Origin of the sequence: Mycobacterium sp. (genome assembly GCF_008709575.1) — a bacterium.
Classification (GTDB): domain Bacteria; phylum Actinomycetota; class Actinomycetes; order Mycobacteriales; family Mycobacteriaceae; genus Mycobacterium.
In genome coordinates this window covers 1-43,378 of the sequence record NZ_VYIK01000029.1, presented here as the reverse complement: position 1 = coordinate 43,378, position 43,378 = coordinate 1, and the positions used below count along the sequence as shown (strand labels likewise).

General features: G+C 67.5%; 28 protein-coding genes. 18 read left to right on the top strand and 10 right to left on the bottom strand.

From position 1 onward, the window contains the following. Positions 1–153: 153 nt before the first annotated feature. From F6Q13_RS08655 to F6Q13_RS08635, 5 genes are all read right to left on the bottom strand, one after another. Entirely contained in the window at positions 154–1,623 is a 1,470-nt protein-coding gene (locus F6Q13_RS08655; protein ID WP_293055145.1) for a PPE domain-containing protein, read from the bottom strand. 181 nt (positions 1,624–1,804) lie between these two features. Further along, a complete protein-coding gene (locus F6Q13_RS08650; RefSeq protein ID WP_293055143.1) occupies positions 1,805–2,650 on the bottom strand; it encodes a class I SAM-dependent methyltransferase in 846 nt (281 codons plus the stop codon). 45 nt (positions 2,651–2,695) lie between these two features. Continuing rightward, positions 2,696–5,065, bottom strand: coding sequence for an outer membrane porin GjpA (gene gjpA, locus F6Q13_RS08645; protein ID WP_293055141.1), 2,370 nt, complete (start codon positions 5,063–5,065; stop codon positions 2,696–2,698). Between the two features lie 93 nt (positions 5,066–5,158). Then, complete coding sequence (locus F6Q13_RS08640) at positions 5,159–5,920, bottom strand: trans-aconitate 2-methyltransferase (RefSeq protein ID WP_293055139.1); 762 nt, start codon at positions 5,918–5,920, stop codon at positions 5,159–5,161. A 3-nt stretch (positions 5,921–5,923) separates the two neighbouring features. After that, positions 5,924–6,178, bottom strand: a complete 255-nt coding sequence (locus tag F6Q13_RS08635; RefSeq protein ID WP_293055137.1) for a heavy metal-associated domain-containing protein — start codon at positions 6,176–6,178, stop codon at positions 5,924–5,926. 356 nt (positions 6,179–6,534) lie between these two features. Between F6Q13_RS08635 and F6Q13_RS08630 the strand changes: the two genes are divergently transcribed. Genes F6Q13_RS08630 through F6Q13_RS08610 form a run of 5 tightly spaced genes read left to right on the top strand, consistent with a single transcriptional unit; the run spans position 6,535 to position 23,396 of the window. Beyond that, positions 6,535–15,642: a non-ribosomal peptide synthetase gene (locus F6Q13_RS08630; RefSeq protein ID WP_293055135.1), complete on the top strand. Its 9,108-nt coding sequence runs from the start codon at positions 6,535–6,537 to the stop codon at positions 15,640–15,642. Then, entirely contained in the window at positions 15,639–21,128 is a 5,490-nt protein-coding gene (locus F6Q13_RS08625; RefSeq protein ID WP_293055133.1) for a non-ribosomal peptide synthetase, read from the top strand. Before F6Q13_RS08630 ends, F6Q13_RS08625 begins: the two co-directional genes overlap by 4 nt. Continuing rightward, positions 21,125–22,219: a saccharopine dehydrogenase NADP-binding domain-containing protein gene (locus F6Q13_RS08620; RefSeq protein WP_293055131.1), complete on the top strand. Its 1,095-nt coding sequence runs from the start codon at positions 21,125–21,127 to the stop codon at positions 22,217–22,219. Before F6Q13_RS08625 ends, F6Q13_RS08620 begins: the two co-directional genes overlap by 4 nt. Continuing rightward, positions 22,216–23,253, top strand: coding sequence for a Gfo/Idh/MocA family oxidoreductase (locus F6Q13_RS08615; RefSeq protein ID WP_293055129.1), 1,038 nt, complete (start codon positions 22,216–22,218; stop codon positions 23,251–23,253). The genes F6Q13_RS08620 and F6Q13_RS08615 overlap by 4 nt, the downstream gene beginning before the upstream one ends. After that, positions 23,250–23,396, top strand: coding sequence for a hypothetical protein (locus F6Q13_RS08610; protein WP_293055127.1), 147 nt, complete (start codon positions 23,250–23,252; stop codon positions 23,394–23,396). Before F6Q13_RS08615 ends, F6Q13_RS08610 begins: the two co-directional genes overlap by 4 nt. Positions 23,397–23,415: 19 nt before the next feature. Here F6Q13_RS08610 and F6Q13_RS08605 read toward each other — a convergent pair whose 3' ends face one another. The 3 genes from F6Q13_RS08605 to F6Q13_RS08595 form a co-directional block, all read right to left on the bottom strand. Further along, the gene (locus tag F6Q13_RS08605) at positions 23,416–25,749 is read right to left on the bottom strand and encodes an ABC transporter permease (protein ID WP_293055125.1); all 2,334 of its coding nucleotides are present in this window, start codon (positions 25,747–25,749) and stop codon (positions 23,416–23,418) included. Then, the gene (locus F6Q13_RS08600) at positions 25,746–26,513 is read right to left on the bottom strand and encodes an ABC transporter ATP-binding protein (RefSeq protein ID WP_293055123.1); all 768 of its coding nucleotides are present in this window, start codon (positions 26,511–26,513) and stop codon (positions 25,746–25,748) included. The genes F6Q13_RS08605 and F6Q13_RS08600 overlap by 4 nt, the downstream gene beginning before the upstream one ends. A 131-nt stretch (positions 26,514–26,644) precedes the next feature. After that, the gene (locus F6Q13_RS08595) at positions 26,645–27,772 is read right to left on the bottom strand and encodes an alkaline phosphatase family protein (protein ID WP_293055121.1); all 1,128 of its coding nucleotides are present in this window, start codon (positions 27,770–27,772) and stop codon (positions 26,645–26,647) included. Between the two features lie 74 nt (positions 27,773–27,846). Here F6Q13_RS08595 and F6Q13_RS08590 point away from each other — a divergent pair, with 74 nt between their 5' ends. The 9 genes from F6Q13_RS08590 (at position 27,847) to F6Q13_RS08550 (ending at position 39,793) form a co-directional block, all read left to right on the top strand. Beyond that, entirely contained in the window at positions 27,847–28,341 is a 495-nt protein-coding gene (locus tag F6Q13_RS08590) for a Fur family transcriptional regulator (protein ID WP_293055149.1), read from the top strand. A gap of 101 nt (positions 28,342–28,442) precedes the next feature. Then, a complete protein-coding gene (gene mqo / locus F6Q13_RS08585; RefSeq protein WP_293055147.1) occupies positions 28,443–29,852 on the top strand; it encodes a malate dehydrogenase (quinone) in 1,410 nt (469 codons plus the stop codon). Positions 29,853–29,946: 94 nt separating this feature from the next. Then, positions 29,947–31,239 (top strand): cytochrome P450, encoded by a 1,293-nt coding sequence (locus F6Q13_RS08580; protein WP_293055119.1) that lies wholly within the window; start codon positions 29,947–29,949, stop codon positions 31,237–31,239. Positions 31,240–31,286: 47 nt separating this feature from the next. After that, positions 31,287–33,134 (top strand): VWA domain-containing protein, encoded by a 1,848-nt coding sequence (locus tag F6Q13_RS08575; protein WP_293055117.1) that lies wholly within the window; start codon positions 31,287–31,289, stop codon positions 33,132–33,134. A 21-nt stretch (positions 33,135–33,155) separates the two neighbouring features. Beyond that, entirely contained in the window at positions 33,156–33,770 is a 615-nt protein-coding gene (gene cobO, locus F6Q13_RS08570) for a cob(I)yrinic acid a,c-diamide adenosyltransferase (RefSeq protein WP_293055115.1), read from the top strand. A 37-nt stretch (positions 33,771–33,807) separates the two neighbouring features. Then, positions 33,808–35,181 (top strand): cobyrinate a,c-diamide synthase, encoded by a 1,374-nt coding sequence (locus F6Q13_RS08565; protein ID WP_293055113.1) that lies wholly within the window; start codon positions 33,808–33,810, stop codon positions 35,179–35,181. Continuing rightward, positions 35,178–36,374: a uroporphyrinogen-III C-methyltransferase gene (gene cobA / locus F6Q13_RS08560; RefSeq protein ID WP_293055111.1), complete on the top strand. Its 1,197-nt coding sequence runs from the start codon at positions 35,178–35,180 to the stop codon at positions 36,372–36,374. The genes F6Q13_RS08565 and cobA overlap by 4 nt, the downstream gene beginning before the upstream one ends. 33 nt (positions 36,375–36,407) lie before the next feature. Continuing rightward, positions 36,408–37,988: an MFS transporter gene (locus F6Q13_RS08555; RefSeq protein ID WP_293055109.1), complete on the top strand. Its 1,581-nt coding sequence runs from the start codon at positions 36,408–36,410 to the stop codon at positions 37,986–37,988. Between the two features lie 53 nt (positions 37,989–38,041). Beyond that, positions 38,042–39,793: a proline--tRNA ligase gene (locus tag F6Q13_RS08550; RefSeq protein ID WP_293055107.1), complete on the top strand. Its 1,752-nt coding sequence runs from the start codon at positions 38,042–38,044 to the stop codon at positions 39,791–39,793. On the opposite strand, the gene F6Q13_RS08545 is transcribed toward F6Q13_RS08550, so the two are convergent. Together F6Q13_RS08545 and F6Q13_RS08540 are read right to left on the bottom strand one after the other, a co-directional pair. Further along, positions 39,790–40,251: a ferritin-like domain-containing protein gene (locus F6Q13_RS08545; RefSeq protein WP_293055105.1), complete on the bottom strand. Its 462-nt coding sequence runs from the start codon at positions 40,249–40,251 to the stop codon at positions 39,790–39,792. The genes F6Q13_RS08550 and F6Q13_RS08545 overlap by 4 nt on opposite strands. Continuing rightward, a complete protein-coding gene (locus F6Q13_RS08540; protein ID WP_293055103.1) occupies positions 40,248–40,781 on the bottom strand; it encodes a hypothetical protein in 534 nt (177 codons plus the stop codon). The genes F6Q13_RS08545 and F6Q13_RS08540 overlap by 4 nt, the downstream gene beginning before the upstream one ends. Positions 40,782–40,959: 178 nt before the next feature. Between F6Q13_RS08540 and rimP the strand changes: the two genes are divergently transcribed. The 4 genes from rimP to F6Q13_RS08520 all read left to right on the top strand — a co-directional run. Then, positions 40,960–41,502: a ribosome maturation factor RimP gene (rimP, locus tag F6Q13_RS08535; RefSeq protein ID WP_293055101.1), complete on the top strand. Its 543-nt coding sequence runs from the start codon at positions 40,960–40,962 to the stop codon at positions 41,500–41,502. After that, positions 41,499–42,542, top strand: coding sequence for a transcription termination factor NusA (nusA, locus tag F6Q13_RS08530; protein ID WP_293055099.1), 1,044 nt, complete (start codon positions 41,499–41,501; stop codon positions 42,540–42,542). Before rimP ends, nusA begins: the two co-directional genes overlap by 4 nt. 260 nt (positions 42,543–42,802) lie before the next feature. Further along, positions 42,803–43,051: a DUF448 domain-containing protein gene (locus F6Q13_RS08525; RefSeq protein WP_367141265.1), complete on the top strand. Its 249-nt coding sequence runs from the start codon at positions 42,803–42,805 to the stop codon at positions 43,049–43,051. 66 nt (positions 43,052–43,117) lie between these two features. Beyond that, on the top strand, positions 43,118–43,378 hold a 261-nt coding region (locus tag F6Q13_RS08520; RefSeq protein ID WP_293055095.1), incomplete at its 3' end, for a translation initiation factor IF-2 N-terminal domain-containing protein.

Genomic DNA, 43,378 nt, shown 5'->3' with positions numbered 1-43,378 from the left:
GGTCGCCGGTGCCGCCCATGATCAACGCCGCCTCATCAGCCAGCGCACGAACCGGACTGGTGGCCGCCATCAGCGCTATCCCGAGCAGGCCGACCCGTGCCGCGCGGGTGAGCCTCGGCGGGTGGCGCCGCGGAGTTGTCGGGTGTCGTCGGCTCATCCGCTGTGAGGGTCATCGGCCCAGGTGTGGGGCAGTTGCGGTTGGTCGGGTCCGGTCCCGAAGGTGCCGGTCACGGTGATCAAGCCGTGCGGGCGGCTCCGGTCGGTACTCGGCAGTGTCGCGGTGTGCCCCAGCGGGCCGGCCCCGCGGTCGGAGGCAGCGGCTGCCGCTACGGCCGGGGCGGCCGCGGTGCTGTCGAGGTCGGCATCGATGTCGAGGTATTCGTCGGCGTGGTCACGCAGTATGCCGCGCCGGCGCCGCCGCGAGCGGTGCCGGGCAGCCGCTGGGGCTGCGGTCGTGGCTGCGGCACCGATGTCCGCCGACGGTGCGCCGGCTTTGCTGCGGGCGGTCGGTGTCGGGCCGTGTTCCTCATCCGGACCGGCGCCGGGCACCAGGTAACCAAAACCCACCCCGGCAGCCGGCGCACTCGGCGGGGAAGCCGGGGCGGAAGCGGGCGGTGCGGGTGGCGTCACCGTACCCACCGCGGCCGGTGCGGCCGGCCCCGGCGTCACGAGCGCCGCGACCGGTGACACGGACGGTTGCACCGCGATCGGCGGGGATTGCGAAAGCTCGCCCGCGGTATCGGGCAGCGGTTCGGGGTGAGGTATGCCCGCCAGTCCGCTCAAACCCGCAAAGCCGGCCAGGCCGGCCACCGGCAGCAACGGTGTGCTCAACAGCGAGGCCGGGGAGAAGAACGCCGTGTCGAACGTGACCTCGAAGGTTGCGGCGAAAACCAGAGCAGCCAAAAGCGCCGGGGACGGATCCGCCACGAACTCCGTCAACCCCTGGGGAAAAGTACCCAGTGAGTCGAAGTACGGCGGGCTTGTAACCCCGAACAGATGATCTATCACGGTTTGGACGACGTTCTCCCAGTCGTTGAGGATCGGGTCGCCGGGGAAATAGTCGGTGGCGGCCGAAAGTGGGCCGTGTTTGCGCACCGGCGGGGCGGGGGGTGTGGTCGGTGTGGCGGCGAGGGCGGTGGTGGACACTTGGTGGTAGGTGCTCATGGTGGTGGCGGCCTGAATCCACATCCGCGCGTAGTCGGCTTCGTTGAGCGCGATCGGGATGGTGTTGATGCCGAAGAAGTTCGTGGCCAGCAACGCCGCGTGGAGTGCGTGGTTGGCGGCCAGCTCGGCCAGGGTGGGCATGGCGGCCAGCGCGGCGGTGTAGGCGCCGGCCGCGGTCTCCTGCTGGGCGGCGGTGGCGGCGGCGTCGGTGGCCGCTTGCAGCAGCCACCCGATGTAGGGCGTGCTGGCGGCTGCGTAGGCCTCGGCGCCGGCGCCGTCCCAGGCGTCGGCCCGGGTGGTGGCCACCAGGGTGGACAGCTCGTCGGCCGCTGCGGCGTAGTGGGTGCTCAACGCGTGCCAGGCGTGGGCCGCCGCCAGCATCGCGCCCGGGCCCGGGCCGCTGCTGAGCAGCGCCGAATGCACCTCCGGCGGCAGGGCCATCCAGATCGGGATGCTCACCGGCCGGGCCCGATCAGCCGGGCGGCCACGTCCCGAGCCACCACCTGCCCCGTCATGGCGACGCAACATCCTTTCGTTCCGACACTGCCCGCGAGGCAGGACTGCCCGTGAGCGGCACGAGCATCGACCCCGACGTGTCCACTAGTCGCACGCCAGCTGTCGAAAGTTCCGCGTTATCCGCTCATCCCGGCGGGCAAAGACCAGGTCGGCTCGCGAGCCTGAAGAGATTGAACTTGTAGGTGTTGACGATTGGCGGGGCCAGCCGCGCCAGCACCGACATACCGTAGCGCTGTCGTCGTTGCCAGGTTGTGGCGATTTCGGGTTGCGGGGTCGCCAGGGTTCGGCTGTCGAGTAGGTGCAGGCCCCAGCGCTCGATGTCGCGCGGGTTGTCGCAGACCCAGTGCAGCCGCGCGTTGACCTGGGCCAGTGCGCGGTTGCGATCCTGGTTGGCGACCATCCGGGTGCCTGCAGTGTCAAAAGCTATCAGTGAACCGGGAAAGCCGCAGGATAGCTGGGTCAATGCGCGACGCACATCCTCGGCGCTGAGATAGATCAAGACAGCTTCGCTGAGGAACAGGTACGGCGCAGGACCGGCTATGACGTCGGCAAACCACTCGATGTCGACGAGCGACCCGGTAAGCATCCGGTAACGCGCGCTGTCTCGGAAAAACAGGCGGCGCAACGTTATAACATCAGCAAGATCGAGATCGAACCAATGGACCCGGCCATTGTCGAGTCGGTCGAAGCGGGTGTTGAGCCCGGTGCCGAGTTCGACCACGGTTCCAGCCGGATGCTCGCGAAGGAATCGCGCCGTCCAGCCGTCGAAAATCGATGAGCGAAACACCGAGCCGGACAACGACCTACCGCGAAATCGGGTGAAATCATAGTTGATGGCGTCGACGAGTTCACGCGCCCGCCGGTCACCGAGCACTGGGCGACGTGAAGCGGCATCGCATGCCCGGGCGTAGAGAGGAATCAACAACGTCTCTTGAATTTCGCCGAGTTCGAGCGTGGTTCTGCTCGTCAAGGCCCGTCTGCTGTCCGCGTCGGCGTGCGACATGCCAGGGTCAACTCAGGGCATCAGGGCAGCTACTGCCATTGCGCTGAGCGGCTCGATCACGGCGAAGCCCAGGTAGGACAGGTCGGCGGGGACGGTGAGGTCCACGTGGGTCTCAGCGGCGACGATCAGATCCACCAGCGGGACCGCCAGGTTGGTGTACAACGATCGGTCAAGCGAGACGGGCATGATCGAGTCGAGGTAACCGGCAGCTTGGCCGAGCCCGTCGAGCGGCGCACCGGAAGCGCCGACTGCGTGACTGTCCAACGCCGCCGCGATCAACAGGAATGGATCCCCGGTGCTCGCCGGCCGGATAGTGGTGCCGGTGAGCGCGGCGGCATCGCCGCTGAGCGTGGCGGCGAGCGAGGTGTCGCCGGCGGCGGTCAAGCCGGTGTACAAAGCGTTGTCCAGTTGGGTCGCTTCGGTGATCTGCGCGGTGGTGGCGTTGGCGCCGAGCAACTCGGCGAACGGGTCATCGCCGGTGGGCGCGGTCAACAGCCCATCCGCCGGGAGGCTCAGGTTGCCGTCGACGTATCCGTTCAGGACGTTGGCGAGAGTGGGGTCGGCGTTGGCCAGGGCCGAGTCCAGGCCCGATACATCGAGGCTCGACCCGGTACTCGACATGAAGTCGCTGAACGGGTCGTCGGCGATGGGCGACATCGCAGAGACCAGGGCGGCGCTCTCGGAGGCACGCGGGGCCGAAGCGCTGTAGAGGACATCGTCCAGTTCGGTGGCCTCGAGCAGCTGCGCGGCGGTGGCATGGGGGCCGAGCAGCGCAGCGAACGCGTCATCGGCGGTGGGGGCGGTCGTCACGTCGGACGTCGGGATGCTCACCGGGTCGCGCACGTACCCGTCCAACGTGACAGCGAGGTTCGGATTGAGGTCATAGAGATTCGTGTCGAGGATGACAGCACCCGGGTCGGCGTTGCCCACGGCGGCAGCGAAGTCGGTGAACGGCTGTGCGTTGACCGGCGGGACAACCGATGTCAGAACGCTCACCTGGGTGTCCAGCGAAGCGATGGTACTGGTCTGCCCGGCGCCGGCCAGCTCGGCGAACATGACGGCATCGAGCCGGTTCGCCTCGGCGACCTGCGCTGCGGTGGCGGTGACGGGCAGCAGGTCGGCGAACGCGTTGTCGATTCCGGGGGCAGCGGGAATGTCGCCGGCCGGGATGCTCGACGGGTCGATCACATATCCGTCGATTGTGGCGGCAAGGCCTGGGTCGGCGCGGATTAGCGTCGAATCAAGTTCGGCGGCAACGCTATTGGCGGCATTGTCGTCAACCGCGGTGGCAAAAGTCAAAAACGGGTCATCACCGGTGGGCACGGTGGTGGTGACGGGGGCGGTGAGCGCGTTGTCGGGGTAGCCGAGCAGGCTGCCGTTGAACACTTCGCCGACGATATTGACCAGGCTCTCCACGGCGGCGATCGGGCCGACCCCGATCGCCGGGACATCCAGCGTGGCGCCGGCGTCGCCGTCCGGCGGGACGAAGGCGAGATCCATCCCCACCGAGTTGAAGAACGAGCCCCCGACACCGTTGGCGACCCCGCCGACTCCGTCGGCCACACTGCCCGGGCTGAACAGTCCGCCGAAGGCGAAACTCAGCGCGCTGATCGACTCGCCGCCGTCATCACCGTTACTGACGAACTGTTCGAACAATGGCGCAAGCCAGTCCAGGTTCAAGGTGGCGCCGTTGAAGAACGCGTCGACGACGTTGGCGGGGGTATTGAGCACAGTGTCCAGCGCTGCCGTCGGATCGGCGTTGGTCCCGGCGAGGTCGGCGAAGGCGGTCTGGAGGCTGTCGAATAGCTCCACCGCAGGGCTGACCAGGGGGCCCGTCATTCCGATCAGCACACCGCTTAGCGGTGACGACGCGAAACTTTCGGCAGCGGTGATCAATTCACCTTCCAGGCCGGGCGACACCCCGAAACCCTGGCCGACCAGGGCCTGGATGATCTCCCCGTGCACATCTTCGATAGGGACCGGCAAACCACCGCTCAACAGGCCGCCGGCACTGGTCTGAGCGAAACCGCCCAGGGTCTGTTGGTCCACCGCCGACGCGACGACACCGGGCGCGCCGATCAGCGAAACGGCTTCCAGCGCGGTCGGCAGATTTTGCACAAGCGGCGCCGGATCAGCGGAGAACAACGTGCTAAAAGCCTCCTGACCGGCGGTGAACACCGCCTGGGCATTGGTGCCGGTGGCGCTGATGAGCTGCTCCCACGGAGTGATCAGGTCGAGCGCGCCGGCGGTCAATGTCATCTCACGCGGACGGGCAACCGTAGGCGCCAGGATCGGGACGGCGGCGAAGAGGCTCGCGCCCAGCAGTGTCACCGCGGCAGCGACGCGACGGCGGATCGGGTGTTGTGATTCGAGCCCGGTCAACCCGCGCAACATAATAGGCCTCGTACTTTCTTCTCGTATCGTTTTTGCCGACAGGTAGTTCAGCTACCGGCCGCCGCAGTGGATCCGACGTGATCAGTGGTCGCTGGTGGTCTGGTGGGAGTTCCGCGCGTGCAGCACACCGATGAGCGGGTGCAGCTGCCGCAACGTCATGGCGTGTTTTTCGGCTTCCTCGGCGAGCTCGGCAAAGCCGACGGTGTGCCAGACGTATTCGGCGGTGACGTCCCTGACGATCTGGTCGTTTTCGCGTACCTGGTAACGCATCTTCCAGCGCTGGACGCCGTCTCCGGCTGGCTGACCGGATATGCGTACCTCGTTGTGGCGGCGACCGATCCGTTGCTCGGCGATGGTCATCTCGGGCACGGGCATCGGTCGATCGATGGCCATGACCTCGACGACCACCGGAGCCCGGGGCGTGATCCGGTGCCGCAGCTGCGTCCACAGCCGTTCGCGGGCGTCCCGGTCGAGAAAGCCGATGACACCCATCAGTACCGCGGCCCCGATACGGTCGGGGAGGTCGACGTCCTCGATGCCGGCCGGGTGCACGGTGACGCGGTCGGCGAGATCCTCGCGGCCGAGGATCCGAGACACCAGAGCGGCGCGCATCGCCGCCGACGGCTCGACAGCATGGATCGCCACGGCGGGGATGGTGTCGGCGATGGCCACCGTCGAAAGCCCGGTGCCCGCTCCGACGTCGAGCACCGGCTCCGTCACCGCTCCAGCGCCAGTCAGTGCAGCCACCAGCACGTCGCGCTTCGCTGCCCAGTGCGGGATCGCCATCACTTCGTAGAACTCCGCCGACACAGCGTACGGATCGGTGTGGATAGTGCTGGTCATGTCCTACCCGATTTCAGCTTTGTAGCCGGCTTCTTCGATCACGGTGACCAGCTGTGCAGCGGTTACGGCTCCGGTGCAGGTTACGGTGGCGCGGGATCGGGCGAAGTCGACGGACGCCGTGACGCCGTCGATGGCGTTGAGCAGCTCGTCTATGCGAGCCGCGCACGACGCACACGCCATTCCGTCGATCCGGATGTCCGACTCGTGACGAGAAGGCTCGATCCGCGGACTCACTCCTCCCGGGTTCTCGTCGGCCATGCCGGTTACCTCTGCTTCCTGGTGTGGTGACGACGCCAGGCGGCGCCCCTCGTCATTCGTCGTCGCGTGGCACCGGAAAGTTCCGCAGAGCAGCCGATCGATGGCTGTCGGCGCGGGTGAGCGGGGTTGACAACGACGTCGGCATAGATGCAAATTAATTGCACCTAGAGTTCGGCCTGGTGTCGTCGGGAGCGAATTCGACCAGAACCGTCGAGGAGGCAGCAAGATGAACCGGTACGACCGCCGCCGCTACCAATGACTATCAACGACCCCAATACTCAAGACCCTGAATCGAATCCACTATCAGCGCGAAGGCGTCGGGAACTTCTTCGGCGGTCGAGCCGACCACTGACCTAATGGCAAGCGAAGTCAACTGCAGTCAAATCGAGCGCAGCCAGCTCGCCGGAACAGCAGCTCATCGACGCGTTCCCGAGGTGATCGCCGAATCGGTGCGGCGGTGTCCCGACGCGGTTGCGCTGCGGATCGTCGACGCCGCCGGAACGGATGTCTGGACCTACCAGCGGCTGTGGGATCGAGTGTGCAGCATCCGCGACGGCGCGTTTGCCGATCTTGCGCCCGGCTCGCGTGTCGTGCTGGCCAAGGCCGGCGACGGCGACTACGTGGCGGGGTTCGTCGCCGCCCTGGCCGCCGGGCTGGTCGCGGTTCCGCTGTTCTTGCCGTCGACAGATGCCCCCGACCGGTTTCTCCGGCGTGCTGAACACGTGCTTCGCGACTGTGATCCGTCGGCCGTCTATACCAGTGCTGACCTCGTCGACACATTCGCACGCACTACGCTGCTGAGCGGGCTGGCGATTCGGACCGCGGACAGCGCAGTCGAGACCGCGCGGTCAGCCCCGGCCCGCGCAGCCGCCGGCACCGCAGACATCGCGTTTTTGCAGTATTCCTCGGGCTCGACCGGCGAGCCGAAGGGAATCGTCAACACCCATGCGTCGATGCTGCACCAGCTCGCGATCGCGCTGGCGCTGTGGAACCGCCCGGATGACATTCACACCGTCAGCTGGTTGCCGCTGTACCACGACCTGGGCATTTTCTGGGGGGTGCTGCTGGCCCTGGGTACCGGCGGCACGGCAACCTTGATCTCACCGTTCGATTTCGTCCGCAACCCCCGGATCTGGCTGGAAACCGTCGACGAGGTGCGCGGAAACTGGATCGCCGGCCCCGATTTCTCCTATCGGCTCTGCCTGGATGCGTTCGACGACGCGGCGATCGCCGCGTTGGACCTGTCCTGCCTGCACCTGGCGATCAGCGGTGCCGAGCCGGTACGGGCGTCCACGCTGCGCGACTTCGCGGCCCGATTTGGGCCGGCGGGCCTGCGCGCCGAGGCTCTGGCGCCCCAATACGGGCTCGCCGAGGCGGGCCTGGCGGTCAGCGGCACCGTCAGGCCGCGGTTGTGGATGCAGGCCAGTTTCGACGCCGAGCAACTCAACCGCGGCCGCGCGGTCAAGATCGACGCGCCGTGCCCAGCCGACCGGCGCACCCACACGCTGGTCAGCTGCGGTGACAGCACCTTGGGCTGGGATGTGCGCATCGTCGATCCGAAGCGGCGAACCGTGCTGCCCGACGGTCGGGTCGGCGAGATCTGGGTGGGTGGCGCCGGGCTGCCGGACGGGTATTGGCGTCGGCCCCAGCAAACCACGGAAACCTTCGGTGCCACAACTGCCGACGGGCTGGGACCCTACCTTCGGACCGGGGACGCCGGCTTCCGCGACGACGGAGAGCTGTACATCTGTGGGCGTTACCGCGACTTGATCATCGTCGGCGGCGGCAACTACTTCCCCAACGACATCGAAGTGACCGTCGAAGGGGCGCACTGCGGGGTCGCCGGCGGCGGAGCATGCGCCGTGCAGCCCGAGCAGGCCGCCGCGCCCGGCGAGTGGTGGGTTATCGCCGAAACCAATTCCCCAGCAGATGATCTCGAGGACTTCAGCCGGGTGCTGCAGCGCAGAATCCTCGCCGCACATCAGATCGCGCCGCAGCGTATCGTCTGGGTGCGCCCGCGCACCCTGCCCCGCACCACGTCGGGCAAGATAAGGCGCCGTAAGGCGCTGCACATGCTGACCGCCGGGGAATTCGATGTGGTGCATCAGGTATCGACGCAGCCGAACCTGTGCACGGACGAGCGCCCGTCGAGCGAGTTGGCCCGATGCGTGGCGGGCCTGCTCGGCGTGAGCATTGACGAACTCGAACGCGACACCGACCTGACGGCACTGGGCCTGACGTCGATGATGACCGCGCAGGTTGTCGAATGGGCGGCGACGCGGCGCCGACATCTGGAGTTCGCCGATCTGTATGCCGAACCGACACTGGAGCACTGGCAGCGACTCTTCGACGCCGCAAGCCCCGTGCCTACATCCCTGGCGAGCGGATCCGACACGTTTGCCCTGACCGCGCTGCAACGTGCGTACTGGGTCGGCCGCGACGCCGGACAGCCGCTCGGTGCAGTGGGTTGCCAAACCTATTTCGAACTCGAGGGCACCACCGGCATCGACTGCGATCGGCTCGGCGCCGCACTTGACGCGTTGGCGGGCCGCCATCCGATGCTGCGCAGCATGTTCCCCGACGCCGACCAGGGCCGCGTCGCCGCCGGGACCATCCACCCGCCGCTGCGGGTCCACGACCTGACCGGGGCCACCGACACGGCCTGCGATCACCATCTCGACGTGATCCGAAACAGGTTGCGCACGCATCGATTCGACATCGAGTCCGGAGACACCTGGCGCGTCGAGCTGACCCGGATCCCCGGTCGATGCATTCTGCATTTCGCGATCAACCTGATCATCGCCGACTTGACCAGTATCGGCATCTTCCTGCGTGATCTGGCCGCGCTGTACCGCGGCGAGGAACTGCCCCCCGTATCAGCCGGCGTCGGTCGTCTTCGCTGCGCGGTGACGTCGTCGACGCCGGCGGACACCGCCGAACGGCTGCCCGAGGGTCCGCAGCTGCCCCGCGCAGTCGAACACGATATCGCCTTTCGCCGCAGGCAACATCGCCTGGACCCGGTCGCGGTCGCGACTATCGACACTGCGTGCCGGGCTCACGCGGTCACCCGCGCCGCGGTGTTCTTGGCCGCCTACACCCTGGTGCTGCGCCGCTGGAGCAGCACCGACGACTTCCTGGTCAACGTGACGACGTTCGGTCGGCCGCCGGGCGTCTCGGACGTGATCGGTGATTTCACCGCGACGCACCTGTATCGGGCGCAGCTCGTCGAGCCGGCCGGGTTCGCCGAACAGGCTCGCAGCGTGCAGCGGGGTCTGCGCGCAGCGTTGAGAGCACCCGAATCCACCGAATTGCTGGCCGCCCAGCTGCGGCGCGGTACCGGGCACAGCGGACTTGCCCCGGTGGTGTTCACCTACGCGGCCGACAGTGCGGTGCTGGCGCAACGCGACATCGACACGCTGGGTGCCGTCGGTGCGGTGGTGTCGATGACGCCGCAGGTGATCATCGACAACCAAATCACCGCCCTCGGGAACGATCTGATCGTCTCGTGGGATTACCGCTCAGGCTGCTTTCCTCCCGGTGTCGTCGAGGACATGTTCGACGCCTATGTGGCTGTCCTGGAGAGCCTGGGCGACCACGACTGGTCGGCACCGGTGGCCGTCGCCTTGCCGGAGCACTCCCGGATGATCCGCCAGCGCCGCAACGCCACCGCGGTACACCGACCCGGCGGACTGCTCCACGACAGGTTCCGCGAACAGGCGGGCACCGATCCCGAGCGAATCGCGCTGCGCTGGGCTGCCGGCGAATTCGACGGCAGCCCATATGCTGACCCCATCGCGCTCGCGGGTCCGTACGTGTCCTACGGCATGCTCGACGAATACGCCCGCCGCATTGCCGCTGCGCTGGCCGATCGACATGCGCCGGGGTCGATCATCGGCATCCGGCTGCCCAAAGGACCGGCTCAGGTGGCCGCTGTGCTCGGAGTGCTGATGGCCGGCTGCAGCTACCTCCCGATCGGCGTGGATCAGCCGCCCGACCGTGTCGACCGTATCTGTGCACTGTCGGGACTGTCGGGGCTGATCGGGCCGAGACAGCTGCTCGACGATGCGACCTGCAGCGCCCCGGTGGTTCACGACATCGAGGCGATGATCGAGTGCGCCCCGATCGAACCGGTGCGGGTGCCTCCCGACTCTGCCGCCTATGTGATCTACACCTCCGGGTCCACCGGGGAACCCAAGGGCGTGCGGGTGTCCCATGCGGCGGCGTTGAACACGATCCTCGACGTGAACCGCCGCAACAACATCGGCGCCACCGACCGCGTACTGGCCTTGTCGGCACTGGATTTCGACCTCAGCGTCTACGATATTTTCGGGCCGCTGAGCTGCGGCGCGAGCGTGGTGACCATAGCTGAGCAGTCCCGCCGCGACGCTTTCCGCTGGCACGTGTTGCTCACTGAATTCGCTGTCACGGTGTGGAACTCCGTTCCGGCGCTGCTGGACATGCTGCTGATAGCAGCGGGAGAGCAGCCCGGCGCGTTGGCGAGTCTACGGTCGGTGTTTCTTTCCGGCGACTGGATTGCACTCGACATCCCGGCGCGGCTGCGACACGTGGCACCGGAGGCGCGCCTGGTCGCCATGGGTGGGGCGACCGAGGCCGCGATCTGGTCCAACGAGTTCGTCGTCGCCGAAGTCGATCCGGACTGGGTGTCGATTCCCTATGGATATCCGCTGTCTAACCAGATGTTTCGGGTTGCCGATTCCCTCGGTCGGGATTGCCCCGACTACGTCGCGGGTGAACTGTGGATCGGCGGAGCAGGTGTCGCACTGGGGTATCACAACGCGCCGGAGTTGACCGCCGAACGGTTCGTGGTCGACGAGAGCGGGCAACGCTGGTATCGAACAGGCGATCTCGGTTGTTATTGGCGCGACGGGACGTTGCAGTTTCTGGGCCGGGCCGACTCGCAGGTCAAAATCGGCGGTCACCGGGTCGAATGCGGCGAGATCGAGCATGTCTTGCGCGGGCACCCGTGGGTCGACAACGCCGCGGTGGTGCCGATCCGGGGCAACATGGCATTGGGGGCAGTCATCGTCGGCGGCGGTGCCGCAGCCGAACTCGGTGATTCGGCAGCATCGCAATTATCCGGTTATCTGTCGACTCGGTTGCCCCAGTACATGGTCCCGAGAGTATTTGTGGTCCGTGCCGAGCTGCCGCTGACCGGCAACGGGAAAATCGACCGTCGTCAGGTCTCCGCCGATGTGGAGAACGCAGCGAAACGGGGGACCCTGCAAACGCGGACCGGGCTCAGCCCGGTTGAACAGGTGGTGGCCGACGTCTGGTCCGAGGTGCTCGGCAGTCCGATCACCGGCCGCGACGACAACTTCTTCGCCCGAGGCGGGGACAGTCTGTGCGCGACACAAGTCGCGGCTGCTCTCAAGCGTCGGGGCGTGCTCGGAGCCGACGTCGGGCACTTATTCGCCCGCCAGACACTCGGTGAATTCAGCGCGGGCTGCATATTCGCTGCGCCGCAACCGGCCGGCGACGGCTTCGGAAACGTCGGGTTGGGGAAGTTTCCGCTGACCCGCCTGCAACAAGCCTACGTGCTCGGCAGTGCGGGCATGAATGGCAGTACCTGTGCACCAACATTTTTCGCCATCGTCCTGGAGTCCACGAGGGGCGAAGATGTCGACCTCGACCGGTTCGCCGCCGTCGTTGCCTGCTGCGTCGACGAATTCGACGTCTTACGCTGCGCGTTGGACACCGATACCAGCCAACGGGTGCACGCCGAGGTGGCCCCGGCGCGCATCACGATCGTCGAGGGCGCCCACCCGGATGCGTTGATGCGCGCCATGGCGGCGGCGTCCTATGATCCGCGGGCCGTCCCGGTGCTGCGGTGTTATGCGTTGGCGGGCACGTCGCGCTACGTCGGGATGCTGGTCAACTACCTGAGCCTGGATGCTCGCAGCCTGGCGGTGGTCATCGCGACGATCGTCGCCGACTACCAACGCCTGCCCCGACCCCGACCCGTCGATCGCGGCGCCGGCGTCTTCGCTCGCTACGCCGCCGAAAGCCTCAGCGCTGACTTCACTTTAGACCGCGCGGTCAGTGCGCCACCGACCTTGCCGGCCGGCCGTGCGCTGCCGACGAGCCGGGTCGATGTCGTTCGGTCGAGCTTCACCCTTGACGCGTCGGTGTTCACCGGCCTACGAGAACACGCCGCACAGCTGTGTGTCACCCCGACCGCGCTGATCTTCGAGGCGTTCGCTGACGCGCTGTATTCGATCGGGGCCGGCGAGCGGTTCGCGATTGTCGTTCCCGTGTCGCACCGGCCGGAGTATGCTCCGCCGGACCGCGAGGTGTTGGGCAACTTCACCCGGCTGGCATTGTGCGACGTCGACTACCGCTCGATCCGACCCGGGTCACCGGAGGCGGTGCGGGCCGTGCAGGAGCAGCTGTGGCGCGCGGTCGGCAGCGCCACGGATGCGACCGGGCAGCTGGCCGCCCTGCGCTCGGCCGGCTCTCCCGGTTATCCGGTCGTGTTCACCAGCACCCTCGGGCTGGCCCCGCAAGGTCCGGCGGAGTTGACGAGTGTGGGCACGCTCACCCAGACGCCGGGCGTCTGGGTGGACTGTCAGGTCGAGGACCACGCGGGCGGCGCCCGGATCAGCTGGGACACCGCCGTCGGCGTCGTCGAGGACGACGCTCTGGTGACCGCGTTTGCGCGCTTCGAGTCGGCGGTGCGCCGGCACGTCGGCCAGGGCCCTGAGGCGGCCGACGCGGCGTTGCCGGTGGCGTCACGACCCGCGGACTCCGGCTGGGCCGGCGCGGTGATCGCCGCGGCTGCCGGTCTTTGCCACGCCGGCCAGATCCGTCCGGAATATGCGGCGCTGGTGACGCGCTGGCGCCAGTCAGCCCCCATGCCGACCAGCGCAGCGCCGGGTCACGACGTCGAGCGCGCGGCCCGGCGGCTGGCCGACATCGTCACCGGGGCGGCTTCGCCGCAGACGCTGATCGGCGATCCTCAACTGGCTCCGGAAGAGATGCTGCTCGCCGAGCATCGCCTCCACCGCGCCCTCGACGAGCTGTGCGAACGCATCTTCGGGTATGCCCGCGACATCGGCCGGCGGCTTCGGGTCGTGGAAGTCGGCGCACGCACCGGTCTGGTCACCGCGCGACTGACCGATCTGATCGGCGCGGTCGTCGAGGAGTACTTGTGCTTCGAGCCCAACCCCGTACTGGCGCAGATCGCCGCCGGACGACGAGCCTCGATGCCCACCCGCCAGATCACCTCACCCGAGCAGACGGCGGCCACGCCGGTGGACGTCGCGGTGTGCTGCGGGTCACTGCATCAACTTCCCGACCCCGGGGCGGTACTTGATCGCCTCGCCATGGCAGACGGCGGATGGCTGTGGCTGGTCGAGATCTGCGAAGTCACCGCGGCGACGCTGGCCAGTGCGGCCGTCGTCAACCCCGGCCTGCTCTCGGCGGGGTCGTTGCGAACCGCTGACCAGTGGTGGCGTTTCCTTGCCGAGCACCGCTGGCAGCCGATCCAGATGGTGCAGGACGGCCCGGGAGTGACCATCGTGGCCCGCCGAGAGCCGAGTATCCCTTCACCGCAAGCCCTACCGGGCACCGATAGCGCCGCGTCGGCCCCAGCCACCACGCCGGCGCGCATCGCCGACGACTCGACGCTGGCCACGATCGCCGCGATCTGGCAACGACACCTCGACCCCGCGGGCAGCCTGCCCGCCGCCGACGACGATTTTTTCCTGCTCGGCGGGGACAGCCTGGCGGCGACCCGGGTCTACGCCGATCTGCAGGTGGCCGGCTTCACCGGGTTGAGCCTGGTCGACTTGTTCAATTACCCGGTGCTGGGCGAACTCGCCGCGCAGGCCGGAACGCCGACGTCGCTGCAGGCGCAGCCGGATACACCCTCACCCCCGCACGACGACAGCCGGTTCCCGCTCACCGCGGTCCAGCGCGCGTATCTGGCCGGCCGGGTCGGCGGGTTTTTGCTCAGCGGTGTCGCGGCGCACTGCTATTTCGAATTCGAAGCCGGCGATTTCGACCGGTCGAGGTTCGAGACAGCCGCCCGCCAACTCGTACAGCACCATCCGGGACTGCGCACTACCGTGTCGGCGTCGTCGGACAGCGCCGTTGTGCACCCCAACCCACTGGAACCTGTGGTCAGCGACTACGACGACGTGCGGGCTCAGCTGCGCGATCAAGTCATCGATCTCACGACGCGACCCGGAATCGACTTCGGGATCCAGTCGTGTGCCGACGGGCGCGTCAAGGTCGGGATCAGCATGGATAACGTCATGCTCGACGGCACCAGCATGATGATCGCCCTCGCGCAGCTGGATTATCTGTACCGTGGCGGACGTGCCGACGAGTTACCTTCATTACCAACAACGTTCGAGCACTATCTGCATACCCACCCGGAGTTGCAGCCTGACGCGGACGAATCGGCGCTGCCGCAGCTCGCTGCCAGCCGCGACTACTGGCGCGCACGCCTGCCCTCGTTGCCCCCGGCGCCGCAGCTGGCGCCGATGCAGGTGCTCCTCGACATCGACAAACCGGTGTTCGAGCGAGTGGAAGCCGTTCTCTGCCAAGCAGACTGGTCACGGATCACCCAGGCATGCCGAGGTCACCGGGTCACCGCGGCATCGTTCTTGCTGGCCAACTACGCGCGTGTGCTGGCAGACTGGGCCGGCGCGCAGCACTTCTGCGTCAACGTCACGCTGTTCGACCGGGATCCCGGCGTTGCGGGAATCGAACATGTTATCGGCGATTTCACGTCGCTGCTGCTGGTGGAGTGCCACGTCGACGCCAATCTTTCGATCTGGGAACAGGCCCGCCGTTTGCAGGCTCAGCTGATCACCGACCTGCCTCATCGTGCCGCAGACGCGATCTGGCTGCAGCGTGAACTGCTGCGTTATCACGGCCGGCCGGCGGACGCGATTTTCCCCGTGGTGTTCACCAGTGGACTCGGCTTGATCGACACCTCCGGCGCCTCGCAGTTCGGCTCGTTGGTGTTCGGTTGTTCTCAGACCCCGCAGACGCTGCTGGATTTCCAGATGTGGGAGAAAGCCGGATCGCTGTCGTTGTCGTGGGATTTCGTCACTCAGGCGATTGCTCCCGAGGTGGCGCGTCGCCGTCTCGACATGATGGTGCAGGCCATGATTTCCGTCACCACACCCGTGCCCGAGACCGGGCGCGAAAATCCGTTCACCGGCGATGCATTCGCCGAACGCGTCGCGGAGATCTGCGCGGGCGTGCTCGGTGTGCCGCGGGTCGAGCGGTGCGACAACTTCTTCCAACTCGGCGGCGATTCGGTGGCCGCGACCAGGGTAGTGGAGGCGTTAAGCCGGGAGGTGTCACCCACAGCGTCTCTACGACTGCTGTTCGAGAACCCGGTGATCGGCGAGTTCGCCGAAAAAATCCGCAGCATCCCCGCCTGCAGCGGCACGTCGGTGGATGCCGCGATCGAGGAGGGGGTGCTGTGAACGCCGCCGAGTTGATCGACCGGGTGCGCAGTCTGGGTGTGCACCTATGGGTCGACGGCGGGGATCTGCGGTTCCGGGCACCACGGGGAGTCCTGGACGCCGATCTGAAAGGCCGACTGGTCGCGGTCAAAGCCGACGTGATCGCGGAGCTGACCCGTCAGACGCAGGTACTGCGGGCGCCGCAGGACAGGTTCGAGCCGTTTCCGCTTACCGATGTGCAAGCTGCGTATGCGGTCGGTCGCACCTCGGCGTTCCGCTGGGGCGGTGTGGGCTGTCACGGCTACGCGGAATTCGCCGTCGACTACGCGGTGGCCAAACCCGACGCCGAAGCCTATCGGTCGGCGTGGAGTAAAGTGGTCGAGGCACACGACATGCTGCGTTGTGTTGTCTACCCCGAGGGTTATCAACAGGTCCGCCCCGATCTCGCTGACCGCCTGGTGGTGTGGGAAAGTCTCGACAACCGGCACGTCGAACGCGAGCGTGCCCGCATCGCCGACGAGCTGAAAAACCGCAGATATGAGCTGGGCGAAGGCCCGATGTATGACATCGTGGTGACGATCGGCCCGCAGGACACGGTGCTGCATTTCTCGGTTGACTTGCTGATCGCCGATTTCACCAGCATCGCGATTGTGATGACCGATTTCGGACGATGTCTGCTCGATCCGCAGTATTGTCCTCCCGCACCCGAATTCAGTTTTCGTGACTACTTGCTCAATCTGGTCCGCTACCGTAATTCCAGCGCCGGATCTGCTCGCCGGCGAGACGATTTGGACTATTGGCAACGCAGAATCGACCAGCTTCCCCCGCCACTGTCCCTGCCGCTGTTACCGACTGAGTCGACGGCCGACGCGGCACCCACTTTTTCGCGGCGGTCGATGCGATTGTCGGCGAGCCAGTTCACGTCGCTGCGTCGCGAGGCAGCCAAGCACGGCGCTACCGCGAGTGCGGCGATCACGGCAGCCTTGTGCAGGGTGCTCGGCCGCTACGGTGATCGCGACCATTTCCTGCTGACGCTCACCACGATGAGCCGGCATCCGTTCATCCCGCAGGTCGAACGGCTGGTCGGAGACTTCACCGGAACGAGTTTGCTGGAAGTGGACGTCGGCGGCGAGCGCTCGTTCGCCGAACTGACGGCCGGCATCGGCAGACGGCTCTTCGAGGACATGGACCATGGCAGCGTCGACGGCGTGGATGTCGCACGCTTGCTCGCGCAAAACAACGAGAACCGGGGCGAGCACTCGCCAGTGGTACTCACCTCCACACTGGGTTTCGGCGCGGACGAGGTGAGCGCCGATGGTGCGTTCCTGCGGCCGATACCGGGCCGCGGGCTGAGCCAGACCCCGCAGGTGCTGCTGGATTGCCAGGTATTCGCCATCGACGGCGGATTCGAGGTCAACTGGGACACCCGCGACAACGTGATCAGCGACGAGGTGCTTGACCGAGCCTTCGCCGACTTCGGCGATGCGCTGCAGACGTTGAGCGCTGACCCGTCGGCGTGGGATCGTCCCCTGCTGCCAGTTCGTGCACCCGAACGGGCACCGGTGCCTAACTCGCCCAACGGGCGGCCGGTGTTGCTGCATTCGGGCTTTATCGACCATGCCGCCAACACCCCGGATGCGGTGGCGATCCTGCACGGCGACCGGTCGATAACCTACGGCGCGTTGCTCGCCGCCGCCCGGGCGGTCGCCGCCGCATTGTCGGCAGCCGGCGTCACTGCCGGTGACTACGTCGGAATCCGGCTACCCGGCGGCCCGAACCAGGTCGCGGCAATCCTGGGTGTGCTGTTAGCCGGCGGCGCCTACATTCCCCTCGACGTGGAGTGGCCGCAGCATCGGATAACCCAGATCAGCGGGCAATGCTCGCTGGCTTTTCGCTGCGACCCCGGCGGACCGATCGACACGATGCTCGCCGATCCGGCAATCTGGTCGACGCGCACGGCGACAGAAACGGCGACAGCACATCCACCGCTGTGCCCGGATGACACTGCCTATGTGATCTTCACGTCGGGGTCCACCGGAACGCCCAAGGGAGTCATGGTCAGTCACCGCGCCGCGGTGAACACGATCGACGACGTCAACGATCGGCTCGGCGTCGGCGTCAGCGACGCCGTGCTCGCCGTGTCAGCGCACACGTTCGACCTGTCGGTCTACAACATCTTCGGTATCCTCGCCGCCGGCGGTGCTCTCGTGTTCCCCGAAGGGGCGGCATGCAACGATCCGCGGGCGTGGTGGCAAGCCATTCGCCGTCATCGCGTCACCATCTGGAACTCCGTTCCGGCTCAGATGCAACTTCTGCTGGACTACGCCGGTGATCGGGAGACGCTGCCCTCCCTTCGCCAGGTCATGCTGTCCGGAGACTGGATTCCGGTGTCCCAGCCCGACCAAATTCGGGCGTTGGCACCGGGAGCATCGATGCTCAGCCTGGGCGGTGCCACCGAAGCGGCGATCTGGTCGATCTGCTATCCCCTCACCGGGCAGCGGTATTCGCGTAGCATCCCCTACGGGACCGCGATGCGCAACCAAAGCGTCCAGGTGCTGACCCACCGCGGCGAGCCGGCCGCCCCATGGCAGATCGGTGAGATACACATCGGCGGCATGGGCCTCGCGCAAGGCTATCTCGGCGATCCCGAACGCACCGCGGCGGCGTTTATCGAGCATCCGGTCAGCGGGGAGCGGCTCTACCGCACCGGGGACTACGGCCGAGTCATCGACGAGGGCGTGATCGAGTTGCTCGGTCGCAAAGACAACCAAGTCAAAATCCACGGTCATCGAATCGAACTGGCCGAAGTGGATGCGGCACTGTGCAGCCTGCCCGGGGTGCAGATCGCGATGAGTGCGGCGATCGGTCAATCTCCCCAGGACCGGATTCTCGCCGCAGCGGCGGTTCCCGATGCTGCCGCTGCCGAGGAGCGGTGCGCACGCCGTGCCGCAGCAGAAGCAGTTCGTCACGCGATGGAGCAGGCGCATCAAGACCAAAGCGCCGCTCTCGACGTCGACAAGCTGTTGCGCTTTGCTGCCGCCGCTCGCAAGACCGCGCTGGACAGCATGTGCGCGGCGCTGGGCACTGCGGCACGACCGGGTGAAACGGTCACCATCGACGAACTGACCCGCCGATTGTCGCTGCCACAGCGATTGCAGCGCTTGCTGGGTCGCTGGCTTGACATCCTCGCCGAGGACGGGCGGCTGGCGATGCCTACCGCATCGGTCCTGGAATTACTGGACCAGCATGATCTTTCGGATTGCGCCACCCAGTGGCAACACGTTCGAGAATTGGGCGCAGCCATCGACTACGGCGACGAGCTGCTGGCCTATGTCGGCGAATGTATCGGCCACCTGCCCGGTCTGTTGGCCGGCACCATCGACCCGCTCGGGCTGTTTTTCCCGGAGGCGAGCGTGGACATCGCGACAGCCGCCTACCGCGACAACCTGATCAGCAGATACACCAACCGGCTGGTGCAAGCCGGCGTCATCGCGCGCGCCCAGCACGCAATCCCCAGGCGACCGCTGCGGATCCTTGAGGTCGGAGCCGGCGTCGGCGGCACCAGCGCGGGCCTGATCGCCGCGCTCGATACCTACGACACCCACTACACGTTCACCGATGTGTCGAACTTTTTCCTTGCCCACGCACGGCAGCAGTTCCGCGGTCACGCCTTCATCGACTACCGGATTTTCGATATCAACCAGCCGCCCGCGCAGCAGGGCTTCGCGCCATGCTCGTACGACATCATCGTCTGCGCGAACGTGCTGCACAACGCGGTCAATATCGACGACGCGCTCGCCGCGCTGGACCGGCTACTGGTCCCGGGCGGGTCACTGGTCGTCGTCGACGCCACCGCCGTCAACCACCCGTTGATGATCTCGATGGAATTCAAGGAGGGTCTGCACGGGTTCACCGATGCGCGGGCGGGCTCTAACTCTGCGTTTCTGACCTATGCACAATGGCATAGCGCGCTGCAGCGATCGCCGTTCGGCCAGGTGCACAGTTCTCCGCCGCCCGACCATCCATTGGGTCTTTTGGGTCAGCATGTGTTCTGGTGCGACTCCGCATCCGGCGCTCGTAGGCTGCAGCCGGCGGAGCTGATCGAACAGGTCCGAACGGTATTACCGAATTACATGGTGCCGCAACAGCTTATCTGCTTACCGGCGCTTCCGCTGACAGCCAACGGAAAGATCGACCGAACGGCGGTGACAGCCGAACTCGAGGCAATTCGATCCGCGGTCCGTATCGGTGGCGGTGGTGTCGGCGGGCCGGCGGGACGCCTGGACGAGTTGCAGTCCCGCATCGCGGCGATCTGGGCGTCGGTGCTGGGACTGCCGTCAGCTCAATCGCTATCGCCCGCGTCGGACTTTTTCGCGCTCGGTGGTGATTCACTGCTGATGGCCCAAGCGATCGGCCGGATCCGCCGGGAGATCGCCGAAGCCGCCGAGCTGGCTTGGGACGATTTGCTGCGTGCAATGGTCTCCGATCCCACCCTGGCCGGCGCTGCCGAGGCGGTGCGCCGGCCTGCGACCGCCGTGCGGTGCACTCCTGCCCGGGACGCCGCCGCGGTCGAATCGCCGCTGACATACCTCGGCACCGGCCCGGGCTTCACCCCGGCCAGCGAGATCGCCATCTGCGTGCACGACGGGAGCGGCGGCTTGGCGCCCTACCAGCAACTCGTGCCGCACTTACTGGCACGGGATGGGCACGCACCGCAACTGTACGGTCTGCGCAGAGTGCCCGGTGACGGCTATCTCCAGATCGCGCCGGCGGAATTGTTCACCACGTTGGCGGCCCGCTACAGCGCCCCGATCATCGCGTTGGCGCCCACGAAGGTTCATTTGGTCGGTTATTGCATGGGCGGGCTACTGGCAACCGAAATCGCCAAATGTCTGGAAGAATCCGGTGTGGTCGTCGGCACCGTGACCGTGGTGAGCTCCTACCGGGTCCCGATGGACGTCGAAGACGACGACATCCTCGACTACTGCTTCGCCCAGATCCTGGGTGTTTCGCCCGGCGCCCTGGGGATGCGGGTCGACCAGGCCGCGGTCCGCGGCGCATTCACGAGGGCGAGGATGCGCTATGGCCACGTGATACCGGCCGGCGCCCTGCGCAGCGCCGCCGAACCCGAACTGGCGGCCTGCCTCGAGCACAGCGTGCCGGCCGGCACGCCGCGGCTCAAACGGTTGGCGGAGTCCGGCGCTTTGGGCAGCCAGTGGGACGTCGAATCGCTGAGCGAACTTCGGTCGATCTTCGTGCACAGCCTGCGGGCGGTGGTACACGGGGCGACCGAGCCGTTCCTGGGCGACATTCACTTTCTGCGGCAACGAGGCGATATCCATTTCCTGCCGACGCTTCAGGAGGACATGACCGCGTTTTGGGCCGACCACTGCCTGGGCACGTTGACGATCAGCGAGATCGCCGGTAACCATTTCGACTGTTTGGTGGGCGACAACGCGCAATCGGTGGCCACGCTGCTGATCGACTCCTGGAGCGCCGACACATGACACGGGTGCTACTGCTCGGCAGCAGCGGAGCGGTCGGGCAGTGCTGCCTGCAGACCTTGACCCGATCCGGCGAGGTGTCGGTGTTGATCGCCGGTCGCGACGAGACGCGGCTGCGCGCTGTGGCGTCGGCCACGCGAGCCGACGTGGAGATCGCGCGGGTCGACGTCACCGACAAAGCAGCGGTCACCGCCCTGGCGGCTCGTAGCGACGTCGTGATCAACTGCGCCGGGCCCGCACATCGACTCAGCGCGCCGGTCGTCGATGTCGCCGCCGCCGCCGGTGTTCCCTACGTCGACCCGGGCGGTGATGACGGCCTGCTCGACCGGCTGGGGGCGGCCGGCGTTGATGTTCCCGTCGTGCTGCAGGCGGGCGTGCAGCCCGGCCTGTCCGGCTTGCTGCTGCGCGTGCTGGCTTCGCACCGGCCCGACAAGATCGACGGGATCACCGTCTGGTGCGGTGGACTGCAGCGGTTGACACCGGCTTCGGTGCTGGAGTATCTCGCCAGCGTGCAAGACACTCACGGTCATCCGGGTGCAGCGCTGCGCGCCGGCGTGATCCGGCGAGTCGGCCACGACGAGTGCAAACCGGCTCCGGGGCAATACTTTCCCGAATCGGTGACGGTGCGCCCGTATCTCGATGCGGAAACCATTGCGGTGGCGGCCCACCTCGGTGTCGACAACGTGTGGTGGATGAACGTGTTCGACGGCGCACGCACGACACGAGCGATGCAGCTGCTGGCCGGCGGCCAGGCTGACGTAGGTGATGTGCAGGCGGCCGTCAAGCTGGATCTTTTCGGTCGGCAGCCCTATTTCACGATCGTCGGCAACGCGCACGGCAACGGCGGCACCACCACTATCGTGTTCAGCTGCCAGGACAGCTACCGCGTCACTGGCGCGTTGGTCGCATACGTCGCTTACCAGGTGGTGGACCTGCCGGCCGGCGTACGAGCGTTCTGGACACTCGACGAGCCCCAGCGGGCACTGCAGTTTTTGGACCGGGTCGTGCCCGAGGCCGCCGTGTCGGTGGTTGATGAGCCGACGACCGGGATCGCCGGCGGATATGCGCCGTTGGTCGAGGAAGGGTCGCTGTGACCGGCCCGCGACCGCGGGCCGTTGTCGTCGGGACGACGTTCGGCGCCGTCTACGCCGAGGCGTTGGCGGCGGCGAACTCTCCGGTCGAGTTGGTCGGACTGCTTGCCACCGGATCGGCGGCATCGGCACAGTTGGCGGACCGGCTCGGCGTTGCGTTGTATACCGATCTGGACAGCCTTCCGCCGGTGGACGTGGCATTTGTGGTGGTGCGTGCGGGTGTGGTGGGTGGAGAAGGCACCCGACTAAGCGGACGGTTACTTGCCCGGGGCATCCACGTGATGCAGGAACAACCCGTGCACGCCGAAGAAATAATCTCTCTGCTGCGTATCGCCAAGGCCAACTCGAGACTCTACGCTGTCAACGACTTTTACAGCCACGTCGCTCCTATGCGCCAATTCATTTTTGCTGCACAGTGTCTCGACAAGATAGCCCGGGTTCGCTATGTTCATGCCCGGTCGGCAATCCACGTCGTGTTTCCCTTGTTCACCATTTTGAGCGCGATCGTCGGCCCGTTGACGCCGGCACGGATCGTGGTCCCGCAATGCGGGGGATCCGAGACGGCGCCCAGTTCGTTTGTCGCCGGTCGCATCCTGCTCGGTGACGTTACCGTCGATCTACTTATTCAAAATGAGTTGTGCGCGAGCGATCCCGATAACCACGCTCGATTGATGCACGCTATCACCGTCGGCTCCGATGCCGGAGAACTGGTCCTTGCCCATACCCACGGGTCGACTCGGTGGCATCCGCGCCCGCACACGCAGGCCGGCTCGCAGGATTTGCCGATCACCGAACCTGTCGGGATCGAGTTCGAACCGACCACCGCGCAGGTACGTAATCAGTTGTGGCCAGATGCGGTTCGGTTGGCGGCATCGAACTTCGTTGATTCGATTGATCGTCGCGGCGTGGTGGTGTCGCAGCGGTTTGTGCGCGCGGTCCGGCTGTGGTCGGATTTCACCTCAGCACTCGGGCCAGCGACATCGATCGATCCACAGCCGCCGTTATGGGTTTCGGCTTCGGAGTTGGTCCGTCGATGACTCCGCACGTGCGCCTGCTGTCGCAGTCGGCTAAGCCGGAGCACCGTGCCGTTGTCGGTTTCCCGCAGTATCTGAGCGACCAGGTCATCGCCTACGTCTGCGCGATAGGTTCGCGGCCCTCGACCGCCGCCGCAGGCGGCTAATCCTGGCCGGGCGAGGTTCTCATACGCTACGTTCTCGGGCGAGCCGTGCCACGTCGATACCGCGAACCTTGTGCAGAACGGGTATTTGGGCCAAGGCTGCGGCAACAAGGATGGCTACTGCCACCAGCACCGGTGTCGTCGGTTGCATCTCCAGGCGCATATGGTAGCCGTGAGTCTGATAGGTCGACAGCAGACGATCCGCGAGAAATATGCCGCCGAGCACACCGAACGGAACCGCGACAACGGCGAGTCCGAAGTTTTCGGCGGCGATCAATCGGGCAAGCATGCCGACACCCATGCCTTCGGCGTGGAGCGCGCCGAGTTCGCCGAGCCGTTCGGCGATGTTGGCCGACATCGCGTTGTACAACAGGGCGGCGGCCATCACGGCGGCGAAAACAAGCATGACGTCGACCAGGGTGCCGTAGAGGCTGAATGTCTTGCGCATGGTTGCTGCCAGCGCTGTCGTCGACCGGTAGGCCACCACGCCGGGCAATGCCGCGATCCGGTCGCCGACCGCGCGCTGCTCGATTCGGGGGTCCAACTTGACCAGTACGCCATTGGCCGGTAGCGGACCGGCCTGGGCACGTAGCCGGCTCATCGAGATATAGACGACCGGTGAAAACGGTTCGTCGACGAATCCCGCGACGCGCTCGGTGAGCCGAAGCCCTGATTGCGGCATCACGACGTCGACCCGGTCGCCCAACGAGACCGACAGCAGATCGCGCAGGCCGACCCCGAGCAGAACCCCATGGTCGGGTAGTCGATTCGGGCCGGATTGCGCACGAAACGAGTGCAATCGGGGTTGCGACGCCAGTGCGATCAGCTGCGTGTCATAGCGGTGGGCGCCGGCCGAGACAGTGACGCCGTAAGCGCTGTAGGGCTCGACCGCGACAACATCAGGGTCCGCGCGCAGCCTGTCCACAATCGAATCGGCCGAGCCAAAGACCACGACCTGCCCGTCTTGGTGCTCGATCTGACCAAATTGTCGGTGGACCATGCCGGGCACGGTGTCCCGCATACCGGCGAACACCATCACCAGGATCACCGAGACCGCCACGCCGATCGTCGTGAACACCGTGCGCCGACGGTTTCGCAGGACGGCCCGCAGTGTCATCCGCCACCGTGCCGGGATACGTTGCCCCACAGTAAGCCCGATGACCCGACGACGGTCCCGGCCCGGAGGTGGAGTCACCCGCATGGCGTCCGCGGGCCGCATTCGCGCTGCGGCAGTTGCCGGTGCCACTGCGGCCAGCAACGTGGCACTGACGGCGGCGCCGGCGGCGAGCACGTAGGTGAGTGGATGCGTGGACGCCAACTGCAGTGGCAGCGCAATGGCCTGCGCGTACTTCGCCGTGATCCATCGGCCCAGAACGTATCCACCGAATAATCCCGGCGGAATTCCCACTGCGGCGCAGGCAAGGCCGTATCCCAGGTAGTGCCTGCGTACGGTGCCCGCCGAGAGTCCGTTGGCCATCAGGGTTCCGATGACGGCGCGCTGCGCCGAGACGATTCGGGCGAGCAGGACATAGCTGCCCAGTACGACAGCCGCAAGGAACAGAAACGGCAAGAGGCGGGCGAGACTGCCGAACTGGACGACGTCGGTGTGCAAGGTGAAATACGAGGGCTGCTGATCGCGGGGAACGAACGACAGCCCGGCCTTGCGGGCAAGTTCGCCGCAGGCGGTGATCAGGGCGCCCGCCGCGGAGCGGTCCCGCGCATAGACAGCGATCTGTTCACTCCGGTCAGGCAGCAGTCGCTGCAATTCGTCATCGGCCAGATACACCACCGCGAAGTCTTCGGGGGTGGTGAGGATCTCTTGGCTGGAACGGGCCGGCCACAGATATTCGGCCGACAACGCTGCGCCCGAGACGGTGAAGGACTGCCAGCCTTGGCCTCCCAACAGTTCCACCGTGTCTTCGGGACGAACGTGATAGTGATCGGCAACGTGCTGCTCGATGACCACCTGCCCGACATGCGGCAGTGTGCCCGCCTGCAGGTCGAGCATCGACACGCTCGGTTGCCCGGAATCGGGTACGCCGACGGCGCGGCCGAAAACAGCGTGCCCGTTCACTCGGATGCCGACGTCGGCTTGGTGGCGAACATCGACCAGCGGTTTGCCCGGCATCGTGGCCACGGCGCCGCGCAGGCCCGCGACACCGGTTCCGGAGATGATCGCGTCGGGAAGCCGTTGGGCGGCGTAGGCCGAGTCGAAAGATTGGTCGAGATTGCGGTAGCTTTCGGTCGCGGCGACGAAGACGGCGACCCCGATCGCGACGACTGCGGCGATCGCCGTGAAGCGCCACCGCTCCCGCCACACGTCACGAAGCAGTTTGTGCCGAAGCGCGCGGCTCACCAGTCCAGCTCCGATGCGTCCACGGGTTTGTCGATCACCTCGGTCTTGGCGATCGCGCCCGAATGCAGCCAAAGGACCCGATCTGCCATCCGGGCTATCTCGGAATTGTGGGTTACCACGACGACGGTCTGCCGACTGTTCCGGGCCAAGTCGCTCAACACCGCCAAGACCTGCCGGCCGGTGACCACATCGAGGCTTCCGGTGGGCTCATCGCAGAGTAGCAGTGGCGGCTTCTTGACGATCGCCCGGGCGATCGCCACCCGCTGTTGTTGGCCTCCGGACAGTTGCGCGGGAAAGCGATCGGCCACCTCCCCCACACCCACGCGCTGTAGGGCGGCGCGACTGCGGGATCGGGCAGCCGACCCGGTGAGCTCCGCGATGAGCTCGACGTTCTCACGGGCCGTCAAGGTGGGCACGAGGTTGAAGAACTGGAACACAAAACCGACCTGCTCGCGGCGGTATCGGGTGCGTTGTTTGCGGCTGAGCTCGCCGATGTTTCGGCCGTCGACCTCGATCGTTCCCTCGGATGGCTGGTCGATTCCGCCGATAACGTTGAGCAGCGTCGTCTTTCCTGATCCCGAAGGACCCAAAAGGACCACAAATTCGCCGGTGTGGATTTCCAGATCCACTGAGCGCAAAGCAACCACCCGGGTGGGTCCGGATCCGTAGGTCTTGCCGACGCCGCTGAGGCGCAGCGCGAGTGGTCCGGTGCTGCGCGACGGCTTTATCCGGGATGCATCGCCGGGTTCCGACTTCGTGCCCATGTCCTCACTATCTATTTCGAGTTCAGCTCTTTCGAGGTAATCGGCATCGCCACCAGTCCCCGACCGTAATCCACATCCGGATTACATGCTATTGGTTCGCAAGAAAGCCGCTGAAGTTGAGGTGGGCGGGCTCAGCCCCCGACGACGATCAGCGGAATCGCCATCTCGGCCGGGCTCGCCGAACCGTGGATCCCGACAAGGCGAGCGACCTCGGGCGGCTCGTGGCCGCTGGCGAGCACCGTCGTGTCGCCGGTGCAGAGGACGACCACATCGCCGATGCGGGGCCGATGTTCGGCACGCACCGGCCCGAACCAGCCGTGGACCACGGCGTCGTCGCGGCTGCGGACCTCGGCCCGCCCGGCGAGTAGCTCGCTCCAGGTGGCCAGCACATCCGCGGTGGCCCCCGGCTCGGTATGCAAATAGCGCACCCGCGGGTCGCCGGCGATCACCCGCACCCCGGCGGCCAGCCGCGGATCGACGCCGATATCGACCCGCGCTTCCGCCGGGGCGTTCAGGCCGCCATGGTCGGCGGTGACCAGCAGCGCCGCATCCGGGGGCAATCCCTCGACCAGCCGGGTCAGCAGCTCGTCGACGTGGGCGGCCGCGGTGTGCCACTGCGGCGAGCCGATACCGAACAGATGAGCTGCGGTGTCGAGTTCGGCGGTATAGCCATAGACCAGACCCGGGGCAGCGGCCAGCTCGTCGGCCAGCCGCTGCCCGTAGTCGCGATCGATGGCGGTCGCGCAGAAATGCGCCCCGCGGTAGGCCGCCTGGGTGAGCCCGCTGCCGAGAAATGCGGCCGGCAGCAGGACCCGCGTGCAGATGCCGGCCCGGGCGAGCCGCTCGAACCAGGTCGAGACGGGTTGCCAGCGGGCCGGCGGCGGGTCGTCGCGCCAGGTGAGGTGATTGAGGACCCGATCAGAGCCAGGCATTTTGACGGTAAAGCCCAGGATTCCGTGCTCGCCCGCCAAGACACCGGTGCTCAGCGAGACCAGGCTGGTCGGAGTCGTCGACGGGAAGGCGCAGGTGAGTTCGTTCAGCCAGCCCAGTTCGCCGGCCAGCACCGATGCCAGCAGCGGGGCATCGGCAGCCAAGTGCGGAAGCAGGTGAGCGCCCATGCCGTCAACCAGCACGACAGCCACCCGGCGCACCTCGCCGATCCGCTCGCGCAAGCCGAGCGGGGATCGCCGGGCCGACGTGTCCGCTGCCCCGAGCAGCGCAGCCGCGGCGGGCAGGACGTCGCAAATCGAACCGCTCACGACGGCCAGTCTGGCAGTGTGGCCGCGGACACGTGGTCGCCGATTCGCCTCCTCAGGTGCGTGAGAGCGATGCGATGCGCGATACTGGAGTAGTGACCGGGCCATCGGTGTCCGATTCGGCAGTTGCCGAACGGATGGGCGAGCTGCTGCGCGCGCACGGGTTGCGGCGTATGGCGTCGCGGATTGCCGTGCTGGCGGTGCTCGAACCGGCGGAAAGTCACCTGTCGGTGGCCGAGATCGATCAGCGGCTGCGCGAGCACCTGCCCCCCGGCGAGCAGCCGCCCGACCTGGCGACGATCTACCGCACGGTCACGACACTGGTCGACCAGGGGGTGCTGCATGCGCTGACCCTGGACAGCGGTGTCACCACTTATGGGATGGCTGTCGATCCGCACCATCACGCCGTGTGCATCCGCTGCGGTGCGATCATCGAGGTGCCCGCTCAGCGGCTGAGTTCCGCGCTCGACCATGCGATGGCGGGCAGCTCCTTCACGTTGTCCGAGCGGGCCGGGCTGACCCTGCACGGGCTGTGCCCGCAATGCCAGCAGGAGGAGTCGTCGGCCGAGTAGCACCGGCTCGCACGACGAGCTGTCGACCCTGACGACGAAGGACTCCGGTGTCTGATCCAGCAGCCGCGAAGTCCGACGTCGTGCTGGTGGGGGCGGGCATCATGAGTGCCACGCTGGGCGCGCTGCTGCGGCGGCTGCAGCCGGACTGGTCGATCACGCTGATCGAGCGGCTCGACGGCGCGGCCGCCGAAAGCAGCGGATCGTGGAATAACTCCGGCACCGGCCACGCCGGGCTCTGCGAGCTGTTCTACACGCCCCGGCGGGCCGACGGGTCGGTCGATATCAGCAAAGCTGTGCAGGTGGGCGAGCAGTTTCAGGTCACCCGCCAATTCTGGGCCTACGCCGCGGAGAACGGCATTCTCACCGACGTGCGCAGCCTCATCAACCCGGTCCCGCACGTCAGCTTCGTGCAGGGCGCCGCGCAGGTCGACTACTTGCGTCGCCGCCATCAGGCGCTGGCCGCCAACCCGCTCTTTGCCGGAACCGAATTCATCGACGACGCCGACGAGTTCGCGCGCCGACTGCCGTTGATGGCCACCGGACGCGCGGCGTCCGAACCGCTGGCGATCACCTGGGCGGCCGACGGCACCGACGTCGACTTCGGTGCGCTGACCAGGCAATTGCTCGGCTATGGCGTGCGCAACGGCACCACCGCGCTGTTCGGTCACGAAGTGCGCGGTCTGTCCTACGACGGCTGCTGGACACTGTCCATCCACAACTTCCGGACCCGGGAAAACCGACGGCTCAAAGCCAACTTCGTCTTCGTCGGCGCCGGCGGCCAGACCCTGAGACTGTTGCAGAAGGCGGGTATCCCCGAGGTCAGAGGATTCGGTGGCTTCCCCATCGGTGGACGGTTTCTGCGCAGCGCCAGCCCCCGTGCGGTTGCCCGGCACCGCGCGAAGGTCTACGGCATGCCGGAGCCGGGGGCGCCGGCCACGACGGCGCCGCATCTGGACACTCGGGTCATCAACGGCGCCTCGTGGCTGCAGTTCGGACCTTTCGCCGGATGGTCGCCGAAATTCCTCAAACACGGCGCCGTCACCGACCTGCCGCGGTCGCTCAGGCCGGCCAACCTGCCCGCGATACTGCGCGCCGGCGCCGGCGAACGTAAGCTGGTCGACTATCTGATCCGCCAACTGCGACTATCGCCGCCCGACCGCATCGAGGCGCTGCGCCAATTCGTTCCCGCCGCACTCGAATCGGAGTGGGAACTGGTGACGGCCGGTCAGCGAGTGCAGGTGATCCGTTGGGGCGGAATCGATTTCGGCACCACGGTGCTGAGCTCCGCCGACGGCAGTATCGCCGGGCTGCTCGGCGCCTCACCGGGCGCGTCGACGGCCGTCACGGCGATGCTCGAGGTGTTGCAGCGCTGTTTCACCCAGCGGTACCCGTCGTGGTTGCCGACGCTACAGGAGATGGTGCCGTCGCTGGGCAGGAGGTTGTCCCGGGAGCCGAAATTGTTCGAGGAGCTGTGGGCCTGGGGCACCAGGGTGCTGGAACTCGATAATTGACGTGTCCCTCGGCGTCGCGTCGTCAGCTTCCGGGCAGCGGACCGACGGCTTAGACTGAACCGAATTCGCACGGCGTCCGGTCGGAGGTGACCACGTGGCCCTCGACGTGCTACCGCCCGGTCCCCGACTCCCGGCGGTCGTTCAGACCGCCGCATGGCTGATCCGCCCCTGGGATTTCATGCAGCGTTGCGCGGCTCGCTACGGCGACATGTTCACGGTGCGGCTGGCAGGCGAGGCTCCGATAGTGATGGTGTCTCATCCGGACGCGGTGAAAGAGGTCTTCACCGGGCCGCCCGAGCTGCTGCATGCCGGGGAGGTCAATCGCATCCTGGCGCCGGTGCTCGGCGCGAACTCGGTGTTGCTGCTCGACGAGGACGCACACCGAGAGCAGCGCCGACTGCTGCTGCCCCCGTTCCGGGGTAACCACCTGGCGTCCTACGCCGACACGATCACCGCAGTCGCCCACGCCGAGATCGGCCGCTGGCCGCAGGAGACGCCGATACGCCTACATCCCCGGATGCAGGCGCTGACGCTGGAGGTCATCCTGCGCACCGTGTTCGGCCTGAGCGAGGGCACACACCTTGACCGGCTGCGGGCAGAACTGCTGCGGATGCTGACCGCGGCAACCAGCATGCCGGTGTTCGTGCTGGGCGCCGTCGGGCCCCGCCGCCTCCAAGCCGCGGTTACCCATGCAGTGCTCCGTCGTGTCGACTGCTTGCTCTATGCCGAGATCGATCGGCGACGCCGGTCCGACCGCCTCGACGAGCGTGGCGACGTGTTGTCCCTGTTGCTGCGGGCCCACCACGAAGACGGCCGCCCGATGAGCGATGTCGAGATCCGCGATGAGCTGATGACCCTGCTGTTGGCCGGGCACGAAACGACGGCGACCGCGCTCGCCTGGGCCGTGGAGCGGCTGGTTCGCCACCCCGGCTACCAGGCGCGGCTGGTCGAGGAAATCCATGCGGGCCGCCACGAGTTCTGCGACGCCGTGGTCAAGGAGACGTTGCGACTGCGGCCGGTGCTGGCGGCGGTCGGCCGCAGGCTCACAGCGCCCATGAAGCTTCGCGGGGTCCGATTGCCGGCCGGAGTGACGGTAGTGCCCTCGATCTATCTGATGCATCGGCGGGCCGACGTCTACCCGGACGCGCAACGATTCCGGCCCGAGCGTTTTCTCGAGCAGCGAGCCGGGACCTATACCTGGATTCCCTTCGGCGGCGGCGTGCGGCGTTGTTTGGGCGCGGCATTCGCCGAATTTGAGATGCGCATCGTGCTCAGCACGTTGTTCGGTCGCTGCACGGTGCGGCCGACCGACGAGCGACCCGAACCGGTGCGACGGCGCACAATCACCCAGGTGCCCGGACGCGGAGCCACCGTGGTGCTGGGATAAGACAGACGGCGGCGGCGCCGTGCCCCGGCATCGGTAGGCTGCAGCTGATGGAGGGGCATGCAGCGGCCAAGCCGTACCCGTTCAGCGCGATCGTCGGTCACGACGCACTGCGGCTGGCGCTGCTGCTGTGCGCGGTGCGCCCCGCGATCGGCGGGGTACTGATCCGCGGCGAGAAGGGCACCGCGAAATCCACGGCGGTGCGCGGCATGGCGGCACTGTTGGCCGCCGCCGACGGCGCCGATGCCCGGCTGGTCGAGCTGCCGATCGGCGCCACCGAGGACCGGGTCGTCGGATCACTGGACGTGGCGCGGGTGCTGCGCGACGGCGAGCACGCGTTTTCTCCCGGACTGTTGGCCCGCGCCCACGGCGGAGTCCTCTATGTCGACGAGGTCAACCTGCTGCCCGACCATCTGGTCGACCTGCTGCTCGACGCCGCCGCGATGGGACGCGTGCACGTCGAGCGCGACGGGATTTCGCATTCCTACGACTCGAGGTTCGTGCTGATCGGGACGATGAATCCAGAAGAGGGCGAGCTGCGTCCGCAGCTGCTGGATCGCTTCGGGCTCACCGTCGAGGTGCGCGCTTCCCGCGACGTCGACGTGCGGATGCAGGTCATCCGGCAGCGGATGGCCTACGAAGCCGACCCGGACGGGTTCGCAAGCCGCTACGCCGCTGCCGACGCCGAGCTGGCCCGGCGGATCGCCGGCGCTCGTGCGCTCGTCGACCACGTGGTGCTGCCCGACGCCGAGTTGCGGCGGATCTCGGCGTTGTGCGCGGCGTTCGACGTCGACGGGATGCGCGCCGATTTGGTGGTGGCCCGCACCGCGGTCGCGCACGCCGCCTGGCGCGGTCGGGTCGCCGTCGACGAGTCCGACGTCCGGGCGGCGGCCGAGCTGGCGTTGCCGCATCGGCGCCGCCGCGACCCGTTCGACGACCCGGGTATCGATCGCGACCACCTCGCTGCGGTGTTGGCCTCGGCCGGTCACGACGGCGAAACGCCCGACGAGCCGGACCCCGACCCGCCCGGAGGCGGGCACAACGGCGATGATCGCGGGTCGCAGGGTAGGTCGCCGACAAGGCCGCAGAGTCCGAAACCCAGCGCACCGCCGTCGGCGCCGTTTCACACCCGGGCACTGACGGTGCCCGGGGTGGGTGTCGGCGCGCCGGGACGCCGTTCCCGGGCCCGCAACGCAGCCGGCGCCGTGGTGGCCGCCACCGACGACGTCGCTGCCGGTCACGGCCTGCACCTGTTCGCCACCGTGCTGGCCGCCGCCGGACACGCCGAACGGCCCGGCCGGCTTCGGCTGCGGCCCGCTGACGTGCGTCGTGCCGTGCGGGAGGGTCGGGAAGGCAACCTGGTGATCTTCGTCGTCGACGCGTCCGGGTCGATGGCGGCGCGAGATCGGATCGCCGCGGTCAGCGGTGCGACGTTGTCGCTGTTGCGCGACGCCTACCAGCGCCGCGACAAGGTCGCGGTGGTCACCTTCCACCACGACGGCGCGCAGCTGCTGCTGCCGCCGACCACCTCGGCCTACATCGCCGGGCGGCGCCTGGCCCGGTTCGACACCGGCGGCAGGACTCCGCTCGCCGAAGGTCTGCTGGCCGCCCGGGAACTGGTGCTGCGGGAGAAGGTCCGTGACCCCTCGCGGCGCCCGCTGCTGGTGGTGCTGACCGACGGGCGGGCCACTGCCGGCCCGGATCCTTTGGGCCGCAGTCGTTCCGCCGCAGCACTGCTGGTAGCCGAGGGTGTGGCCGCGGTCGTCGTGGATTGCGAGGCGACGGGTGTTCGCCTGGGGTTGGCGGCTGCGCTGGCTGACCAGCTGGGCGCCCCGGTGGTGCGGCTCGAACAGTTGCGCGCCGATCATCTGACCCGGGCCGTGCGCGCTGCAGCCTGAGGCCGCAGGAGGAAGCCGCAGATGCCACGAGGCCGTCCGCTGCAGGTTCCCGACGACGGGTTGACCACGCGGGCCCGCCGCAACACCCCGGTGCTGGCGGTGAATACCGGCCCGGGCAAAGGCAAGTCGACAGCCGCGTTCGGAATGGCTCTGCGGGCGTGGAACTGCGGCATGAGCATCGCGGTCTTCCAATTCGTCAAGAGCGCCAAATGGAAGGTCGGCGAAGAAGCGGCGTTTCGCCGGCTGGGCCGGCTGCACGACGAACACGGGGTGGGCGGCCCGGTGGAATGGCACAAAATGGGCGCCGGCTGGTCCTGGTCGCGCAAGACGGGCAGCGAGGAGGATCACGCCGCGGCGGCCGCGGCCGGCTGGGCAGAGATCGCCCGCCGGCTGGCGGTCCAGCGCCACGACTTCTACGTGCTCGACGAGTTCACCTATCCGCTGACGTGGGGCTGGATCGACGTCGAGGAGGTGGTGAGTACGCTGCTGGGTCGCCCCGGCCGCCAGCACGTGGTGATCACCGGTCGCGATGCTCCGCCGATGCTGGTCGACGCCGCCGATCTGGTCACCGAGATGACCAAGGTCAAGCACCCGATGGATGTCGGGCGCAAGGGTCAACAGGGCATCGAGTGGTGAGGACCGCCAGCAGCTGCGGCGAGCGTGCGGGGACCGGGTGAACACTCCCGGGGTCGTGATCGCCGCGCCCGCATCGGGCACCGGAAAAACCACGGTGGCCACGGGTTTGATCGGTGCCCTGCGCCGAGCCGGTCACGTCGTCGCACCGTTCAAGGTGGGCCCGGATTTCATCGACCCCGGCTATCACGCGATCGCCGCCGGACGCGTCGGCCGCAACCTCGACCCGGTGTTGGTGGGTGAGCAGCTCATCGGCCCGCTCTACCGGCACGGCGCCGCCGGTGCGGACGTCGCGGTGATCGAAGGCGTGATGGGGCTCTTCGACGGCCGCATCGACCCCGAGGGGGCCGGACCGGCGGCCGGGTCCACCGCCCGGGTGGCCGCCCTGCTGGGAACCCCGGTGGTGCTGGTGGTCGACGCCCGCGGGCAAAGTCATAGCATCGCGGCGCTGCTGCATGGGTTTTCCACGTTCGACCCGGCGATTCGCATCGCCGGGGTGGTGCTCAACCGTGTCGGCTCGGCACGGCACGAGCAGGTGCTGCGCCAGGCGTGCCGCCAGGCCGGTGTCCCGGTGCTGGGCGCCATCCCGCGAAGTGACGAAATCGAGTTACCCACAAGATATTTGGGTCTGGTAACCGCCGTGGAATACGGCCGCCGGGGGCGATGCGCGGTCGAGGCGATGACGGCCCTGGTCGCCCGCCACGTCGATGTCGCCGCGGTGTTCGCGGCCGCCGGCGGCAACCCGACTGATCCGCCATGGGATGCGTCGGCAGCGGTGGGTGTGCTCGCCGGCGATAAAGTCAGGATCGCTGTGGCCGGCGGAAAGGCGTTCAGTTTCGGCTACGCCGAACACAACGAGCTGCTGCGGGCTGCCGGGGCCGAGGTGGTCGAGTTCGATCCGCTTGCCGACACGCTGCCCGACGGCACCGACGCGGTGCTGCTGCCCGGCGGATTCCCCGAGCAATACGCCGCTGAGTTGTCCGGCAACGAGCGTGCTCGACGCCGGATCGCCGCGCTGGCCGCCGCCGGAGCGCCGGTGCATGCCGAATGCGCCGGGCTGATCTACCTGCTGGACGAGGTTGACAGCCATCCCATGTGCGGAGTGCTGGCCGGGTCGGCACGGTTCACCGCGCGTTTGACACTCGGGTACCGTGACGCCGTCGCGGTCGCCGATTCGCCGATCCACCGGGCCGGCCAGCGGGTGGTTGGCCACGAATTCCACCGCACCGCAGTGACATTCACTAAAGACTACCAACCGGCGTGGGTGTACCGGACCGACGATTCGCGTCGCGTGCACGACGGCGCGGTCCACGGCAGCGTACACGCCGCCTACCTGCATACCCATCCGGCGGCAAACCCCGACGCGGTAGCGCGTTTCGTCGCGCACGCAGCGCGCTTTAGGGTTGTTCGGTGACTGAAAGCCCCTACCTGGTCGGTTTGCGGCTCACCGGCAAGAAGGTCGTGGTGGTGGGCGGTGGCACGGTGGCCCAACGTCGGCTTCCGTTGCTGGTCGCCAGCGGAGCCGACGTGCACGTCATCACCCGCACGGCTACCCCCGCCGTCGAAGCAATGCCACGAATCACGTTGTCGCTGCGGGACTACCGCGGTGGTGACCTCGACGGAGCATGGTATGCGATCGCGGCCACCAACGATCCGCAGGTCAACGCTGCGGTGGTCGCCGAGGCCGACCAGCGGCGAATCTTCTGCGTTCGTGCCGACGTTGCCGTCGAGGGCAGCGCGGTCACGCCGGCGTCATTCGACTACGCCGGGCTGTCGGTGGGCGTGCTCGCCGGCGGTGAACACCGGCGATCGGCCGCGATCCGTTCGGCGATCCGGGAGGCGTTGCAGAGCGGCCTGGTCAGCGCCGAGAACGACGACGTGGTCGCCGGCGGTGTCGCGCTGGTCGGTGGTGGGCCCGGCGATCCGGAACTGATCACCGTCCGGGGCCGCCGGTTGCTCGCCCAGGCTGACGTCGTGGTCGCCGACCGGCTGGCTCCCCCGGAACTGCTCGCCGAACTGGCTCCGCACGTGGAGGTGATCGACGCCGCCAAGATCCCGTACGGGCGAGCCATGGCACAAGACGCCATCAACGCCGTCATGATCGACCGCGCCAAAGCCGGCAAGTTCGTCGTGCGCCTGAAAGGGGGCGACCCGTTCGTCTTCGCCCGCGGCTACGAGGAAGTGCTGGCCTGTGCCGAGGTCGGGATCCCGGTGACCGTCGTGCCGGGTGTGACCAGCGCCATAGCAGTGCCTGCGGCGGCCGGCGTTCCGGTCACCCACCGGGCCGTCAACCACGAGTTTGTGGTGGTCAGCGGGCACGTTCCGCCCGGACATCCCGAATCGTTAGTGAATTGGGACGCATTAGCAGCGATGTCGGGCACCATTGTTTTGCTGATGGCGGTCGAACGCATCGAGCAATTCAGTCAGGTCCTGGTAAAAGGCGGCCGACCTGCGGGAACGCCGGTTTTGGCAGTGCAACACGGGACCATGGACGCCCAGCGCACGGTGCGGGCGACCCTGGGCGACGCGCCGGACAAGATCCGGGCTGCAGGCATCCGACCACCGGCGATCATCGTGATCGGGGCCGTGGCGGGGTTTGGCGCTTAAACTGCTCTTAATATTACTGTAGGGTATCGCGGTATGACGGCTCTCAATGATGCAGAGCGGGCGGTCGACCCCTGGGTCACTGACCGCCCGCGGCACGCGGTTCCGACGCCCGTCAAGCAGACTGTTCCAGAACGTGCCGGCAGGTATCTGCCGGGCTGGTGGCCATCGCGCAAGTTCGTCGCCGCGGTCGTCGCGATCAGCGGCATGCAGCTGATGGCGACGATGGACGGCACCATCGCGATAGTCGCGCTTCCGAAGATTCAAAACCAGCTGGGCCTGTCCGATGCCGGGCGGAGTTGGGTGATCACCGCCTACGTGCTGACGTTCGGCGGCCTGATGCTGCTCGGTGGGCGACTCGGCGACACCATCGGACGCAAACGCACCTTCATCGCCGGTGTCGCACTGTTTACGATCGCCTCGGCGATGTGTGGGATCGCCTGGGACGAAGGCACTCTCGTGCTGGCGCGGTTGTTGCAGGGCGTGGGTGCCGCGATCGCCTCGCCGACCGGTCTGGCGCTGGTGGCGACAACGTTCCCCAAAGGGCCGTCGCGCAACGCGGCGACGGCGGTGTTCGGCGCGATGACCGGTGTCGGCTCGGTGATGGGTCTGGTAGTCGGAGGTGCGCTGACCGAACTGTCGTGGCGGCTGGCGTTTCTGGTCAACGTGCCGATCGGGCTGCTGATGATCTACCTGGCCCGCACCGTACTGCGGGAAACCGTGAAGGAGCGGATGAAGCTCGACGCCACCGGGGCCGGGCTGGCCACGCTGGCCTGTACCGCCGCGGTGTTCGCCTTCTCGATCGGACCCGAGAAGGGCTGGATTTCGACCGTCACCATCGGCTCGGGCCTGGTAGCCGTCGTCGCCTTCCTGGCGTTCGCCCTGGTCGAGCGCACCGCCGAGAACCCGATCGTGCCGTTGAACCTGTTCTTCGACCGCAACCGGCTGGCGACCTTCGCGGCCATCTTCATGGCCGGCGGGGTGATGTTCACGCTGACCGTGCTGATCGGCCTGTATGTGCAAGACATCATGGGCTACAGCGCACTGCGCGCGGGCATCGGCTTCATTCCGTTCGCCTTCGCGGTGGCCATCGGTCTGGGCGCGTCGTCGCAGTTGGTGTCGTGGTTCCCGCCGCGGGTCGTGGTGATCAGCGGCGGGCTGCTGGTCCTGGGAGCGATGCTGTACGGTTCGACGCTCAACGCCGGCATCCCGTACTTCCCCAACCTGGTGATGCCGATCGTCGTCGGCGGCATCGGCATCGGCATGATCGTCGTCCCGCTGGCGCTCTCGGCAATCGCGGGGGTCGGGGTCGACCGGATCGGTCCCACCTCGGCGATCGTGCTGATGCTGCAGAACCTGGGCGGGCCGGTCGTGCTGGCCGTGATCCAGGCCGTCATCACCTCACGCACGCTGTACCTGGGCGGCACCAACGGCCCGGTCAAATACATGAACGCCGCGCAATTGCACGCGCTGGACCACGGCTACACCTACGGGCTGCTGTGGGTGGCCGGCGTCGCCGTTCTGACCGGCGGCACGGCGCTGCTGATCGGGTACACCGCCCAGCAGGTGGCGCACGCGCAGGAGGTCAAGGAGGCCATCGACGCCGGCGAACTGTAGCCGTACCGCGGCTGCTGCGTGGCGGGAGGCCGTCACCACTAGGCTTGCCCGCTGTGATCACCCGGATGTCCGAGCTGTTCCTGCGCACGCTGCGGGACGACCCCGCCGACGCCGAGGTTCCCAGCCACAAGCTGCTGATCCGCGCCGGCTACATCCGACCGGTAGCGCCCGGCCTCTACAGCTGGCTGCCGCTCGGCCTGCGGGTGCTGCGCAAGATCGAACGGGTCGTGCGCGAGGAGATGAACGCGATCGGGGGTCAAGAAATCCTGTTCCCCGCGCTGTTGCCGCGCGGACCGTACGAAACCACCAACCGCTGGACCGAGTACGGCGACGGCATTTTCCGGCTGCACGACCGCCGCGGCAACGACTATCTGCTCGCCCCCACTCTCGAAGAGCTGGTCACGCTCACGGTCAAGGGCGAGTACAGCTCCTACAAGGACTTTCCGCTGGTGCTCTACCAGATCGCGAACAAATACCGCGACGAGGCCCGGCCGCGGGCCGGCATCCTGCGGGTCCGCGAGTTCCTGATGAAGGACTCCTACTCGTTCGACGTCGACGACGCCGGGCTGAAGGCCGCCTACCACGCGCATCGGGAGGCCTATCAGCGCATGTTCGACCGGTTGGGTGTGCGCTATGTCATCGTGTCGGCCTTGTCCGGTGCGATGGGCGGCTCGGTTTCCGAGGAATTCCTGGCCGAGAGCCCGGTCGGCGAGGACACCTTCGTGCGGTGCTTGGAGTCGGGCTATGCCGCCAACGTGGAAGCCGTGGTGACCGCCCGGCCCGAGGCGCTGCCGACCGAGGGCTTGCCCGCCCCGGTTGTCTATGACACCGGAGACACCCCCACCATCGCGACGCTGGTCGAGTGGGCCAACGGCGCCGGCCTGGGCCGCACCGTGACCGCTGCGGACACCCTGAAAAACATTGTGCTCAGGGTCCGGCGGCCGGGTGGCCGCTGGGAGCTGCTGGGTATCGGGCTGCCCGGTGACCGCGAGCTCGACGAGAAGCGGCTGGACGCGGCTCTGGATCCGGCCGACTATCGACTGCTCGACGACGACGACTTCGCTCGGTACCCCTTCCTGGTGAAGGGATACATCGGACCGAAAGCATTGCTGGACCACGGTGTGCGCTATCTGGTCGACCCGCGGGTCGTGGACGGCACCAGCTGGATCACCGGCGCCGATGCGCCCGGCCGCCACGTCGTCGGGCTGGTCGCCGGCCGGGACTTCACCGCCGACGGCACCATCGAGGCCGCCGAGGTCCGCGACGGCGATCCGTCGCCCGACGGTGCCGGTCCGCTGGTGTTGGCCCGCGGCATCGAGATCGGGCACATCTTCCAGCTGGGCCGCAAATACACCGACGCCTTCGCCGCCGATGTGCTGGGCGAGGACGGCAAGCCGGTGCGCCTGACGATGGGCTGCTACGGCGTCGGGGTGTCGCGGCTGGTGGCCGTGATCGCCGAACAGCACCACGACGAGCGCGGACTACGCTGGCCGCCCGCGGTGTCGCCGTTCGACGTGCACCTGGTGATCGCCAACAAGGATGCGAACGCTCGCGCCGGGGCGCTGACCCTGGCCGGTGACCTGGACCGGCTGGGCATCCAGGTGCTGCTCGATGACCGGCCGGCATCACCGGGGGTGAAGTTCACCGACGCCGAGCTGCTCGGGGTGCCCTGGATCGTCGTGGTCGGGCGCGGCTGGGCCAACGGCGTGGTGGAGCTGCGCGACCGGTTCAGCGGTGATATCCGCGAGTTGGCCGTCGGCACCGCGTTGGCCACCGAGATCACCGCGGCGGTGTCCGGCCACTAGTCGGCGCCCGGGAACGCCGTGCTGACCGGCCAGGTGCCCACCACACGGTTCCAGCGCGCGGTCAGGACCGCGCTCTGGGTCAGGGCCGTGACGGCGAATCCGCGGTCTTGGGGAGTCGGAGCCTGCTCGAGTACCGCCCGCCAGGCCACCGCGGTGTCGTTTTCCATGCGGGCGGCAAGCCGGGCCGCCTCGACCGGGGTGTTCACCGCCATGGGCAGCTGGTAGCCGGCGGCGGCGACCGGGACAGTGAGCGAGCGGGCCGCGAGCATCTCGATGACGCGGTCGCGTCGTTCGCGGTGTTGGCTCAGCGCCGACGACACCAGGTCGTTGACGGCGGGCGCGCAGTGCGCCGACACGATGCCGTAGCCGTAGATGACGGCGTACTCGGTGTCCAGCGCGGCACGCAGCGCGGCGTCGTACGCCGACGCGCCGGTGGGGGAGGGTTCGACGGAGGTCACGGGGTGGGCTCGGCAAAAACCAGGCCGACCGTGTAGTCGGCGGTGCAGCAGGCGGCGATGGAGCCGAGCAGCCCGGCCCGGTATCCCGACGATGTCCTCGCCAGCCGGGCCGCACTGGCTGCGGACGCCCGCAGCGAGTCGACGACATCGGACAGCGTCGGCGGGGGCCCCGGCGGGGCGCTGGGCGGTGTCGTCGTCGGACTCGTGGTCGACGCGGTCGTCGATGTTCCGGCGACCCGGTCGATTTCGGCTGCCAAGGCCTGCGCATGCCGGCCGCGTTCGGCGGCGACTTCCTGCAGCGCAGCGGCGACCGGCGGTGACTCGGCGGTGGCCGCCGCGGCGGCCTGCTCGCTGTCGTGGCGGGCCAGCTGCAACTGGTCCTGAAGTTCGTCGACGGGCGGCGGTTGTCGCGGCGGCGAACCGCACGCCGAAGCGACCAGCCCGACCACGGCGAGAGCAGCCCCGCCGGCCAGCACACCGCGCCTGCTCACCAGGATGCGCAGGGCCGCAGGTGGCACGGTCGATGACACAGCAACATCCTGCCATCCACCTCGCCATTGGCCCGAACGCGAGCGGGGCGAGTAGCCGTCACAGTCGCGACTGATACCGGAATCCTGGCGTATCGTGATTTCAGGTCCCCCGGGGAATGCCCTCTGGTCGGCGCCCGAGGACTGCCGGAGCCGGACAACTCAAGATGAGGAGCTCGCCGTGGCCACCGGGCTACCTTCGCAGACGCAGGTCATCGAGCTGCTCGATGATGAGTTCGCGCGCGCGGGTTACGAGATCGAAGACGTCGTGATCGACGCACGGGCCCGGCCGCCGCGGATCACCGTGATCGCCGACGGCGACGCCCCGCTGGATCTGGATACCGCCGCCGCGCTCTCGCGCTCGGCGTCGACGTTGCTGGACGGGGTGCAGGGCATCCGTGGCCGCTACCTGCTCGAGGTCAGCTCGCGTGGTGTCGCGCGTCCGCTGACCAGCGCGAAGCACTTCCGCCGGGCGCGGGGTCGCAAGGTTGAAGTCGTGTTGGCGGACGGCTCGCAGCTGATCGGTCGGGTGGGTGCGACCTGCGGGAGCACGGTGGCGCTGGTGGTTCGCGACGATCGGGCCCGGGATTGGACTGTGCGCACGGTCGGCCTCGACAAGATTGTGAAAGCTGTAGTGCAGGTTGAGTTTTCGCCGCCCGCGAAACGTGAGATCGAGCTGGCGACACTGGACCAGGGGATGGCGGGAACGGAGGCCGGAGCATGAACATCGATATGGCCGCGCTGCACGCGATCGAAGCCGACAAAGGCATTTCGGTCGACGTCGTGGTGGAGACCATCAAGTCGGCTCTGCTTACCGCCTACCGGCATACCGAGGGTCACCAGCAAGACGCGTACATCGACATCGACCGCAAAACCGGCGCTGTCCGGGTGATAGCCCGTGTCCTCGACGAGGAAGGCCGGGTGCTGAGCGAGTGGGACGACACCCCGGAGGGTTTCGGCAGGATCGCGGCGACTACCGCGCGCCAGGTCATCCTGCAGCGGCTGCGCGACGCCGAGAACGAACGCAACTACGGCGAGTTCTCCACCCGCGAGGGCGAGATTGTCGCGGGAGTGATTCAGCGCGACAGCCGCGCCAATGCGCGAGGCCTCGTCGTGGTCCGGCTGGGCAGCGAAACCAAGGGATCCGAAGGAGTGATTCCGGCGGCCGAACAGGTTCCCGGCGAGACGTACGAGCATGGTGACCGTTTGCGCTGCTACGTGGTAGGGGTGACCCGCGGCGCCCGCGAGCCGCTGATCACCTTGTCGCGCACCCATCCCAACCTGGTGCGCAAACTGTTCTCGCTGGAGGTCCCCGAGATCGCCGACGGCTCGGTGGAGATCGTCGCGGTGGCCCGCGAGGCCGGGCACCGCTCGAAGATCGCGGTGCGCTCGAATGTGCCCGGGCTCAACGCCAAGGGTGCCTGCATCGGCCCGATGGGCCAGCGGGTGCGCAATGTCATGAGCGAGCTGTCGGGAGAGAAGATCGACATCATCGACTACGACGAGGACCCCGCCCGCTTCGTGGCCAACGCGTTGTCGCCGGCCAAGGTGGTCTCGGTGACGGTGATCGACCAGACCGCCCGGGCGGCCCGGGTGATCGTGCCCGATTTTCAGCTGTCGCTGGCCATCGGCAAGGAAGGCCAAAACGCCCGGTTGGCCGCCCGGCTGACCGGATGGCGTATCGACATCCGCGGCGATTCTCCGGCAATGCCGGCGGCTCGGCCCGGCCAGGGCGCCAGCCACGGCCTGGCGCACGACCGGTAACGGCCGGTAGCGGCCGGTAGCGGCCTTGGTCAACCAGAGTGTCCGGGCCCGGATCAGCAGCGTGCTGTGCCGCTGACGGCAACGGCCGGGTGGTTCTGAGCGCTGCCGCGGTGACGGTAGACTAAGCCGTGATCCAGCGTGAGACTTCGGCAGCCGACACACGTCCGCATCGCCGCCCGGGCCGTTCCGGCGGACCGGTGCGGACGTGTGTCGGCTGCCGACAGCGAGAGCTGGCCGTCGAACTGCTTCGCGTGGTGGCCATGGCGACCGGGAACGGTAATGTAGCCGTGATCGTCGATACGGCCGGAAGCCTGCCGGGGCGGGGTGCATGGCTGCATCCCACCCCGCGGTGCGCACGCGCAGCGATTCGGCGGCGAGCTTTCGCTCGAGCGCTGCGCATCACCGGTCCACTGGACACATCCGCGGTGGTCGAGCACATCGACTCGCTCGACGCATCCGGCAACAGAACAGGTAGCAACGAAAATGAGCACACCGTGAAGCTCCGATGACCATGGGTCATAGCTAACCCGAGGCGCGGCCCATCCACTGCCGTCGCCTCATAGACAGGAGATGTAGTGGCAGGTAAGGCCCGCGTACACGAGTTGGCCAAGGAACTCGGTGTTACGAGCAAGGAAGTTCTCGCCCGGTTAAGCGAACAGGGCGAATTCGTCAAATCGGCGTCCTCGACGGTGGAGGCACCCGTCGCCCGCCGGCTGCGCGAATCGTTCGGCGGCGGCAAACCCGCCGCCGAGAAAGCCGCCGAGAAAGCGGCCGGCAACGGCGCACCGGCAGCCCCGGCGCCACCGATCGCCAAGCCGGCCGGCGCCGAGTCGCCC

Bases quoted from the DNA above. Each gene is read 5' to 3' on its own strand.
- F6Q13_RS08640 (WP_293055139.1), bottom strand. From the start codon at position 5,920: ATGACCAGCACTATCCACACCGATCCGTACGCTGTGTCGGCGGAGTTC.
- F6Q13_RS08635 (WP_293055137.1), bottom strand. From the start codon at position 6,178: ATGGCCGACGAGAACCCGGGAGGAGTGAGTCCGCGGATCGAGCCTTCT.
- F6Q13_RS08630 (WP_293055135.1), top strand. From the start codon at position 6,535: ATGGCAAGCGAAGTCAACTGCAGTCAAATCGAGCGCAGCCAGCTCGCC.
- F6Q13_RS08620 (WP_293055131.1), top strand. From the start codon at position 21,125: ATGACACGGGTGCTACTGCTCGGCAGCAGCGGAGCGGTCGGGCAGTGC.
- F6Q13_RS08610 (WP_293055127.1), top strand. From the start codon at position 23,250: ATGACTCCGCACGTGCGCCTGCTGTCGCAGTCGGCTAAGCCGGAGCAC.
- F6Q13_RS08600 (WP_293055123.1), bottom strand. From the start codon at position 26,513: ATGGGCACGAAGTCGGAACCCGGCGATGCATCCCGGATAAAGCCGTCG.
- F6Q13_RS08590 (WP_293055149.1), top strand. From the start codon at position 27,847: ATGCGCGATACTGGAGTAGTGACCGGGCCATCGGTGTCCGATTCGGCA.
- mqo (WP_293055147.1), top strand. From the start codon at position 28,443: ATGAGTGCCACGCTGGGCGCGCTGCTGCGGCGGCTGCAGCCGGACTGG.
- F6Q13_RS08575 (WP_293055117.1), top strand. From the start codon at position 31,287: ATGGAGGGGCATGCAGCGGCCAAGCCGTACCCGTTCAGCGCGATCGTC.
- cobO (WP_293055115.1), top strand. From the start codon at position 33,156: ATGCCACGAGGCCGTCCGCTGCAGGTTCCCGACGACGGGTTGACCACG.
- F6Q13_RS08555 (WP_293055109.1), top strand. From the start codon at position 36,408: ATGACGGCTCTCAATGATGCAGAGCGGGCGGTCGACCCCTGGGTCACT.
- nusA (WP_293055099.1), top strand. From the start codon at position 41,499: ATGAACATCGATATGGCCGCGCTGCACGCGATCGAAGCCGACAAAGGC.
- F6Q13_RS08525 (WP_367141265.1), top strand. From the start codon at position 42,803: ATGGCGACCGGGAACGGTAATGTAGCCGTGATCGTCGATACGGCCGGA.